Source organism: Granulicatella sp. 572.rep1_STHE, from assembly GCF_001073445.1.
Classification (GTDB): domain Bacteria; phylum Bacillota; class Bacilli; order Lactobacillales; family Aerococcaceae; genus Granulicatella; species Granulicatella adiacens.
Genome location: NZ_JVBO01000042.1, coordinates 1 through 56,972, shown reverse-complemented (window position 1 = coordinate 56,972; position 56,972 = coordinate 1). Strand labels below are relative to the sequence as shown.

The 56,972-nt window shown below is 40.2% G+C and carries 62 protein-coding genes, 1 riboswitch and 1 other annotated feature (1 of these 64 running past the window's edge); of the genes, 49 read left to right on the top strand and 13 right to left on the bottom strand.

Translation table 11 applies throughout. The annotated features are described in order from the left end of the window. The 6 genes from nagA to pfkB form a co-directional block, all read right to left on the bottom strand. Positions 1-916 carry the 5' portion of an N-acetylglucosamine-6-phosphate deacetylase gene (nagA, locus tag ADH99_RS08835; protein WP_049555685.1) on the bottom strand. It extends 242 nt beyond the left edge of the window, so only the first 916 of its 1,158 coding nucleotides appear in the window; its start codon is at positions 914-916; the stop codon falls past the left edge of the window. 27 nt (positions 917-943) lie between these two features. Beyond that, positions 944-2,110 (bottom strand): SIS domain-containing protein, encoded by a 1,167-nt coding sequence (locus ADH99_RS08830; RefSeq protein WP_049555684.1) that lies wholly within the window; start codon positions 2,108-2,110, stop codon positions 944-946. Positions 2,111-2,129: 19 nt separating this feature from the next. After that, entirely contained in the window at positions 2,130-2,858 is a 729-nt protein-coding gene (locus tag ADH99_RS08825; protein WP_049555683.1) for a GntR family transcriptional regulator, read from the bottom strand. A gap of 217 nt (positions 2,859-3,075) precedes the next feature. Then, complete coding sequence (locus ADH99_RS08820) at positions 3,076-3,525, bottom strand: fructose PTS transporter subunit IIA (RefSeq protein WP_049555682.1); 450 nt, start codon at positions 3,523-3,525, stop codon at positions 3,076-3,078. A gap of 35 nt (positions 3,526-3,560) precedes the next feature. Further along, positions 3,561-4,964: a PTS fructose transporter subunit IIC gene (locus ADH99_RS08815; RefSeq protein WP_049555681.1), complete on the bottom strand. Its 1,404-nt coding sequence runs from the start codon at positions 4,962-4,964 to the stop codon at positions 3,561-3,563. A 20-nt stretch (positions 4,965-4,984) separates the two neighbouring features. Continuing rightward, positions 4,985-5,905: a 1-phosphofructokinase gene (pfkB, locus tag ADH99_RS08810; protein ID WP_049555680.1), complete on the bottom strand. Its 921-nt coding sequence runs from the start codon at positions 5,903-5,905 to the stop codon at positions 4,985-4,987. Between the two features lie 112 nt (positions 5,906-6,017). Between pfkB and ADH99_RS08805 the strand changes: the two genes are divergently transcribed. Genes ADH99_RS08805 through msrA form a run of 4 tightly spaced genes read left to right on the top strand, consistent with a single transcriptional unit; the run spans position 6,018 to position 8,983 of the window. Further along, positions 6,018-6,788: a MurR/RpiR family transcriptional regulator gene (locus tag ADH99_RS08805; protein WP_049555679.1), complete on the top strand. Its 771-nt coding sequence runs from the start codon at positions 6,018-6,020 to the stop codon at positions 6,786-6,788. Between the two features lie 55 nt (positions 6,789-6,843). Then, positions 6,844-7,521, top strand: coding sequence for an L-serine ammonia-lyase, iron-sulfur-dependent subunit beta (gene sdaAB / locus ADH99_RS08800; protein ID WP_049555678.1), 678 nt, complete (start codon positions 6,844-6,846; stop codon positions 7,519-7,521). A 26-nt stretch (positions 7,522-7,547) separates the two neighbouring features. After that, positions 7,548-8,450, top strand: coding sequence for an L-serine ammonia-lyase, iron-sulfur-dependent, subunit alpha (sdaAA, locus tag ADH99_RS08795; RefSeq protein ID WP_005606433.1), 903 nt, complete (start codon positions 7,548-7,550; stop codon positions 8,448-8,450). 11 nt (positions 8,451-8,461) lie between these two features. Continuing rightward, positions 8,462-8,983, top strand: coding sequence for a peptide-methionine (S)-S-oxide reductase MsrA (gene msrA, locus ADH99_RS08790; protein WP_048711518.1), 522 nt, complete (start codon positions 8,462-8,464; stop codon positions 8,981-8,983). A 157-nt stretch (positions 8,984-9,140) separates the two neighbouring features. On the opposite strand, the gene ADH99_RS08785 is transcribed toward msrA, so the two are convergent. Beyond that, positions 9,141-10,307, bottom strand: coding sequence for an aminotransferase class I/II-fold pyridoxal phosphate-dependent enzyme (locus tag ADH99_RS08785; protein WP_049555677.1), 1,167 nt, complete (start codon positions 10,305-10,307; stop codon positions 9,141-9,143). Between the two features lie 258 nt (positions 10,308-10,565). Between ADH99_RS08785 and mnmE the strand changes: the two genes are divergently transcribed. The 4 genes from mnmE (at position 10,566) to rsmG (ending at position 15,401) form a co-directional block, all read left to right on the top strand. After that, positions 10,566-11,954, top strand: a complete 1,389-nt coding sequence (mnmE, locus tag ADH99_RS08780) for a tRNA uridine-5-carboxymethylaminomethyl(34) synthesis GTPase MnmE (protein WP_049555676.1) — start codon at positions 10,566-10,568, stop codon at positions 11,952-11,954. Between the two features lie 337 nt (positions 11,955-12,291). Continuing rightward, a complete protein-coding gene (locus ADH99_RS08775; RefSeq protein WP_049555675.1) occupies positions 12,292-12,768 on the top strand; it encodes an NUDIX hydrolase in 477 nt (158 codons plus the stop codon). 10 nt (positions 12,769-12,778) lie between these two features. Further along, on the top strand, positions 12,779-14,677 hold the full coding sequence (mnmG, locus tag ADH99_RS08770) for a tRNA uridine-5-carboxymethylaminomethyl(34) synthesis enzyme MnmG (protein WP_049555674.1): 1,899 nt from the start codon (positions 12,779-12,781) through the stop codon (positions 14,675-14,677). A 10-nt stretch (positions 14,678-14,687) separates the two neighbouring features. Next, complete coding sequence (gene rsmG, locus ADH99_RS08765) at positions 14,688-15,401, top strand: 16S rRNA (guanine(527)-N(7))-methyltransferase RsmG (RefSeq protein WP_049555673.1); 714 nt, start codon at positions 14,688-14,690, stop codon at positions 15,399-15,401. Positions 15,402-15,459: 58 nt separating this feature from the next. Here rsmG and ADH99_RS08760 read toward each other — a convergent pair whose 3' ends face one another. Then, positions 15,460-16,461 (bottom strand): nucleoid-associated protein, encoded by a 1,002-nt coding sequence (locus ADH99_RS08760; protein WP_049555672.1) that lies wholly within the window; start codon positions 16,459-16,461, stop codon positions 15,460-15,462. Between the two features lie 86 nt (positions 16,462-16,547). Between ADH99_RS08760 and ADH99_RS08755 the strand changes: the two genes are divergently transcribed. The 19 genes from ADH99_RS08755 (at position 16,548) to ADH99_RS08675 (ending at position 29,751) form a co-directional block, all read left to right on the top strand. Further along, positions 16,548-17,078, top strand: coding sequence for a methylated-DNA--[protein]-cysteine S-methyltransferase (locus ADH99_RS08755; RefSeq protein WP_049555671.1), 531 nt, complete (start codon positions 16,548-16,550; stop codon positions 17,076-17,078). Then, positions 17,068-18,063, top strand: a complete 996-nt coding sequence (locus ADH99_RS08750) for an aromatic acid exporter family protein (protein WP_049555670.1) — start codon at positions 17,068-17,070, stop codon at positions 18,061-18,063. Before ADH99_RS08755 ends, ADH99_RS08750 begins: the two co-directional genes overlap by 11 nt. 163 nt (positions 18,064-18,226) lie before the next feature. Beyond that, positions 18,227-18,787, top strand: a complete 561-nt coding sequence (locus ADH99_RS08745) for a sigma-70 family RNA polymerase sigma factor (RefSeq protein ID WP_049555669.1) — start codon at positions 18,227-18,229, stop codon at positions 18,785-18,787. A 64-nt stretch (positions 18,788-18,851) separates the two neighbouring features. Continuing rightward, positions 18,852-18,896: riboswitch (PreQ1 riboswitch) on the top strand. 5 nt (positions 18,897-18,901) lie between these two features. Beyond that, positions 18,902-19,411: a QueT transporter family protein gene (locus tag ADH99_RS08740; RefSeq protein ID WP_005606410.1), complete on the top strand. Its 510-nt coding sequence runs from the start codon at positions 18,902-18,904 to the stop codon at positions 19,409-19,411. Between the two features lie 96 nt (positions 19,412-19,507). Next, positions 19,508-20,146, top strand: a complete 639-nt coding sequence (locus ADH99_RS08735) for an MBL fold metallo-hydrolase (protein ID WP_049555668.1) — start codon at positions 19,508-19,510, stop codon at positions 20,144-20,146. A gap of 11 nt (positions 20,147-20,157) precedes the next feature. Continuing rightward, complete coding sequence (locus ADH99_RS08730) at positions 20,158-20,940, top strand: TatD family hydrolase (protein ID WP_049555667.1); 783 nt, start codon at positions 20,158-20,160, stop codon at positions 20,938-20,940. Then, positions 20,937-21,503 (top strand): ribonuclease M5, encoded by a 567-nt coding sequence (gene rnmV, locus ADH99_RS08725; protein WP_049555666.1) that lies wholly within the window; start codon positions 20,937-20,939, stop codon positions 21,501-21,503. The genes ADH99_RS08730 and rnmV overlap by 4 nt, the downstream gene beginning before the upstream one ends. Further along, positions 21,496-22,365 carry a 16S rRNA (adenine(1518)-N(6)/adenine(1519)-N(6))-dimethyltransferase RsmA gene (rsmA, locus tag ADH99_RS08720; RefSeq protein WP_049555665.1) on the top strand — a complete coding sequence of 290 codons (870 nt, stop codon included), beginning with the start codon at positions 21,496-21,498 and terminating at the stop codon, positions 22,363-22,365. Before rnmV ends, rsmA begins: the two co-directional genes overlap by 8 nt. Positions 22,366-22,533: 168 nt before the next feature. Next, positions 22,534-22,800: a metalloregulator ArsR/SmtB family transcription factor gene (locus ADH99_RS08715; RefSeq protein ID WP_005606402.1), complete on the top strand. Its 267-nt coding sequence runs from the start codon at positions 22,534-22,536 to the stop codon at positions 22,798-22,800. Position 22,801: 1 nt separating this feature from the next. Next, positions 22,802-23,461, top strand: a complete 660-nt coding sequence (locus tag ADH99_RS08710; RefSeq protein ID WP_049555664.1) for an SdpI family protein — start codon at positions 22,802-22,804, stop codon at positions 23,459-23,461. Between the two features lie 172 nt (positions 23,462-23,633). Next, complete coding sequence (cdaA, locus tag ADH99_RS08705) at positions 23,634-24,479, top strand: diadenylate cyclase CdaA (protein WP_005606392.1); 846 nt, start codon at positions 23,634-23,636, stop codon at positions 24,477-24,479. Further along, positions 24,472-25,503, top strand: a complete 1,032-nt coding sequence (locus ADH99_RS08700; protein WP_049555663.1) for a CdaR family protein — start codon at positions 24,472-24,474, stop codon at positions 25,501-25,503. The genes cdaA and ADH99_RS08700 overlap by 8 nt, the downstream gene beginning before the upstream one ends. 17 nt (positions 25,504-25,520) lie before the next feature. Beyond that, positions 25,521-26,873 (top strand): phosphoglucosamine mutase, encoded by a 1,353-nt coding sequence (gene glmM, locus ADH99_RS08695; protein WP_049555662.1) that lies wholly within the window; start codon positions 25,521-25,523, stop codon positions 26,871-26,873. Positions 26,874-27,010: 137 nt separating this feature from the next. Continuing rightward, positions 27,011-27,280 carry a 30S ribosomal protein S14 gene (rpsN, locus tag ADH99_RS08690; RefSeq protein ID WP_049555661.1) on the top strand — a complete coding sequence of 90 codons (270 nt, stop codon included), beginning with the start codon at positions 27,011-27,013 and terminating at the stop codon, positions 27,278-27,280. A gap of 17 nt (positions 27,281-27,297) precedes the next feature. Then, positions 27,298-27,408 carry a putative metal homeostasis protein gene (locus tag ADH99_RS10535; RefSeq protein ID WP_160313174.1) on the top strand — a complete coding sequence of 37 codons (111 nt, stop codon included), beginning with the start codon at positions 27,298-27,300 and terminating at the stop codon, positions 27,406-27,408. 177 nt (positions 27,409-27,585) lie between these two features. Continuing rightward, the gene (locus ADH99_RS08685; protein ID WP_049555660.1) at positions 27,586-28,119 is read left to right on the top strand and encodes an acyl-CoA thioesterase; all 534 of its coding nucleotides are present in this window, start codon (positions 27,586-27,588) and stop codon (positions 28,117-28,119) included. Positions 28,120-28,198: 79 nt separating this feature from the next. Continuing rightward, on the top strand, positions 28,199-28,807 hold the full coding sequence (locus tag ADH99_RS08680; protein WP_082160295.1) for a TVP38/TMEM64 family protein: 609 nt from the start codon (positions 28,199-28,201) through the stop codon (positions 28,805-28,807). Positions 28,808-28,822: 15 nt separating this feature from the next. Next, a complete protein-coding gene (gene yidD / locus ADH99_RS10375) occupies positions 28,823-29,107 on the top strand; it encodes a membrane protein insertion efficiency factor YidD (RefSeq protein WP_005606386.1) in 285 nt (94 codons plus the stop codon). A 119-nt stretch (positions 29,108-29,226) separates the two neighbouring features. Further along, on the top strand, positions 29,227-29,751 hold the full coding sequence (locus ADH99_RS08675; RefSeq protein WP_049555658.1) for a hypothetical protein: 525 nt from the start codon (positions 29,227-29,229) through the stop codon (positions 29,749-29,751). Between the two features lie 75 nt (positions 29,752-29,826). Here the strand turns inward: ADH99_RS08675 and larD are convergent, their stop codons facing one another. The 4 genes from larD to larA are packed head-to-tail and all read right to left on the bottom strand — an operon-like array spanning position 29,827 to position 33,991. Next, positions 29,827-30,555 (bottom strand): D/L-lactic acid transporter LarD, encoded by a 729-nt coding sequence (gene larD, locus ADH99_RS08670; RefSeq protein WP_244266392.1) that lies wholly within the window; start codon positions 30,553-30,555, stop codon positions 29,827-29,829. A 13-nt stretch (positions 30,556-30,568) separates the two neighbouring features. Further along, complete coding sequence (larC, locus tag ADH99_RS08665; protein WP_049555657.1) at positions 30,569-31,969, bottom strand: nickel pincer cofactor biosynthesis protein LarC; 1,401 nt, start codon at positions 31,967-31,969, stop codon at positions 30,569-30,571. Continuing rightward, complete coding sequence (larB, locus tag ADH99_RS08660; RefSeq protein WP_049555656.1) at positions 31,966-32,709, bottom strand: nickel pincer cofactor biosynthesis protein LarB; 744 nt, start codon at positions 32,707-32,709, stop codon at positions 31,966-31,968. Before larB ends, larC begins: the two co-directional genes overlap by 4 nt. Before the next feature lies 1 nt (position 32,710). Beyond that, positions 32,711-33,991, bottom strand: a complete 1,281-nt coding sequence (gene larA, locus ADH99_RS08655; RefSeq protein ID WP_049555655.1) for a nickel-dependent lactate racemase — start codon at positions 33,989-33,991, stop codon at positions 32,711-32,713. A gap of 107 nt (positions 33,992-34,098) precedes the next feature. Here larA and ADH99_RS08650 point away from each other — a divergent pair, with 107 nt between their 5' ends. From ADH99_RS08650 to serS, 6 genes are all read left to right on the top strand, one after another. Beyond that, positions 34,099-34,812 carry a Crp/Fnr family transcriptional regulator gene (locus ADH99_RS08650; protein WP_005606380.1) on the top strand — a complete coding sequence of 238 codons (714 nt, stop codon included), beginning with the start codon at positions 34,099-34,101 and terminating at the stop codon, positions 34,810-34,812. A 21-nt stretch (positions 34,813-34,833) separates the two neighbouring features. Then, positions 34,834-35,658: an ATP-dependent sacrificial sulfur transferase LarE gene (larE, locus tag ADH99_RS08645; protein WP_049555654.1), complete on the top strand. Its 825-nt coding sequence runs from the start codon at positions 34,834-34,836 to the stop codon at positions 35,656-35,658. Continuing rightward, positions 35,658-36,194 carry a DUF924 family protein gene (locus tag ADH99_RS08640; protein ID WP_049555653.1) on the top strand — a complete coding sequence of 179 codons (537 nt, stop codon included), beginning with the start codon at positions 35,658-35,660 and terminating at the stop codon, positions 36,192-36,194. Before larE ends, ADH99_RS08640 begins: the two co-directional genes overlap by 1 nt. Positions 36,195-36,432: 238 nt before the next feature. Beyond that, positions 36,433-37,287 carry a serine hydrolase gene (locus ADH99_RS10615; protein ID WP_049555652.1) on the top strand — a complete coding sequence of 285 codons (855 nt, stop codon included), beginning with the start codon at positions 36,433-36,435 and terminating at the stop codon, positions 37,285-37,287. Further along, positions 37,284-37,829 (top strand): hypothetical protein, encoded by a 546-nt coding sequence (locus ADH99_RS10610; protein ID WP_049555651.1) that lies wholly within the window; start codon positions 37,284-37,286, stop codon positions 37,827-37,829. The genes ADH99_RS10615 and ADH99_RS10610 overlap by 4 nt, the downstream gene beginning before the upstream one ends. A 53-nt stretch (positions 37,830-37,882) precedes the next feature. After that, positions 37,883-38,095: a binding site (T-box leader), on the top strand. Positions 38,096-38,151: 56 nt separating this feature from the next. Then, entirely contained in the window at positions 38,152-39,429 is a 1,278-nt protein-coding gene (gene serS / locus ADH99_RS08625) for a serine--tRNA ligase (protein ID WP_049555650.1), read from the top strand. Between the two features lie 65 nt (positions 39,430-39,494). On the opposite strand, the gene ADH99_RS08620 is transcribed toward serS, so the two are convergent. After that, positions 39,495-41,285 (bottom strand): glycerophosphoryl diester phosphodiesterase membrane domain-containing protein, encoded by a 1,791-nt coding sequence (locus ADH99_RS08620; RefSeq protein ID WP_049555649.1) that lies wholly within the window; start codon positions 41,283-41,285, stop codon positions 39,495-39,497. Between the two features lie 152 nt (positions 41,286-41,437). On the opposite strand from ADH99_RS08620, the gene ADH99_RS08615 reads away from it, so the two are divergent. The 16 genes from ADH99_RS08615 to ADH99_RS08540 all read left to right on the top strand — a co-directional run. Then, on the top strand, positions 41,438-42,445 hold the full coding sequence (locus ADH99_RS08615; protein WP_005606374.1) for a hypothetical protein: 1,008 nt from the start codon (positions 41,438-41,440) through the stop codon (positions 42,443-42,445). 176 nt (positions 42,446-42,621) lie between these two features. After that, complete coding sequence (locus ADH99_RS08610) at positions 42,622-43,779, top strand: ABC transporter substrate-binding protein (RefSeq protein WP_049555648.1); 1,158 nt, start codon at positions 42,622-42,624, stop codon at positions 43,777-43,779. A gap of 94 nt (positions 43,780-43,873) precedes the next feature. After that, positions 43,874-44,755 (top strand): branched-chain amino acid ABC transporter permease, encoded by an 882-nt coding sequence (locus tag ADH99_RS08605; RefSeq protein WP_049555647.1) that lies wholly within the window; start codon positions 43,874-43,876, stop codon positions 44,753-44,755. Between the two features lie 9 nt (positions 44,756-44,764). Next, positions 44,765-45,727, top strand: a complete 963-nt coding sequence (locus ADH99_RS08600; RefSeq protein WP_039848984.1) for a branched-chain amino acid ABC transporter permease — start codon at positions 44,765-44,767, stop codon at positions 45,725-45,727. Next, positions 45,727-46,497, top strand: a complete 771-nt coding sequence (locus ADH99_RS08595) for an ABC transporter ATP-binding protein (RefSeq protein ID WP_005606370.1) — start codon at positions 45,727-45,729, stop codon at positions 46,495-46,497. The genes ADH99_RS08600 and ADH99_RS08595 overlap by 1 nt, the downstream gene beginning before the upstream one ends. Then, complete coding sequence (locus tag ADH99_RS08590) at positions 46,498-47,202, top strand: ABC transporter ATP-binding protein (RefSeq protein ID WP_005606368.1); 705 nt, start codon at positions 46,498-46,500, stop codon at positions 47,200-47,202. 2 nt (positions 47,203-47,204) lie between these two features. Continuing rightward, a complete protein-coding gene (locus ADH99_RS08585; protein WP_049555646.1) occupies positions 47,205-47,846 on the top strand; it encodes a CBS and ACT domain-containing protein in 642 nt (213 codons plus the stop codon). Positions 47,847-48,472: 626 nt separating this feature from the next. Continuing rightward, on the top strand, positions 48,473-49,702 hold the full coding sequence (locus tag ADH99_RS08580) for a MalY/PatB family protein (RefSeq protein WP_049555645.1): 1,230 nt from the start codon (positions 48,473-48,475) through the stop codon (positions 49,700-49,702). A gap of 10 nt (positions 49,703-49,712) precedes the next feature. After that, a complete protein-coding gene (locus ADH99_RS08575; RefSeq protein WP_049555644.1) occupies positions 49,713-50,099 on the top strand; it encodes a RidA family protein in 387 nt (128 codons plus the stop codon). Positions 50,100-50,221: 122 nt separating this feature from the next. Next, on the top strand, positions 50,222-50,743 hold the full coding sequence (locus ADH99_RS08570; protein WP_049555643.1) for a hypothetical protein: 522 nt from the start codon (positions 50,222-50,224) through the stop codon (positions 50,741-50,743). 46 nt (positions 50,744-50,789) lie between these two features. Then, positions 50,790-51,224 carry a hypothetical protein gene (locus ADH99_RS08565; protein ID WP_049555642.1) on the top strand — a complete coding sequence of 145 codons (435 nt, stop codon included), beginning with the start codon at positions 50,790-50,792 and terminating at the stop codon, positions 51,222-51,224. 84 nt (positions 51,225-51,308) lie between these two features. Continuing rightward, positions 51,309-52,562, top strand: coding sequence for an NAD(P)/FAD-dependent oxidoreductase (locus ADH99_RS08560; RefSeq protein WP_049555641.1), 1,254 nt, complete (start codon positions 51,309-51,311; stop codon positions 52,560-52,562). Between the two features lie 254 nt (positions 52,563-52,816). After that, entirely contained in the window at positions 52,817-53,527 is a 711-nt protein-coding gene (locus ADH99_RS08555) for a hypothetical protein (protein WP_005606355.1), read from the top strand. A gap of 153 nt (positions 53,528-53,680) precedes the next feature. Next, the gene (locus ADH99_RS08550; RefSeq protein WP_039848982.1) at positions 53,681-53,959 is read left to right on the top strand and encodes a DUF6110 family protein; all 279 of its coding nucleotides are present in this window, start codon (positions 53,681-53,683) and stop codon (positions 53,957-53,959) included. Next, positions 53,959-56,013, top strand: coding sequence for a heavy metal translocating P-type ATPase (locus ADH99_RS08545; protein WP_049555640.1), 2,055 nt, complete (start codon positions 53,959-53,961; stop codon positions 56,011-56,013). Before ADH99_RS08550 ends, ADH99_RS08545 begins: the two co-directional genes overlap by 1 nt. A gap of 269 nt (positions 56,014-56,282) precedes the next feature. After that, positions 56,283-56,972: helix-turn-helix domain-containing protein (locus ADH99_RS08540; RefSeq protein WP_049555913.1), on the top strand; the 690-nt coding region annotated here is incomplete at its 3' end.

The window sequence follows — 56,972 nt, the reverse complement described above, 5'->3', positions numbered from 1 at the left end:
CGCCGTCTTTTAATCGAGCCGTACCGTCTTTTACGATAACAGGGAATTCTCCCAGCATCGATTCGCATTCGCCCATGCCGCCCGCACGCATGCAGTCTGTAATAAGGGCTACATGGTCGTGACCGCAACATTTCATAACGATACTTGCGCTCACTGGGTGTACGTGGTGACCATCACAGATCAGTTCGTCGAATACGTTTGGTAATGTGAGTGCCGCGCCGACAACACCTGGTTCGCGGTGATGTAAGCCGCGCATTCCGTTGTATGTGTGAACGAAGATGTTCGCACCGGCTTCAACGGCGTTTTTACAATCTTCGTAAGTGCCATCTGTATGGGCAAGAGCCACATAGATGTCTTTTGTTTTCGCGTGTTTGATGAAATCAACGGCACCGTCACGTTCTGGCGCAATCGCGATTTTCTTCACCCAACCGCCAGCGCGTTCTTGCCATTCATCCAAGATTTCAGATTTAGGGTCGCCCATGTATTTAGGGTTTTGCGCGCCTTTGTATTTTTCACAGAAGAATGGACCTTCTAAGAAAATTCCTCTGATTTTAGCTCCGCCAAGTGTAGTTGCGTTATCGCCGACAGTTTGGCAAACATCCGCTAATAATTCGCGAGATGCGGTTAAGGTTGTTGGTAAGTATGAAGTAACCCCGCATGAAGGAAGTCCTTCTGAAATGGTACGAAGTGCTTCTACGTCATTATCCATGACGTCAGCGCCTTTAAATCCGTGAATATGTGTATCCACAAGACCTGGAGCAATTTGATAGTTGCCGTAGTCGATAATCGTAGCGCTACTTTCTGGTTTTTCGGTTTGGAAGGCTCCGAAAGTTCCGTTATCCAAGATTGGTAAGTATCCTGGACCTTTCACTTCGTCTTCAAAATAAAATGCTTTGGCATAAATATAAGTTGTCATAGGATCATCTCTTTTCAATAAAGTTATTTATGCTTCTAATGGGTGAATCGTTACTCCTTTAACGACACGGTTAACAGTGCCTGTTGGTGAAGGAGTGTCTGGTTTGTTTCCAACTTTGATAGAAGAAAGTAGAGAAACGGTTTGGCCAAATACTGCATATGGAAGTGCAAGGTAAGCATCTGGAACGAAACGATACTCTTTATCAAAGCTGAAGGATAGACCTTCAAAGTCGCTCTCTGCATCCACTCCAACCGCAAGTACAAGACCTGCGATTTGGTCGCCGTGTAATTCGTTTAAGATATCGATATCGTATTGACGAGTATAGTCATCGTTTGATACGAATACGAAGGCTAGAGAAGAGCTGTTTACAAATGATTTAGGACCGTGACGGAATCCCATTGAAGAATCGAAGGCTGTCGCAATTTGACCAGCAGTCAATTCAAGAATCTTCAATTGAACTTCGCGAGCAAGTCCGCTGAGAGAACCAGAACCTAAGTAAATCACACGGTTGTAGTCTAAGTTCACGTAATGTTGAATCACGTCTTCACGTTCTAGAACGCTTGTACCCATTTGACGGATGGCTTTTACAAAACCTTCTTTTTCTTCAAGTGAGTGAGCTTCGTCGAATACAAGAAGCGCTGTAAGAGTCATACATGTGAAGCTTCCTGTCATCGCAAAACCAGCGTCGTTAGAGCGATCTGGCATCATTAAGAGTAAGTTGTTTGTGTCATCTTTAGCAGCGATGGCTAATTTTCCTTCGGGCGCACAAGTAATCGTGATTTGATAGAAGTCGCGCACGATTTGTTGGCCAAGTTGCACACTTGCAAGGCTTTCTGGTGAGTTACCGCTACGTGCAAATGAAACAAGCACTGTAGGAATTTCTGCTTTGAAGTAGTCATGTGGATTACTTACAAGGTTTGTTGTTCCGACTGATTGGAAATCAAAACGGTCTTCATTTCCTGTACGTTTTAAGTAAGGAAGAATCGTATCTCCCACATATTGTGATGTACCCGCACCTGCGAAAATCACGCGAAGGCGACCTTCAGGTAAGTTGTTTAAGAAAGCACTAATGCGTTCTAAGCTTGCTTTGTAGTAATCAAAAGCTTCTTTCCACAATTCTGGTTGTTGGCGAATTTCGCGCGTTGTAATTTCTGCAGATAAAGCTTCTAATTGACTGGTTGAAAATTGAAACATAATACCCCTCCAAAATTTTTTATTGATTTGTTCGATAGTGTCTTACCTTGTAGAAGAATTGATCGCTTCTAGCTACACTAATGGTGTATTCAATAATGCGATTTTCGTGATTCAATGTCGTTCGTCTAAACCTTAAGCAAGCTCCATGCGGATCCACATCCAGCGCTTCAGCTTCTTCCGCATTTAAAATACTTGCGGAAAATTCTTCGTCAGCATAGTGGATTTGCTGATTGAACTTACTTGCAAACAAATCGTATAAAGAATGACCTTCTAGAAGTGTTTTTGTTAACCCTTTAAAAACATCGTAAGGTAAAAATGTGGTTTCCTTCATAAGTGGAATTCCGTCTGCATACCGAATGCGTTTCAATCGAAATAGCTTATCACCCGCTTCAATCCCAATTAATGGGGCGATAAATTCATCCGCTTCATAACAGTCCAGAGAAGTAATCTTTGTCGTAGGGACTTTACCGAGTTCCTTCATCTGTTCTGTAAAACTATATCCTTCTAGTAAGTTTTGACGTTCTTTCCACTGATTTGAGATGAACGTCCCTTTGCCATGGCGTTTATAAATAAACCCAAGTGTCTCCAATTCTTTTAGCGCTGTTCTAACAGTGGTTCGACTCACATTGTATACTTTCGTAATTTCTCTTTCTGAAAGCATCTTTTCGTGCGCTTTCCCCTTTGTTTTAATGAAATCCATTAATGCTAGACTTAGCGTTGAATAAAGAGGAGAGGGTTTAGCAACCATATTGAATCCTCCTTTCAAAAACATTCTACAACTGGTCACTACCAGTTAACTTTATTGTAAGAGTTTTTATCGGTTTCGTCAATAGAATTGGAGGAAAAAGAATGATGATCCCCAGAAAAAATGAAAGCAGCTCCCAAAATTCACTTATAAGTGAATTTTGGAAAAGGAGTAAAAAAGAGAGAATAATCATCGTTATTCTCTCCCATATAATTGGAGGCTAAGCTCCTAAGTGACTATTTAATACCCCTTCAAGTTGATCAGCAGTTCTAGCGCCTAATAAAGCATCTTTGACATCGGATTTCATGAGCATCCGAGCTACGGTTGCTAGTAGCTTCAGATGGGTTGTTCCAGCTTCTCCGTCAGGAATTAATAGACTAAAGATGAATAAAGTAGGTTTCCCATCCATACTATTCCAATCGATTCCTTCATTAAGTCGTACAATCACGATTTTCGGAGTCGTGATGGCACTTGATTTTGCATGTGGAATCGCGAATCCGTCCATCATTCCTGTTGTTCCTTGTTGTTCACGTTCTACAAGTCCGTTGTACACAGCATTTTCGTCTGCTGAAACGCCTAGTGCTACAGCTTTTTGCGCAATGAAGTGAAATACTTCTTCTTGAGAAGTAAGGTTTTCATTTAAGAAAATGGCTTCTTTACTAATTAACATTTCAAACCTCCTAAGATTTTAAAAACGATTGCCTACTATTCAGAAAGTGGTTTACGAGTGGCTCCAAGAACAACACCGCCGATAACAGAACCAATCGCAATCGCTAATACCCATAAGAATGGATGTGTGACAACTGGTAATACTAGGAATCCACCGTGAGGAGCAGGGACTTGTACGCCGAAAAGATAAGTTAAAATAGCAGCGATTGAAGAACCTAACATCATTGAAGGCATCGCGCGAAGTGGATCTTTTGCTACGAAAGGAATAGCTCCTTCAGTAATGTGTGTTGAACCTAAGATGAAGTTAACTAAACCAGCATTACGTTCGTTTGTGTCAAAACGATTTTTGAATAATAATACGGCAACGGTTGTGATTAGTGGAGGAGCAATACATGCTGCAGAAACCCCAGCCATGAATGCAGTATTTCCTTCGCCAAGAAGAACGGTACCTGTAACGTATGCAGCTTTATTCACTGGACCACCCATATCAAAGGCACACATACATCCAATTACAAGACCAAGAAGAATAGGGTTTGAATCTTGGAATCCCTTTAAGAAGTCCATTAGTGATTGATTGATATCTGCCATTGGACTAACAATAACACTCATAAATAGTCCGGTGATTAAAACACCCAATAGTGGATATAAGAAAATAGCTTTTAAACCGTCCAAGGCTTTTGGTAATGCTTTAAATAATTTTTCTAAAAGAACGACTAAGTACCCCGCGAAGAAACCACCGATGATACCACCGAGGAATCCTGCGCCACCGTTACTTGCCATTAAACCAGCAACAAAACCACTCACTAAAGCGGGGCGATTTCCGATACTTTGTGCAATGTAGGCTGCTAGAACGGGAGTCATCAAGCCCATTGCTAAGCCACCAATTTCTTTTAATTGTGCAGAAAAGGCATTGTAAGTTTCATGATTTGGATCGAATGAGTATATTCCGAATACCGCAAATGAAATCGCGATGAGCACCCCACCACCAACGACGAATGGAAGCATATGTGAAACACCATTCATCAAATGTTTGTAGATTTCACGACCAATAGAGCTCTTACCAACGTTAGAAGATTGTGGAGCTTCTGAAGCTTCAACAACTGCATCGTCAGAGTGGTATTTCACAACGCCTTCTCCGCGAAGAGCTTGTGCCACTAATTCATCGGCATTTTTAATTCCTTGTCCAACTGAAACGTCGATAATTTTTTTGTTGACGAAACGTTGTGGTTGAACATCCTTGTCAGCAGCGATAATGACGGCTTTTGCATTTGCGATTTCTTCGGGAGTGAGTTCATTTTCAACGCCGATTTGACCATGTGTTTCAACTTTAATCGTTACTCCTGCTTTTTTAGCAGCCTGTTCAAGAGCTTCTTGTGCCATATAAGTGTGTGCAATCCCTGTCGGACACCCAGTGGCAGCGATAATATCATATTTTGTCATTGTTTTTCCTCCTTTGTGTGCTATGAAATGCGTTTGATTTGTTGCATTAATGTAGGAACGTCTGAAAAATCTGTCAATCCAGGTCTAAATGCGGTTGAACTACCTGCAGCCACAGCTTTGATCAAAGCTTCTTCATTTGATAAACCTAATAATTGGCTTCCGACAAATGTAGCTAAAAGAGTATCGCCGGCACAGGCAGTATTTACAACTTCTCCTTTTGGAGCTGTTACATGGATTGTTTCTGTTGGCGTGAATAGAATTGCTCCCTTTTCGCCTAAGGAAACTAATACATTTTCGGCGCCTTTTTCGAGTAGTTTTTGACCACAGTCTTTAATTTCTTCAAGGCTTGGATTTATCAAACCAAACCACTCAGCCAATTCTTCATCGTTGGGTTTGATAAGATAGGGGCGGTATTTTAAAAGGTCGGGTACAAAGTCAGCAGAAGTATCAAGGATTAACTTAAACCTTCTAAGTTGAGCGGCTTTTGCAATTTTTTCATAAGTCGTATAGGTAATGCCTTCCGGATGACTACCAGATACAAATAAAAAGTCCTCCATATTCATATTCTCTATTATTTTGAGGAGTGCTTCTTCTTGGAGTGGGCTTACGCTAGGACCTTGATTTACGAGTTTAAACTCTTCACTCGTTGATACTACTTGAGTAAATACATTGATTCGAGTGATTCCGTCTACATTAACGAACTGTGTTTGGATGCCTTCCTTATGGAGCTCGTCTTCGATGAATTGACCAGTAAAACCTGCTTTAAAACCTAATGCTGTGTTGTTCATCCCAAGTTTTTTTAGAATAAAGCTGACATTTACTCCTTTTCCGTTTGGGATGTAAACGGCCTCTTGCGTTCGGTTTACTTCAGAAGGCAACATTTGCAAGGTTTTAATAAACAAATCGATGGCTAGATTCATCGTACAAGTATAAATCATCATTTCACCTCCCATTATGATTTTTTGTTATACTTATTATTACATACAGCATACTGTAAATGTTTTCTAAAATGAGGTTAACATTTGTAAAACTTTACAAAATGGAGGGGTTCACATGTTCAACACGAAAGGTTTAACAAACACTGAAAAATATCTACTTGCCTATATTGAAGAACATATAGAAGAGATGCCTTCTATTTCAATTGTAAAGTTAAGCGAACGAGCAAATGTTTCAACTGCGTCCATTGTGCGAACAATGAGAAAGCTCGGGTATGATGGCTTTACGAGTTTTAAACATGATTTGAAGAAGCAATATCGATTTGCAAATGAAAATTTATCAACTTTCAAAAGTTTAGAGGTTGTGGATCAAAAGATTCAAGCCGTTGTAGTGAAAAATGAGCAAGAGGTCCGACGAACAATTGAGCAATTGGATAGCAGAGCAATAGAAGATGCTGTTCAAGCAATTTTTGGGGCACAACGCGTCTACTTATTTTCTCGGGGGCTGAGTGAAATGATTGCCAGTGAAATGGAGATAAAGTTTCATCTATTAGAGCGAACGTGCGAACAATATGTAGACCCCAATATTATAAAGACGATTAGCCATCGATTAAATGCGCAAGACGTGGCGATTATTATATCCCTGAATGGACATACAGAAGAATTAGTCGAAGCAGCCAAAGTGTGTCAACAAAATGAAGTTCCCATCGTTTTAGTAACCGCTAATGGTGCGAGTCCTCTAGCAAAATTAAGTGATATTACTTTTGTTGGATATAAATCAGAAAGCTCGTACTTCCCAGATTATGAAGTTCGTTCGCGCTTGCCACTACAAGTGATTAGTCGAATATTGTTAGATGCTTATGCTATAAGGGTTGCCGGCCAAAAATAATTTACATTACAGGCGGATACTGATACGATAGTAAAGCAAAGAAAGGAGCGCCGACATGGAAAGTAATAAAGTACAAAATTATAAGAGTTGTTTTGATATTATTGGTCCGATTATGGTGGGCCCTTCTTCTTCACATACTGCGGGGGCGATTGCGATTGGTGCTCTTGCGAGACAATTATTCGGTGGAACGCCAAAAAATGTGCGTTGCGACTATTATGAGTCATTTGCTGAAACCCATAAGGGACATGGGACAGATTTTGCGATTATTAGTGGAATCTTAGGCTTTGCAACAGATGATGAGCGTGTGCCTCGAGCGGTTGAAATCGCTAAAGAAGAAGGAGTCCAAATCGAGTTTGTCGAGCGAAAAGAAATGAGTCCAGTCAATCATGCCAATACTGCAGATTTAACTTTAAGCGACGAGAAACGTACGATTCGCCTCATTGGAACTTCTGTTGGTGGCGGAGCGGTGGAAGTGAAGGTTATCGAGGTCGATGGCTTTAAGATGGAGCTTACAGGCCCACTTCCAATATTGCTCGAAGTGGTATCTCTTGGTGAAATGCCAAAAGTATATCAATTATTACAAGAGCATGGGGTGACCATTTCGAAGCAAAGAGTAGAAATGGCTGAAAATCGCCAAATGATCGGATATGAATTAGCGGATTTATTATCACCGGAATTCAAACAACAAATACAAACATTAAGACAAACGCATACGATTTATCTGTTTGCGTAATGAGATGATGAGGAAGGAAGTTTGCAATGTTTTCAACCATTAAAGAATTGGTAGCATTAGCAACAGAACAAAAGAAACCCATTTCTGAAATCATGATTGAACAGGAAATGGCCATGACCCAGCAAAGTCGTGAGTACATCTGGGAAAAAATGGAAAAAAACTTACAAACGATGAAGAATGCCGTTGAACGAAGCGTCGAAGGAGAAGGGGTGTTTTCTCCAACGGGACTAACCGGTGGCGATGCGTTGAAGATGAAGAAATATCGTGAACGTGGAAAGACTTTATCGGGCGATAGTGTCCTAGCAGGTGTGCAATATGCCCTAGGAACAAATGAAGTCAATGCCGCAATGGGCTTGGTCTGCGCGACACCTACCGCTGGAGCCAGTGGAACTTTGCCAGGAGTTGTGTTTTCAATTGCAGATACAATGAACTTAAACCATGAACAGCAAGTGCGTTTTCTCTTTACGTCTGCAGCCTTTGGGATGGTCGTTGCCAATAACGCAATGATTTCTGGAGCGATGGGCGGATGCCAAGCGGAAGTTGGAAGTGCCAGTGCGATGGCCGCAGCTGCAGCCGTTGAAGCGGCAGGAGGAACACCGCAAGAGAGTTCAGAGGCTTTTGCGACAGCACTTGGGAATTTATTAGGACTTGTTTGTGACCCTGTAGCGGGGTTGGTAGAAGTGCCCTGCGTGAAGCGAAATGCGATTGGTGCAGGAAACGCACTGATTGCTGCGGATATGGCGCTTGCGGGGATTACAAATGTGATTCCAGCGGATGAAACGATTGAAGCGATGCGCAGTATCGGGGTCAGAATGCCACGAGAGTTGCGTGAAACCGGAATTGGTGGAACAGCAGGAACTAGAACCGGTGTCGCTATTAAGATGAGAATTTTCGGGGAAGATGTTTCATTGAACCCGGAACAAGAGTAGGAGGAGCACATATGGCAAAAGAAATTGCAACATTTGCAGGAGGCTGTTTCTGGTGCATGGTGAAACCATTTGATAGCCAACCAGGAATCGAGTCTGTCATCTCAGGATACACAGGCGGCCACAAAGAAAATCCAACGTACAAGGAAGTTTGTAGCGGAACAACAGGACATACGGAGGCCGTGCAAATCACGTTTGACCCAGAAGTATTTCCATACGAAAAACTCGTAGAAGTCTACTGGCAACAAACGGACCCAACGGATGCAATGGGACAATTCGTGGACCGTGGCGATTCATATAGACCGGTGATTTTCTATCATTCCGAGGAACAAAGAAAGATTGCGGAGGCTTCTAAAGCGGCCTTACAAGCAAGTGGTCGATTCAAAAAAGACATCGTGACAAAAATCGAGCCTGCAAGTACGTTCTATCCAGCAGAAGAATATCATCAAGATTTCTACAAGAAGGATCCAGAACATTACAAACGTTACCGCGGACTTTCAGGTCGCGACACTTTTATCGATAGTATTTGGAAATAAGAAAAAGAACTAAAATTATCATATATGATAATTTTAGTTCTTTTATTGTTTATTCTACCTCTGAGATAAAAAATAAAAACGATATAGTTTATAAGCTATATCGTTTAAAGCTGGAAGGCGAAAAAGACCATATATGGTCTTTTTCGCCTTCCAAATGTTAGATGTTTGCTAAGTAAGTTGTTAAACGAGCAACAACTTCTTTTAAGTTTTCCATTGAAGCAGCGTAACTGAAACGAACATAGCTTTCGCCACCAGGTCCGAAAGATATCCCTGGAATGAGCGCTACTTTTGCTTTTGGAGCAAGGTCACGCACAAATACCCATGAGTCTGTACCGCATTTAGAAGGAATTTTCGCGAATAAGTAGAACGCTCCGTCAGGACTTGCCACTTCGAAGCCAAGTTTCTTCAATTCCGCAGCCAGGTAGTCACGACGCTCGCTATATTCAACCATCATTTTCGCGCAGTCATCTTGGCCATGTAACATTGCCGCAAGCGCTCCGTATTGCGCAAAGCTTGTTGGAGCTGTCACCATGTATTGGTGTGTTTTTACGACTTCGTTCATGAAGTGTGTTGGTCCTAAGATAAATCCGATACGCCATCCTGTCATTGCGTGTGATTTTGATAAACCAGTGATGACAATGGTTTGTTCCGGTAAGATGTTTGCAAGAGAGTAGTGAGTCTTGTCGTATGTTAATTCCGCATATACTTCATCGCACAACGCCCATAGTTGGTGCTCTTTAATCACTTCAGCTAAATCTTCTAATTGTTCTTTAGAATATGTTACGCCTGTTGGATTACTTGGGTATACAAGAACAACTGCTTTAAAGTTTTTATCTGGGTTTGCTTCGATGGTTTCGCGTAATTTGTCCGCTGTTAAAACGAAGCCGTCTTCACTTGTATCTACTGTAATGAAGTTCCCTTGGTTCACCAATGTGATTGGCAAGTATAACGGGAAGACTGGAGTTGGCGCGATAACAGTGTCGCCAGGGTTTAAGATGGCTTGTAAGCTAGCGTTAATCCCTTCCGTTGCCCCGATTGTTGTGATCACTTGGTCTGCTGTGTAATTAAAATTAAATTTCTTGTTGTAATATTCTGCCGCAGCTTGTCGTAATTCAGGAATCCCTGAGTTTGGTGTGTAGTGTGAATGATTGTCTTTAATCGCTTGGATAGCCGCTTCTTTAATATGCTCAGGTGTGTCAAAGTTTGGCTCTCCAAGAGTTAATTTGATAATGCCAGGAATTGTAGAAACTTCTGCGTCAAATTGACGAATATCAGAAACTGCAATGCCTTCTACGATTTTGTTAAATGGATGTTCTACGGTCATAGGAATCCTCCTTTAAATTCATAGTTTGATTGTAGCTTGTTTTGTAAAGGAGTGCAATGACAAGTATAAAATTTAGAAATAAAAATACAAGTCGCTCAGAAAAAAATCTAATATTGGCTTTCTGTCTATGAATTCTACATAAAATAGTGTATAATCTCTTTGAGAATATCGGTTAGCAGTCAAAGTGCGAGCCACCCTAGAAACGAAGGGGTGGAGTGTGCACTTTTTTTGTGCAATAAAACGAAAGTGAGGGACAGTATGCAGACAGAATTTGATACGATTGCGGCGATTTCAACGGCGCCTGGCGAAGGAGCAATCGGGATTGTCCGTATCAGTGGAGAGGATGCAATTCGCATTGCAGACGAAGTGTATCGATTGAAAGATAAACGATTAAAAGAACAACCCAGTCATACGATTCACTATGGGCATATCGTGGATCCAAAGAACGATGAAGTCATTGATGAAGTGATGGTGACGGTGCTTCGCGCGCCAAAGACTTTTACGCGTGAGGACGTTGTGGAAATCAACTGTCACGGCGGGATTGTGGCGATTAACCGCATCTTACAACTCGTTCTTCGCATGGGAGCACGTCTGGCCGAGCCAGGTGAATTTACAAAACGCGCCTTCTTGAATGGACGTATCGACTTGTCGCAAGCGGAAGCCGTGATGGATTTGATTCGTGCCAAAACGGATAAATCGATGCAAATGGCGATGCGCCAACTCGACGGAGAACTTTCGAAGTTAATTCAGAATTTACGACAAGAAATCTTAAACACATTAGCGCAAGTGGAAGTGAATATCGATTATCCAGAGTATGATGATGTGGAAGAGATGACCTTGCAACTGTTGCGCGAGAAGACGCAGCAAGTCTCACAAGGCATTCGCGCATTGCTAAACACGGCAAGCCAAGGAAAAATTTTGCGTGACGGATTGAAGACAGCGATTGTTGGACGTCCAAACGTAGGAAAATCGAGTCTATTGAACGTGTTATTACGCGAGGAAAAAGCCATCGTAACGGATATCGCAGGAACGACTCGTGACACGATTGAAGAGTATGTGAATGTTCGAGGAGTGCCACTCCAACTGATTGATACGGCGGGAATTCGTGAAACGGATGACGTTGTTGAACGTATCGGGGTGGAACGAAGCCGTAAAGCATTAAGCGAAGCGGATTTCGTGCTCTTAATTTTAAACCAAAGCGAAGAGTTGATGGACGAAGACCTCCGCTTATTAGAACAAACTAAAGGTTTCAAACGCATTATTTTATTAAACAAAACAGACTTACCAACAAAAATTGATATGGACAAGGTCAAAGAATTCGCAACAGACAGCGAAATTGTCACAACGTCAATGCTGAAGAAAGAAGGCATCGACCAATTGGAAGAAAAGATTGCCGATTACTTCTTCCAAGGGCAAATGAATGAGCGCGACGCTACGTACTTATCGAACACGCGTCATATTGCGCTTCTTGAAAAAGCAGAACAAGCGCTGCAAGAAGTGGCGAACGGGGTCGACATGGGTATGCCTGTTGATTTAATCCAGATTGATTTTACCCGCGCTTGGGATCTCTTGGGCGAAATCACAGGCGACACGGTTCAAGACGAGCTGTTAACACAATTGTTCAGCCAGTTCTGCTTGGGTAAATAAGCAAGTGTGCTCAAAAGAGGTAGAGAGTTGGCAGTTTGCTGTAAGAAACTGATACAGAATACGAATAATAAGAGATGAGAGCATGCAGAATTTTAATTGTAGGCTCTCGTGAAAGAGTAATAACAGAAATTCTTACGGATTCTATAGTAGCAGTAATGGCGGTTGTAATCGATGCGAATTAGATTCTCTTAAAATTGATTTTTAGAGAATCTTTGAGGCTCGATAGGTTGGAAGACTGTAGGCTTCCACCGGTACAGCCATTATCGCTACTATGAAGATATCCGTAAAGAATTGAAGTTATAACTCTTTCAACGAAAGGCACAAGGAGGAAATGCTGATGACGAAGCTAGCGACGATCTGCTATATCGATAATGGCAAAGAATTTTTACTGTTATTACGCAACAAAAAGCCAAACGATGTCCATGAGGGCAAGTATATTGGCGTTGGTGGAAAGCTTGAAGCAGCAGAGACTCCTGAAGAATGTGCCGTTCGTGAAATTTTTGAAGAAACAGGACTGACGGCGACAAAGATGGAGATGAAAGGAATCATCACCTTCCCAGAATTCACCCCAGGACACGACTGGTATACGTATGTGTTTCGTGTGACGGAGTTTTCAGGAGAGCTGATTGATTCGCCAGAAGGGACGCTGGAATGGGTTCCTTACGATGAAGTCCTCCAGAAACCGTCTTGGGAAGGGGATCGCATTTTTCTAGAGTGGATTTTAGAGAATGATCCGTTCTTTTCTGCGAAGTTTAATTATGAAACAGGCGAATATGTTAGTCACAATGTAGAATTTTATGGAGAAAGAAAGTAAAGGAGAGACTATGGTAACAACTTACGAAGCTGGAAATTATGATGTAGTTGTCGTCGGTGCTGGACATGCCGGCAGTGAAGCGGCGCTAGCAAGTGCACGTATGGGTGCAAAAACATTATTACTCACAATGAACTTAGAAATGGTGGCCTTCATGCCATGTAACCCATCTGTAGGAGGACCTGCTAAAGGGGTTGTGGTGCGTGAAATCGACGCTCTTGGGGGTGAGATGGGTCGCAACATCGATAAAACGTATATTCAAATGCGTATGCTGAACACTGGGAAAGGTCCTGCTGTACGTGCCTTACGTGCGCAAGCGGATAAGCATTTATACGCGCAAGAAATGAAGAAGACAATCGAGAAGCAAGAAAACTTGGATTTACGCCAAGGAATTGCGGAAGAATTGATTGTGGAAGACGGCGTATGTAAAGGGGTTATCACAAATACAGGTGCCATTTACCGTTCAAAAGCGGTGGTTTTAACGGCTGGAACTTCTTCTCGTGGTCAAATTATTATCGGTGAATTGAAATATTCTTCAGGTGCCAATAACTCTCAACCATCGATTAAATTATCAGAGAACTTACTCGAATTAGGCTTCGAATTGGCGCGTTTCAAAACAGGAACTCCGCCACGTATCAAGGGCTCATCGATTGATTATAGTAAAACAGAAATTCAACCAGGGGACGACACGCCAAACTTATTTAGTTTTACCTCAAAAGACGAAGACTACCGCTACGACCAAATTCCTTGCTGGTTAACGTATACGAACGAACAAACGCATGAAACGATTCGTGAAAACTTACACCGTGCACCGATGTTTACAGGGATTGTTGAAGGGGTCGGCGCGCGTTACTGTCCATCGATTGAAGATAAAATCGTTCGTTTCAGCGACAAGCCTCGTCACCAAATTTTCCTAGAACCAGAAGGAGAAAATACGGAAGAAGTGTATATTCAAGGATTGTCGACTTCTCTTCCAGAAGACGTGCAAATCAAGATGATTCGTAGCGTGGAAGGGTTGGAAAATGCGGAGATGATGCGTACGGGTTACGCCATCGAGTACGATGTGGTCGTGCCGCAGCAATTGAAAAATACTTTTGAAACAAAACTTGTCCAAAACTTATTCACTGCCGGGCAAATGAACGGAACGAGTGGATACGAAGAAGCAGCGGGGCAAGGGCTCTATGCTGGGATTAATGCCGTGCGTAAGATTCGCGGAGAAGAGCCATTTATTCTTGGCCGAAGCGATGCGTATATCGGCGTATTGGTGGATGACTTGGTCACAAAAGGAACGACAGAACCTTACCGTCTATTGACTTCTCGTGCGGAATATCGTCTCTTACTTCGTCATGATAATGCCGATTTACGTTTAACGGAAAAAGGACGCGAACTAGGATTGATTGACGACGAACGTTATGCTGAGTTCCAAGCAAAACAAGAAGCGATTGAAGCCGAAATCAAACGGATGCAATCGATTCGCTTGAAGCCAACTGCCGAATTACAAGCGTTCTTGGCCGAAAAAGGATCTGCAGAATTGAAAGACGGCATCCTTCTAAGCGACTTGTTGAAACGTCCAGAATTAAGCTATGACGAATTAGTAGGCTTTGCCGGAGAAGCGGTGGAAGTCTCTCGTGAAGTGAAAGAACAAGTAGAAATCTCGATTAAATACGAAGGTTATATTGCAAAAGCGATTGAAAAAGTTGAAAAATTAAAACGCATGGAAGCCAAACGTATTCCTGCCAATATCGACTATGATGCGATTAACGGTCTTGCTACAGAAGCGCGTCAACGTTTGAAATTGATTCAACCAGAAACGATTGCGCAAGCGAGCCGTATTAGCGGGGTGAACCCAGCCGACGTATCGATTTTGATGGTCTATATCGAACAAGGCAAGATTGCTAAAGTGCAAGAATAAGGAGGCGCGTATGAAACCAGAAGAATTTTATCAGAGACTCCAAGAAGTGCATGGGATTACACTGTCGGATGTACAAAAGAAGCAGTTCGACCAATATTTCCATCTATTAGTGGAATGGAATGAAAAGATGAACTTGACGGCGATTACGGATGAAGAAGGCGTGTATTTGAAGCATTTCTATGATTCATTGGCGCTTGGATTTCATCATGAATTGACCGACCAAACGCTTTGCGACGTTGGGGCGGGTGCAGGATTTCCAAGTATTCCGCTGAAAATCGTCTTCCCAGACTTGAAAGTGACGATTGTGGATTCATTGAATAAACGCATTACATTCTTGAATACATTAGTGGAGACGCTTGGGCTAAAAGACGTGCAATGTTTCCATGACCGCGCTGAAACCTTTGGGCAAAACAAGGAGTTCCGTGCATCGTTTGATGTGGTGACTGCTCGTGCCGTTGCCAAACTCAGTGTACTGAGCGAATTTTGCATGCCACTCGTGAAAAAGCATGGGTATTTCCTCGCGTTAAAAGCGGCGCATACAGAAGTTGAGTTGGAAGAAGCGAAAAAAGCAATCGCGATTCTTGGCGGAAAAGTAGAAGGGGACGTCTCTTTCGACTTGCCATATGAAGGCGGAAACCGTCATGTTGTCAAGATTTTAAAGACGAAGGAAACTCCGAATAAATATCCTAGAAAACCGGGTCTTCCATTGAAGAAGCCGTTATAAACGAAAACCTCCTAGAATTTTTCTAGGAGGTTTCTTGTTTTACATTAGATAGATGGTGTTACGCATTAAATTTATTTAAGATGCTTTCGATATTTTTGATCAGTACCGAAACCGAGCCGTCCGGATTATTAATGAATTCGACCATTTCCTTGTTTTCGTAGATTTCACTTGGAATAGTAATTTCGATGCCGTTGTCGAGTTTGAATTTTTGCTTGCTATATTTGCGTTCATATTTTGGCACGTTCGTTACGGCGATTTTCTCTGGAACGCGTTCTTCGGTGATGGCCAACTGTGCGGCTTCACGTGCGAGCGTTTTTTCCTCGAACACCTTGTCGAAGATAGCTGCGGCGTCGATTTCGTCGTGTTCTTCAAGCTGGTGGAAGATGGCTTGTTGCGTCGTTGCCAGCGCTTTGTACGGTTCCTCGTCGTGTTTTTTCGCGATATGAGTGACCGTTTTTTTGATTTCCTTGATATGTTCTTTCGTTGTCACCGGTACAGTAATTTCTAAGAATTTTTCAGAGAAATAGGCAGTCTTTTGGCCTTCGATTACCACTTTTTTCTCGATTAAGGTATAGTTTCCGTTTGATAAATCTACGATGAACGCTTCCGAAGGTTTTTGCGTCGCGTTTGGCAAGATTGCGTGATTTTGCAAGATGGTATTGCTAACGGCTTCGCCTTCATAATCGACAAAGTGTGTGACTTTTGAACTGTAATCGAGGCGAATCATTCCAAAAAGTGTGCCGCCTGTATCGCTTGTTCCCGTAAAGAATAGGTAGTCTGCTGGTCCGATTTCTTCTGCTGAAGCAATAAGAGCAAAGAGCTTATCGGATAACTGTTGCGTCTTTTCTAAGAAAGAAATTCCTTCGTCTACTAGATATCCAAGAAGCGGTTCGCTAGAAGCTAGTTGACCGATATGTGGATCGCCTTTTTTGATTTTATCCACGAGTTTTGTAATGTATTCAATGAGAAATGGATCACTCAGTTGCAGTGGGGCCTGAGATAATAGTAAGTTTCCTGAATTTTTATCTAAAATATGTAAAACGGCTTCGTTAATGAGCATGAAAGTGCTCCTTTCCTATTTCATTCGATAGAAAATATTATATAATAGAAAAATAGATTTGTAATGAGAAATGAGGAGAATTAGCCATGACGGTTTTGACGAAGATAGATACACCACTAGGAGTGATGATTGCTGCAAGTGATAAGGTGGCATTAACCGGTTTGTGGTTTGAAGGGCAAAAATATGAGTGTGCCTTTGTGAAAAATCCAAAATGGGATGATTCACTAGCACTTTGGGAACCAGTAAAAACTTGGATTAATCAGTATTATCATGAGAAAACTCCAGGAACTCCTTTGTTTTCGATTGCTTATGAAGGAGGAACTCCTTTTCAACAAAGTGTTTGGAATACATTGCTAGAAATTCCGTTTGGAGAAGTATGGACTTATAATGAAGTTACTCACCGTGTCAGCGAGAAGATAGGTAGAAAAACCTCCCCTCGTGCAGTCGCAAACGCTATTGGGAAAAATCCAATTGCGCTTCTCGTCCCATGTCATAGAGTCGTTGCGACAACAGGAAAATTAACAGGATTTGCGGGAGGATTGAATAGAAAAAGTACCCTTCTAGAGTTGGAAGGGCATCAAATACAAGGAGATACAGTGATCCATAATGAAGCTTAAAATAATGAAAGTAATCGTTTCGGCATTTACCGCCTTAATGATTGCACAAGCATTCAATTTGTCGACCCCCTCTGCAGCTGCCATTATTGCGATTTTAAGTGTAATGGATACAAAGAAAATCTCTTTAGCGGCCACTAGTCAACGATTAGCTGCAGCCCTATTGGCACTTTTGGTCGGTGGAATCGTCTTTTGGGCTTTTGGTTTTGATGCGATGAGTTTTGGAATTTACTTATTATGTTATATTCCGATGGCTTATTTATTAAAAGTAGAAATTGGAGTCGCACCAAGTACGGTGTTAGTCATTCATCTTTGGACGCAGCAACAATTAACGTTCTCCCTGTTTGTGAATGAAATGCTTCTTGTGACGATTGGAGCGGGTGTTGCCATTTTATTCAACTGGTATATGCCATCGTACCGCGAACATATTATTGACATTCGTGAAGAAATTGAATCAAAAATGAGAGAAGTTCTATTGAAAATGTCTGGATTTTTATCCGTTGGAAATGGAAAAAATGATGGCGAAGTTCTTCAAATTGTGAAAGAAAAATTGAAAGCGGCTAGAGAATATGTTCGCTTAGAATCAGAGAACCATCTAACAAGTGAAATCACCTACGATGAACAGTATTTTGAAATGCGACGTGATCAAACAAAGTTATTAGAAATTATGGCGGTCAATTTAAATGAATTTCGCTGGGATGGGGAAGAAATGGCCATCTTGTCTGAAATGTTTAAACAGACAGCAGAGCAATTAGCGGAACAAAACACAGCGAGTCAACTCATTGATGAGATTGAAGCCATGTTAGAACATTTTCGAGAAAGACCTTTGCCACAAACAAGACGCGAGTTTGAAAAAAGAGCGCAATTATATCAATTATTAAGAGACTTGAAACGATTCGTACAGCTGAAAGTCGATTTCTATCAAACTTATGGTGTGCATTATTTCAAGAGAAAAGAGAAGAGTAGAAATTCTTCCAAAAGCAATTAAGAAGGTTAGGAAATAATCCTATCTTTTATTTTCAAGAAGACAAATGAATTTAATTCTTAAGAAGTCTTGGTTTTATCCGATAAAACTAGGGCTTTTTATGTTTGTTAATCAATATACTGAAGTGGAGAAGGAATGAGGGAGGAATTTATAGGGAGGTTATTTTATGGAAAAGAAAGAGTTGTCGGAAGTAGTTCACTTAGCTAAAGCAAATAATGAGGAGGCCATCACCGAGTTATTAAAGAGATTTGAGCCTTTAATTGCCAGTATGAATCATCATTATTTCTTTCATGAGATGGATCAAGAAGATTTTGCTCAAGAAGCTAGAGTCATGATGTTACGAGCATTAGATAAATATAATGAAGACCATGCTGTTTCATTTGCAGGTTATTATCAACGGTGCCTAAAAAAATTAGCAGTGGAGTGTTTGAGAAGGGAGCATCGACAAAGAGTAGTTCCTCATAATCTTCTAATCCACGGGGATAAAGGGGAGTTAGCGTTGATGTCAGCTTCCGTAGAATCTTGCGAGAAACAAGTATTTTTACATGAAGATGCGGAGGAATACTTCCATCACTTATCTCGCTTTGAAAGAGAAGTGTTTCTAGGGGTGTTAGACGGGCAGACGTTTGAAGAGATGGCGGATCACTTCGATAAGTCGGTTACCTCTGTCAAAGGGGCTCACAAACGGTGTAAGAAGAAATTCAAAGAACAAATTTGTAGAGGATAAAGAAATTCAACTTAAGACTACCAATCTTACGCTGTTTATAGTACAATAGCACATGGCGTTTTTTGCCGATGAGGTTCGAAACCATCCCTCAATAAAAAACTAGGAGGCAGTAACATGCAAAATAAAAAATCAAAATTGATTGTGATTAACGCAATCATCGCAGCGCTTTATGTGGTCGTTACATCATTAACAGCATTTATGGCATTCGGAGATGTTCAATTTCGTATTGCGGAAATGTTGAACCACTTATTCGCTTTTGACAAAAAATACGGAATCGGTGTGGTTGCCGGTGTATTACTTGTCAACTCAGTCTTTATGTCAGCGTCTGGTCTAGGTTTGTATGACTTAGTATTCGGATTAGGACATACAATTGCTTCATTCGCTATCAGCGCACTTTTCTTCAAATCAGTGAAAGACGTTAAAACACGTATGTTTGTTTTAGCAGGTGTCTTCAGTGTGATGATTTTCTTAGTAGCGATTGAATTGAACTTAGCATTAGGTTTACCATTCTGGTTAAGCTACGCGCAAACATTCTTTGGTGAAATCGTCGTATTATTAGCGGGTATTCCGTTGATGACGGCATTAAACAAAGCCATCGATTTGAAAAAATTAATCAATGATTAATCAACAGACGTCTGGGCTCTATGCTTGGGCGTTTTTTGATTGCAAGAACTCACTATTTTATGTAGAGTTAAGAGGAGACCTAAAGGAGGAATACAGATGGAGTTATTAAGCATTCCAGTAGGACGTTTAGAAGAAAATGTCTACTTTTTAATTGATGAAAATAAAGAAACCGTGATTTTTGACCCAGGCGCACAAGCCGAGGATATTAAACAATTAATTAAAGAAGAAGGGTTGAAGCCAGTAGCGATTGTATTAACACATGCACACGGAGACCATATCGGAGCAGTAGATGCGCTTCGTGAGGAATACAATATTCCAATGTATATGAATGAGTTGGAAAAAGTATTTTTACACGATCCTGAATTGAACCGTTCATATTACTCTGGCGAAAATATTACCACTAAGCCAGCAGATGGTTATTTCCCTAAAGAAATGGGCAAATGGAAAGTTGGAAGTTTTGAACCTGAATTAGCGCATATTCCAGGGCACTCACCTGGTGGAACCATCTTTATTTTTAGAGAAAATGGATTTGTTATCGGTGGGGACGTGATGTTTAAAGGAAGCGTTGGACGTAGTGATTTTCCATACGGAAGTCATAAAGAGTTAATGGAAGGGATCCACAAATACTTATTACCATTACCTGCTGAAACGGTGATTTTCCCAGGCCACGGGGAGCCAACAACGCTAAAAGATGAAATTGCGACAAACCCATTCTTAAATGGGGCAACAAGATAAGAGGCGAAATGATGATTTTTGATACGCATACGCATTTAAATGTATCTGCGTTTACAGGAGAAGAAAAAGAGGTTATCGCGCGTGCAAAGGAACTCGCCGTAACGCGTTTTGCGGTGGTGGGGTTTGATACGGATACGATTACGCGAAGTCTTGAACTGAGTGAAGAATTCAAAGAAGTGGTTTCGATTATCGGATGGCATCCAACCGAAGCCTACCAGTATAATAAAGAAATCGAAAGTTGGCTTCAGGAACGTTTGACGCATCCGCAAGTGGTCGCAATGGGGGAAATGGGACTGGATTACTATTGGAAAGATTCAACGCCCGAGGAACAAGACAAGGTGTTCCGTCGCCAAATCGCGATTGCTAAAGAAATGAAACTACCGATTGTGATTCATAACCGCGATGCGACAGAAGATTGCTACAAGATTCTAAAAGAAGAAGGTATTCAAGACATCGGGGGCATTATGCATAGTTATAATGGCGACGTGGAATTTATGAAGCGCTTCTTAGATTTAGGCATGCATATTTCCTTTAGCGGTGTGACGACCTTCAAAAACGCGCCACAAGTTCGTGAATGTGCAAAATTAGTTCCATTCGACCGTATGTTAGTGGAAACCGATGCGCCGTATTTAGCGCCCGTACCTTACCGTGGAAAGAGAAACGAACCTGGCTATACGCGCTATGTCGTTGAAACGATTGCCAAAGAACGCGGCCTTGCTTGGGAAGAAGTGGCCCACCAAACCACACAAAATGCCATCAAGTTATTCCGTATGGAAGAAAGAGGCTTGCTATGAATCCAGTCATTGTCGTAGAAGGGCGAGACGATACAAGACGCTTGAGAGAAATCTATCCGGATATCGAAACGATTGAAACGAATGGCTCGGCGATTGACGAAGAAACGATTGCGCTCATTCAAAAGGCACTTCAAACACGTGAGGTGATTGTGTTTACGGACCCAGATTATCCTGGGACTCGTATTCGAAACATTATTCAAGAGCGCGTACCTGGTGTAAAACATGCTTTTATCGAACGTGCAGAAGCCGTCAGGAAGGACAATCATAAGAGTCTTGGGGTGGAACACGCGAGTACCGAAGCGATTCAGCGAGCGCTCGAATCGGTGCATGAGATTTCAACAGTAACGGGAGAACCAGTGATTTCGCAGGCAACACTGATGGCGCTTGGGTTTATCGGACGACCAGATTCAGCAACAAGACGTCAAAAGGTAGCGGATTTTCTAAAAATTGGCCATACGAATGGAAAACAGTTCGCGAAAAGATTACAATTATTTGGTATTACAGAAGAACAATTAAGGGCGGCACTTGAGGCTGTCTTAGAAAATGAGGACAAACATGAATGAAATAAAGGATATCGCGACGCCGAAAAGAACGCGCGAGATTATGGAACGTCATGGGCTAACGGTAAAGAAGAGTCTAGGGCAAAACTTCCTAATTGAACCGAATATTTTAACGCGTATGCTAGAGGTGGCGGGAGTCGACAAAACGACAAACGTCATTGAAATCGGACCAGGGATTGGTGCGTTGACCGAACGTCTAGCAAGAGAAGCCAAACAAGTGCTGGCGTTTGAAATCGATGGCCGTTTGTTGCCAGTGCTCGATGAAACATTGGCTCCATACGATAACGTAACGGTGGTTCATAGCGACATCTTGGACGTCGACTTGGAGCAAGTCATCGGAGAGCATTTCGACATTAATGAGCCGTTATTAGTCGTGGCCAACTTGCCGTACTATATTACAACGCCAATCATTATGAATTTATTGGAATCAAAATTACCAATCGATGGTTTTGCGATGATGATGCAAAAAGAAGTGGCGCAACGAATGACGGCTGAGCCAAATTCGAAGGCGTATGGATCCTTGACGATTGCGATTCAATATTTCTGCGAGGCAAGCATTGGATTTATCGTGCCGAAGACGGTCTTCAATCCAGCTCCGAATGTGGATTCTGCGATTTTGGTGTTGAAACGTCGCGAAAAACCACTCATAGAAGTGAAAGATGAGGCGAAATTCTTCGCACTCGTGAAAAACAGCTTCGTGCAACGTCGTAAAACGTTATGGAATAATTTAACTAAAGCTTATGTTGGGGATAGCCATACAAAAGAAAGCTTAGCCGCTGCATTAGAAGCTGCAGGTATCGACCCAACCAGACGTGCAGAAACACTGACAATTGAAGAGTTCGCACGTTTAAGTGACGAACTTTAATTTAAGAGAAGAACAAGTTTAAAAAGATGATACCGTAAGAAATCGTAGGTATCATCTTTCTTTTACACGAAAATTTATTAAAAAATATTTTAAATAGATATTGCATTTTACATCCCTCAGGAGTATAATCTACTTAAAGATAAATTTAAATAGAAAGAAGTTGAGGAGATGGCAGTTAATGAAGTAATGTCTGCTCTTTCGGACGAAACGCGTCGCCAAATTTTGGAAATTCTGCGTAAAGGGAAGACCAATACAGGTGATTTAGCGGAGTTAATTGGGATGACGCCGCAAGCTTTGTCTTATCATCTTAGAAAATTAAAACAAGCTGATTTAATCTATGAAACACGTTATAAAAACTTTATTTATTATGAATTGAATTTGACCGTACTGGATGAAGCGATTGTATGGATCAATCAAATTATTGGGGGAAAATAACATGGAACAAGTAAAACAAATAAAAAAATATACTTATATTGCATTGATGTTCGCACCACTCGTTGTGGCTCTAGTGGTGGTGTGGTTCTTACCGGAGACCATTGTATCTAATTTCGACTTTTCTGGAAATATTACCGGCACTGCCAATCGATTTACAATTTTAATTTATCCGGTGATTGTCGCTATTGTTGGATTTATCATTCGTATTGCTAGCACTTCTCCTAAATTAACAGGGGGGAATGTGAAAACCGCTCGTTCTATTAGTTGGTTAGTTCTGCTATTGCTGAATGTTGTTGCTTATTTCCAATTTTGGTTGTATTTAAATGGAGTGACGATTGGGACACAAATAGGACGTTTTTTGACATTCATCCTTGGGATTTTCTTTATCCTGATTGGAAATCTCTCTCCTAAGATTAAAGACAATACAAAACACTTTGGATTCCGTGCGTCATGGCTAAAAAACAATGACGCAGCCTTCCGTAAAACGCAACGATTCTTTGGTTTTGCTTCTATTATTGCTGGACTATTAATGATTTTAACAGCAATCTTTATGGTAAATAATATTGCAATTTTGGTAGCTACGATGATTCTAGTAGTGGTGGTAGCAGTGACTGGTGGGTATTCTTACTACATTGCAAATACAGAGACAGAAGGGGAATAAAAATCATAAAACGTTCTATCATCGAACTTGGTAGAACGTTTTTTATTTTTCCCCCTAAGGAAAAACAGAAGAAGTTAACGAATGTCTTCATTAAAATCCGCGCTTTTTTTCGTTTAGCTCTTATCTGTGCTATAATAGAGAGGTACATATTGGTGGAAGAGAGGTTAACTTTATGCAAATAAATTGGAATAGTTTATTTTCATGGGGGAGTTTTCGCAATCTGATTGATATTTTGATTGTTTGGTACATTCTCTATAATATTTTAGTGATTATTAAAGGAACAAGGGCAATTCATTTAATGAAAGGAATTGCGGCAATTGCTGCAATGAAGTTTATTAGTTTTTTCCTTGGGCTAACTACTTTAGACTGGATTATGAACTTCGTGATTCAGTGGGGGGTTGTGGCTGCATTGATTGTGTTCCAACCAGAGATTCGCCGCGGATTAGAACATATTGGACGTTCGAATTTCTTCTCACGTAAATATGAAAGTGCCAATGAAGCAGAAATCATGATTAATGAGTTGAATACAGCCATTCAATATATGGCAAAGCGAAGAATTGGAGCTTTAATTTCGATTGAACAAGGGAATTCTCTAGAAGAATTTATTAATACTGGGATTCCGATTCACTCTGAGATTTCTAATCAATTGATTACGAATATTTTTATTCCAAATACACCATTACATGATGGGGCAATGATTATTCGTGATTATCATATTGCTGCAGCGGCTTGCTATTTACCGCTATCTGAGAATATGATGATTCCAAAAGAATTAGGAACACGTCACCGTGCTGCGATTGGTCTAAGTGAAGTGAGTGATGCGATTACGATTATCATCTCTGAAGAAACGGGGAAAGTGAGTGTAGCGATTCGAGAAAAATTACATCGAGAACTTTCTTCTGAAGAATTAGTTCAAGTTTTGTCACAACATTTAGTGGTAGAAGGACACGACGAGAAGGATCCAGCAGTCGTTCGTTGGATACGTGCGCTCTTTAAAGGGGGTCGTTCGAATGGCTAATTGGATGAATAAAAAATCATTTCTGATGTTGATGTCTTTTGTACTAAGTATCTTTCTATTTATTTTAGCTAAAGACGCTAATTCCGGATTACGTTCAAGCACTTTAAATCCACAATCAAGTTCAAACACGATTACAAATGTGCCAATTTATGTGGATATCAACAGTGAAGAATACTCGGTAACAGGATTACCAGACTCTGTTGCTTTACGTCTTGAAGGGCCAAGCAGTTTGATTTTAAGCACATCTAGCAATGGTTCGTACAAAGTGACTACACCAAATTTAACAGAGTTAGGGGAAGGAAAGCATACGATTTCTCTTTCAGTATCAGGACTTCCAACTGGAGTGACAGGTATTGTTTCACCAGAAAGTGTTGAAATTACCATCGAGAAGAAGAATGCTAAAGAGTTTCCTGTTAATGTAACGGTCGATTCTTCAAGTATTGGCAATGGCTATCAAGTTGGAGATGGCTTGACCTCTCCAGGAACAGTTACAGTCAAAGCTGCGGATTCGATTTTAAATCAAGTGGAAAAAGTAGTCGCAAAAGTTACGATTCCTGAAGGGACAAAATCATACTATACGACTACAGCACAACTACAAGCTTTGGATGCCACAGGAAAACCTGTTGCGGTGAAAATTGAGCCAGAACGTGTACAAGTTCGAGTGCCAATTTCTTCTAGCTCCAAAACAGTCCCTCTTGTCTTTACGACAACTGGTGGCACTTCACGTTATTCATATTCATTGAATTCTACTACTAAGCAAGTTACAATCTTAGGAGCTCAATCGATTTTAAATCAAATTACAGCTATTCCAGTAGTGGTAGATGTGAGCAACGTGACTCAAACCACGAAAAAAACAGTAACATTAACACTACCATCTGGTGTCAATAGTATTACCCCAGAAGCAGTTGAGGTCACTATTACGGTGGTAGATCATGGTATTTTGGATTCACGAGAAACAACTAAAGAGTCCGAAACAACACAAGAGCAAACAACGACACAAGAACAGACAACACAAGCCAGATAAGGCTAAAGGAGAAATTTATGGGCAAATATTTTGGAACAGATGGTGTTCGTGGCGTAGCTAACGCAGAATTAACACCAGAATTAGCATTTAAACTAGGCCGTTATGGCGGTTATGTATTATTACAACAAGCAGAAGGAAATGCACATCCACGCGTATTAGTGGGGCGTGACACTCGTATTTCTGGTCAATTATTAGAGCATGCTTTAATTGCTGGATTACTCTCTGTTGGGATTGAAGTCATGCAACTTGGAGTGATTCCTACTCCAGGGGTAGCTTATTTAACACGAGTACAAGGCGCTGTAGCTGGGGTTATGATTTCAGCATCCCACAATCCTGCTCAAGATAACGGAATTAAGTTCTTTGGAGGAGATGGATTTAAACTAACAGATGAAACAGAAGCTCAAATCGAAGCATTATTAGATGCCGAAGAAGACACATTACCACGTCCTTCTACAGACGCATTAGGAACAGTAGATGAGTATTTAGAAGGAACATTGAAATACAGCCAATTCCTACAAAATACGGTAGATTCTCTATCAGGAATGAAAGTCGCTTTAGACGGCGCAAACGGAGCAACAGCTTCAATGTTAACGCGTTTATTCGCTGACTTAGACACAGACTTCCACACAATGGGTGACAAACCAAACGGCGTGAACATTAACGATGGCGTTGGATCAACACATCCAGAAGCCTTAGTGGAGTTCGTAAAAGAAACAGGAGCAGAGATTGGTTTGAGTTTTGACGGAGACGGAGACCGCTGTATCGCAGTTGATGAAAATGGAACAATCGTTGATGGTGATAAAATCATGTTCATCCTTGGTAAACACTTCAAGAACCAAGGGACTTTAAGTAAAGATACAATTGTATCAACCGTTATGAGTAACCTAGGATTCCATAAAGCGGTAGAAGCTGAAGGAATGGTTGCTCTTCAAACAGCAGTTGGTGACCGTTACGTGGTTGAAGAAATGCGCAAAAACAACTACAACTTCGGTGGGGAACAATCAGGACATATTATTATCCTTGATTTAAACACTACAGGCGACGGATTACTTTCAGGAATTCAATTAATGAATGTTATGAAACAAACTGGCAAATCATTAAGCGAATTAGCCAGTGAAGTACCAACATACCCACAAGAATTAGTAAACATTCGTGTGAGCGATAAAAATGGTGTGATGGAAGTTCCAGCGATTAAAGAAGTCATCGATGCTGTAGAGGCTGAGATGGATGGAAACGGACGTGTGCTTGTTCGTCCAAGTGGTACTGAGCCACTTGTTCGTGTTATGGTTGAAGCACCAACGGATGAACTCGTTCACGACTACGTAACACGTATTGCTGACGTTGTTCGTAAAGAAGTTGGGATTGACTAATTTTAAATAAATACGATTTGAAGGAGAGCTTTGAAAAAAGGCTCTCTTTTTTTATTGGGATAAACCACTTGATTTTAAAGGAAACAATTGATACAATGTAAAACGTAACAATTACGATTTAGAAAGAAGAGAATAAAATGGCAAAAAAATCTAAAATTGCAAAGTATGAAAAACAAAAAGCGCTCATCGAACGTTACGCTGAAGAACGTTATGCCCTAAAGCAAGCTGGAGACATTGACGGACTAAGAAAACTGCCTAAAAATTCAAATCCGAACCGATTGAAGTTTCGTGATCAAACGGATGGCCGACCAAGAGGATATATGCGTAAATTTGGCTTGTCACGTATCAAATTCAGAGAATTAGCGCATCAAGGATTGATTCCAGGCGTTCAAAAAGCAAGCTGGTAAAAGAGGAGGTAAGGTAAATGAAACAAGATTTAGCAACAGCATATCGTCAAATGAAGAGCCCAAATATCAAAACAAGAAAGAGAGCATTGAAACTGATTAACGAAGCCAAACGTGCAAAGAAAAAATAATAGGGATTACCGGACTCACACTGTGGGTCTTTTTTCTACGTACAGCTCGAACCGGTGCAACGTTACAGCTATTATAATTCAATCCGAAGGATTCTCCAAAACACAATTTGAGTGTCTTTGAACGCAATTTGGTTTCATGTTAGAATAGAACAGTAAAACAACCAAGGAGCTAAGAAAATGCAATCTAAAACATGTAGCCAAACTCGTGCGATTCAAGCGCGTAGAATTTTCCCATTCGATGTGAATATGCATAACACACTATTCGGAGGAAATTTAACGCGAATTATTGATGACTGTGCATCGATTACGGTCTCCCGTCATTGCCGTCGTCTTGCAGTAACGGCATCGGTGGACGCGATGAACTATTTAAAACCACTTCCATTAGGACATTCTGTCTGCGTAGAAACGTATATCTCAGGAACAGGGAAGAAGAGTGTGGAAGTCTTCTGTAAAGTGGTCGGAGAAGATGTGTTAAACGGCGAACGCTATTTAGCGGCGACAAGCTTTTGGACATTTGTGGCACTTCCTCGTGAAGGAGAAACAGATTTTACGGTAGATGCCATCATTCCAGAAACAGATGAAGAGAAGTTCATCTGCAGTGGCTACGAAGAACGTCGTAAGGCACGTCTAGAGCAACTAGGACGCCAAGAAGCATTAATGGATCATATTACCGTTGTAAAACCGTGGAACCTAGAAAATCACGAATCTTAAGCAAAACGTAAGAAACTTTCGAAGGATTTTTTAAGTTTGTCTGTTATAATGCAACTATCAATAGTTTAAGGAGTTCATTGTGGATACATCAAAAGCAATCGAATTAAATCGTAAAATTATACGAATCGTGACCGTTATCGGGATTATTTTAACCATTATTTTAGGATGGCTAGTCGCAAAAAATGATTATTTTGCACTTGATGGGCCTTTCCAACAAAGTGTGGCGAATTCGGGTTGGGTCGGCATTCTTATTTTTATTATTATTCAAATTACTCAAGTGGTATATCCGATTATTCCTGGAGGCCTAACCTGTGTCATCGGACATATTGTATTTGGGCCGTTCTACGGGTGGGTATATAACTTTGTGGGGATCATGATTGGTTCTTGTATCAACTTCTGGTTGGCTCGTCGCTATGGGGAGACATTGGCGAAGGCGTTCGTGGATGATGATACGTACAATAAATACATCGGTTATTTAGACAAAGGAAAGCATTTCGAGCGCTTCTTCTTTGGCGCAATGGTCCTTCCTGGATTCCCAGACGATTTCCTATGTATGGTGGCAGGACTTAGTCATATGACCTTTAAGAAATTCGTGGCCATTTGTTTAATCGCAAAACCAGTCACATTATACGTTTATACAGTAATTGCAGCAGAAGGAGTAGAAGCTTTCTTCAGATTCATTAATTAAGAAAGCAGTATAGAGATGAAAAAAATCATGATTGCACTCGTGCGAGGATATCAAAAGTGGATTTCTCCATTATTCCCGCCTTCATGTATCTACAGACCAACCTGCTCGAGCTATACGATTCAGGCGGTTGAAAAGCATGGCGCGCTAAAAGGCGTATTGATGGGTTGTGGACGCATTTGCAGATGCCATCCATTTATAAGAGGTGGCCAAGATCCCGTTCCAGACTATTTCACGCTAAGACGGAACAAGGATTACCGTAAGAAAATTATCGATGCAAGTAAACACAACACAGCTGACTAGAAATAGTCGGCTGTTTTTTGTTTTTGTATTTGTAAAAATAATTAAAGGGTATTGTGTTTTAAAAAAGTAGAGGTATAATTCGAATTGAAAAGCACCTGATTTAGAAGGAGGGATAAGAAATGACATACAATCTAAAACAATGGTCTGTGGGGAAATGGGTCGCAAGCGCAGCAATCATTCTGCTAATGGCAGTCTGTTCATGGCTAGCCATTCGTGTCTTTTTCACGAATGAGAATGCCAATGCGGAATTTAGCTATGAGATTATTAATAATACGGATAAGGAAATTGAGGAAATTATTATTGGTGAATTTCGAGATTCTGATAGTACTGGTGCAACGGATCGTGTTTCTATCACATTAATCGGAGGGCAGTCACGTACGAAGGGGGCTGTTGCGATTTCTAAGGATACAGATAAGATTGGGAATTTCTATATTCAGATGAAAAAAGATGGGAAAAGAGTATTTTTAGCACCAACATTAGCGTATGATACTGGAAAGAAAGGTCTTCATATTAAGATTACAATTGATAAGATTGACTCGGAGGGCTATTACACTGGTAAAGTGGAAACTAATACATTTGTTTTCTCAGAATTTAAAATAGAACCGACGTTGCAAAAAGCCGATGAGAAGAAAAAAACAGAATAGTATTGATGACAATCAAAAACCCGTGTGGATGAAGTAGAAGACATCCACACGGGTTTAATAGTTCTATTTTAAATATTACATAAAGTAACCTAAGTAGTAACGAACGAAGAATGCAGCACATACAGCACCAACGAATGGAGCAGTACCAGGTACTAATAATCCATATTGCCAGTCGTTATTGACTTTGTTTTTGATTGGTAATAATTGGTAAGCAAGACGAGGTCCTAAGTCACGAGCTTGGTTCATCGCGAATCCAGTTGTACCTCCAAGACCCATACCGACAGCCCATACGATTAAACCAACCACGATTGGTAATAATTCTTTGTTTACATTTTCAGTTGCTAAGATTGCTGTTAAGAAAATGAAAGTTGCAAATGCTTCGACGAAGTAGTTACGTGGTAAGTTACGGCAGTTAGGGTTTGTTGAGAAGATGTTACGGATTGCAACGCCATCAACAAGTCCTTCAGAAGCTGTGAAGTGGTCTGCGTACATGAACCATACGATTACCGCACCAACAAATGCGCCTAAGAATTCAGCGATTGCGATTGGAATGAATTGTTCTGCAGGAAGTACTCCTAAAACAACTTTAGCTAGCGCCATCGCAGGGTTGATACTTACACCACCGAAGATAAATAAAGCAACAGTGATACCGAATGCCCATGTTGTGATGGCGAATAAGTGACCTGATCCAGCGTATTTTGTTTTCTTCAAGACGTCATCACAGTGTACGCCGACCCCGAAGATAATCATGAGGGCAGTTCCCATAAATTCTGATAATAATAAATGCATAAATGTTTGATCCATTGGTTGATTCTCCTTAATGTAATTCTTTTATTAATTGTTGATAGACGGCTTGAATCGATAATCCTGTTTCGTGGGCGATTCTGGCGCAGTCTTCATATTCTAAGGTTGATTTTGTAAAAGTACCGTATTGGTTTTTCTTTACCTTCACCGCTCCGAGGCTCGTTTGTTGCGTCTGGAAAGTGCGAGTCATGACTTTACGTTGGACGTTTTGATAACGAAAGCCAATGGTTGAAGTTTGCTTAAATAAAATGGCTGTAAACCGTTCGAGGTCTCCTTCTTGAATGAGAAGCGTGAGATGTGTTGCCGGACGGTTTTTCTTTGTGTAAACGGGAGTGTAATGCACATCAAGCGCGCCTTCCTCTAATAAAAGGCTCATGATGTAGCCAAGCTCTTCACCGCTTTGGTCATCGATGGTTGTATCGATTTGAATGATTTCATCGTTATGGGAAGTCACGACTCGATGAGAAAGTGTACTTTTCTCTAAGAGTGTTCCGCGTAACGCATTGAATTTACCCGTGTCACGTTTCCCAAAACCATAACCGACTTTTGTAGCAGTTAGATTTGAAGGTTGTGCAAATACTGGGCGGATGGCCTTAAAGAGAGCGAGGCCGGTTGGTGTCACAAGCTCTGTATGAATGTCAAAGTCTTGTGAGAATGGAATGGCAGTTCCAAGTCTTAATTGCATTACAGCAGGTACTGGTACAGGCATGACTCCGTGTGCAACGGTAATTGTTCCGCTACCTTCTGTGACAGCAGTGCTGTAAACCGTATCGATGTCGAGTGTTTCCCACAAAATGAAGAAGCTCATGATGTCGATGATAGAGTCTGTTGCGCCAACCTCATGAAAGTGAATTTCCTCCACAGGCATTTGGTGTACGTTCGCTTCCGCTTGTGCGATGTCACGGAATACTTCCAAACTTTTTTCTTTTACAAAGTCACTGACACCACTTGAAAGAATAATCGTTTCGATTTCTTTCAACCCACGAACTTCTCCGTGATGGTGATGATGACTATGTGTATGCTTATGAGAATGACCGTCGTGAGTATGTTCGTGGTCATGATGATGATCGTGTGGCTGTGAATGTTCATGCGTGTGTGCATGTGTGTGTTCTTCGTGCGCATGTGAATGAGCATGTTCATGTGTATGTTCGTGCTCATGGTGATGGTCATGATGGTGATGATCAAAGTCACCAGCGATGCCATGGTCTTTTTCACCATGTTCCATATGCACATCGAAGTCTGTTCCCCAAATACTACTTTTCGCGATGCGGTCTACATGAAGATGATAACCGTCGAGCGAAAGGGTCTTAAGGGCTTCTTCTAGATGCTTGCGGTCGGCTCCTAAATCGAGTAGAAGAGCATTTAGCATATCACCGCTCAGCCCAGAAAATGGTTCTAAATATAATGTGCTCATGCGAGTCCTCCTCGAATGTTGTTAATCATGCTTGCTGAATAGGCTGCACCAAAACCGTTGTCGATGTTTACGACAGTAACGCCGCTTGCACAAGAAGTCAGCATGCTGAGTAAAGTCGTCACGCCTTGAAGATTCGTTCCGTATCCGATGCTGGTTGGAACGGCAATTACAGGAACGTCTACTAACCCACCGACAACACTGACAAGAGCACCTTCCATTCCGGCGATGACAATTACGACGCTAGCGCCTTGGATGTCTTCGAGACGATTGAAGAGGCGGTGAATCCCCGCAACTCCGACGTCGTAAATACGTTTGACGTGATTTCCGAATGTCTCAGCAGTGACAGCCGCTTCTTCGGCAACAGGAATGTCGCTTGTACCAGCTGTAACAACTGCGATGTAGTGTTCATGTTTGGGTGCGATTGGGTTAAGGACAAAGGTACGTCCGAGAGGTTCATAGATACCCTCAGGGAAAGCCTGTGACAGAGCTTCACCTTTTTCAGCGTTCACTCGTGTCGCAAGAATGGCTGTTTTATGCTCGTTCATTGCCGTGATGATGCCAATTAATTGCTCAATGTTTTTTCCTTCACCATAGATGATTTCTGGAAATCCATTGCGCTTTTGGCGAGAAAGATCAATGGCCGCGTACCCAATGTCTTCAATCCCTTTTAGAAGGGTGGACGCTTCTTCGACTGAGAGGCGTCCATCTTTAACTTGTTGTAGGATTTCTTCTTGCTTCATATTATTTATCTTCGACGATGACAGATAATCCATCGCGGATAACTGTTACTTTTGCGTCTGCTCCTTGAAGTTCGAAGGCACGTGCAAGAGCTTCGTCAAATGTTTTCGCTAATTCCATATGCATGTTTGTGATAAGACTTGGTTCAACTAAGTCAGATACAAAGATTACATGGTGATGCACTAGAATACGCGCTAAGATTTGTGAAGTCCATTGGTCTGGAACTGTTTCAAGTCTTGGAGTGTTAATGGCTTGTTCTAAGAAGTCTTTAGGATCTTTAACGTCTGCTAAGTTACGGTAGAAACCTTCACCACCGTGACCATCTTGACATCCAGCAACCATGATAATCACGCCGCCTTCTTTGTTTGTTGCTTCAGCAGCAGTCATTCCTTTAACAGCTTGATAGATGTTTTGGTCTAATGGGAAACCACCATTTGTTGAAACGGCGATATCGCAAGGAATTTTAGTTACATGAGCTAATTCACGAACGAATTCGCAACCTACTTTGTGGGCTTCAACCATGTCTCCGGCAAATGAACCGATGATATGTTTTTCACCATCTAATACAACGTTTACGATGAAGGCTAAGTTTGCAGTACGTGCTGCGTATAACATATCTTCGTGGATTGGGTTGTGGTCTAAGTTACCAGTACGTGATTTTTCTGAATCGATAAAATCACCACTGTGGTTTGCCATAATTGTTTTATAGGAAGCAACCCCAGGAAGAACAGATTTACGTCCGCCAGAGAATCCAGCGAAGAAGTGGCTTTCGATAAATCCTTCAGCGATTAATAAGTCTGCTTCAGCAGCGATACGGTTGATGATGCAGTCACCACCTGAAGGTAATTGACCGATTTTAACCATGTCTTCGTCGTTTGTAGAAATGTGCATTACGATTTCTTCGTTGTCCACGATTTCTTGACCGTATTTGTTAATTAACTCTTCACGAGTTGAAGGACGGTGGAAACCAGTCGCAACTAAAATACGGATACGAGCGTCTGGGTTTACACTACGGATACGACGTAAAATGATTGGTGTAATGATATGTGAAGGAACTGGACGTGTATGGTCAGAACTGATTAATACGATATCTTTTTTACCTTTTGCTAATTCTTCTAAAGTTTGGCTACCAATTGGGTTATCTATTGATTTTTCCACTGTTTCTTGTTCAGAAAGTGGATTGTGGTAGTTTTCCGCTTTTGATTCAAGTAATCCAGCAAAGTTTTTGTCAGGAATTACAGCAGTAATTGTCTTTTTGTCGTAAGGTAGTTTAATTTCAACCATGATAACATCTCCTTTAATTTGTTTGACGATTATAAGTATACTCAAATAACTCTTAGCAGAAGTCTCAAAGGTTAGTAACATTTGTTAACGTATATTTTCGCGGTAAGATGATAATAGTGTGTATAGGAAATTGTCTTAGAGGAGTGTTCAATTTGAACAGTGAAAAATACTTAATCGATTTTTTAGAGAAAGAAAATACCCCTATTATTAAGAAGAAAAAACACATGTACCTGGCATACCGTGGTTTAGAACAAGCCTATACTTATGTATTAATTGATGGGGTAGTGAAGACTAGTATCATTATGAAAGATGGTCGGGAGTTTAATTTAGAGTACGTTACGCCCGTGGATATCGTTTCACTTGTTCGTGACGAAGTTTCTAACTATACATCAGCACCTTTTAACGTACGCATTGAGAGCGACGAGGCAACTTTCTACCGTATTCCTCGCATTAAGTTTTGGGAATACGTAAGAGATGATAAACACTTACAAGATTATATTCGGGAATATTACCGGAATAAATTGTCTGAAACCATTGAATCATTGCAATATATGACGATGAATGGGAAAAAAGGGGCGGTCTGTTCCTTCCTATATAAATTGATGAATCAATTTGGCGTGGAAGTAGAAGATGGAATCCTCATCGATTTTAATGTTACGAATGAAGATATTGCTGGCTTTTGTGGAATCTCTACTCGTAATAGCGTAAACCGCATTATTCATGATTTAAAAGAAGAAGGCGTCGTTGAAATTCATAACCAGAAATTACTAATTTTAGATAAAGCATACTTGGAAGAATTTACAGGTCGAGAAAGCTTTTAGGATAGAAAGAAGGAACAAAAAATGGATGAAAAAGAAGCACGATTACGCGAATTGTTAAAAGAAGTGGGGAAAATTGTAGTTCCCTATTCTGGAGGAATCGATAGTAGCTATTTATTGAAGATTGCAGTGGATACTCTAGGACGTGACAATGTGATTGCGGCAGTCGTGAACTCGGAATTGTTTTCTGACCGAGAGTTTAGTGAAGCAATCGATTTAGGAACAGAAATGGGTGCTCGTGTATTAGGACTTGAAATGGAAGAGTTATCCGATTCGCACATTGCTTCAAACACGCCGAATAGTTGGTATTACAGTAAGAAAATGCTCTACCAAACCATCAAAAAGAATGTGGAAGGAGAAGGTTTTACAGTTCTTTCAGATGGATTAATTATGGACGACATCAACGATTATCGTCCCGGTGTGAAGGCGCGTAATGAAGAAGGCGTGCGTAGTCTTTTGCAAGAAGCTGGATTATATAAATCAGAAATTCGTGAATTAGCCAAACGTGCCGGAGTGACGAACTGGAATAAGACTCCTTCTTGCAGTTTAGCTTCTCGTTTCCCCTACGGAACTCGTATTACGCCTGAAAAAGTTGAAGCGGTGTTTAAGGCGGAAGAATATTTTGCAAAACGTGGATTTGAACCGGTACGTGTTCGCGTGCATCAAGATTTGGCTCGTATTGAAGTAGGGGCAGACCAAATTGAAAAATTAGTTAAAAATCACGAAGAGATTAATCAGATGATGCAAGAGTTAGGCTTCTTATTTGTAACTGTCGATTTGCAAGGCTATAAATACGGAAGAATGAACGATCAGCTAGATGAAAAAACGAAGAAAGAAGCGATTGGATAATGATTGTTTCGCCCCAAGAAGTATTAGAGTTCTGGTTTAAAGAATGTGCCCCTTCAGATTGGTTTAAAAAATCGGAGGAGTTTGATGAAGAAATTCGAACGAGATTTCTTCCCGCTTATGAGGCTATCGTTTCAGGCGAAACGGTTCACTGGCGCAAGACTCCGCGAGGTCGTCTAGCCGAAATAATTGTTCTGGATCAATTCTCAAGAAATATGTTTCGTGAGAATGCAAAAGCTTTTGCTGCGGATTCTTTAGCACTAGTGCTTGCACAGGAAACTTTACCTTATTGGAAGGAATTGACAATAGAGGAGCAAGGATTTCTTGTGATGCCTTTCATGCATTCGGAGTCCTTGTGGATTCATGATTGGGCAGCAAAATGGTTTGACGAACCAGGATTAGAACGTCGAAAAAAATATGAATTGGCTCATCGTGCGATTATTGAACAATTTGGTAGATATCCCCATCGAAATCAAATTTTAGGAAGAAAATCGACATTAGAAGAAGAACAATTTCTAGAAAAACATAAAGGATTTTAAAGAAAACACAACAAGAAAAAAACACTTTTCTTTTTGTGTTTTTTTCTTATTAAAAGATGGAAGGGCATCCATTGTTGATGTGGATACAATAATATTTTTTCCTCGAACAGAAAGCGAATATGAGATTAAAAATAAGCGCAATTTTGTAATAAAAGATTAATCAGATTACCATTGTTTTTCCTTTATTTTTTCGGTAACATGAGTAAGCAGATTTGAGAGATTTAGGAGATATAAAAACATGAAAGGTCCTCGTAAATGGATGAAAAAATTCGTGTGTGCCCTTAGCGTTTTTGCTATGAGTGCAGCGAGTTTCACGCCAGTTATTTATGCGCAAGATGCCGCAAAAGAAAAAGAAGAAGCAGCTGCGATTCAAGATGTACAAAGCTACATTGCAATCGAGCAAACGAGTGGAAAAATTTTGATGCAAAAAAATCAAGATGAAGTTCGTGGAATTGCTTCAATGAGTAAAATGATTTCACAATATTTAATTTTAGAAGCGATAAAAAAAGGAGAAATCACTTGGGAAACAAAAATCCCAATTAGTGCCAGAGCAAATCAATTAAGTGCCAATTATAATTTATCCAATGTGCCACTATGGCCAAATGAAAAATATACAATCAAAGAACTTTTTGATGCTATCTCGATTTATTCAGCCAATGCAGCCACTCTTGCAATTGCCGAATATATTGGTGGTTCCGAGGCAAATTGGATTGAACGAATGAAAGCAAAATTAAACGAGTGGGGCATTAAGGACGCGACAATTATTAATGTAACAGGATTACCGAATAAATATGGTGGCAGCGAAAAAAATCCAGCTTTTGGAGACGAAGATGAAAATAGTATGTCTGCTCGTTCTGTTGCAATTATTGCTAAAAATTTAGTGAATGATTTTCCTGAGATTTTGAAGATTTCGTCGATTTCAACTCAAACTTTCCGTCCAAATGGATCGGGAACAACTAAAATGGATAACTTCAATTACTTACTTCCAGGACTCTTGTTTGAGTATGAGGGGGTAACAGGATTGAAGACTGGAACGAGTGATCCGGTGGAGCTTCAATTACGACAACAGCAACAAGAAATGGATTTTCTGTGATTGTGGTGAGTATGGGTTCTAAAGAGCCACTAAACCGATTTAAAGTCACAAGACATCTTTTAGATGAACTGTTCAAAAAGTACGAAGGACTTATTGTCGGTTCTCCTGGGAAATCCGTGCAAAATTTAGCGCCGATTCCTCTGGAAGGAGGGACGGAAGAAACACTGAGCGTTGACTATGGAAAACCTTTTGTTGCAGCCGTTCCAAAAGGGACAGCCCTTAGCCAAATTAAAATAGGCTTTATTCCGTTAGATGAGTTGAAAACAGAAGATGGAAAAGTAAAAGCGCCTGTTCAAGCCGGACAAACGGTCGGAACATTGACCTTTGAAATGCCGGGTGAAAATCTAGGATATGTAGATGGTAAGGACCACGGAACGGTAGAAGCATTAGCTGCTTACGATGTGGAGCAATCGAATGTGGTCACAGAAAGTGTCCGTGGAGCAAAAGGTTTTGTTGGACAAGTTGTTCAAAAAGTTCAAAACTTCTTTGGAAATGTATGGAGCGAAATTCAAAATGTATTTACGCCAACAGCCTCTAAATAAAAATACAGTAAAAGGCTTGCACTTTTTGCTTAGGGCGTGTACAATCTTAGACAAATGATACAGTATGAATAGTACCTGCGATCCTTTAGTAGAGAGCTAGTGGTTGGTGAAAACTAGCAAAGAGAGACCAGCGAATCCACATACGGTGCGAGAGCGAAAACATTGATTAAGCTATCCGGAGAAAACCGTTATCTCACAAATGAGCGCAATGGCAACATTGAAACCGGGTGGTACCGCGAAGACAATTACTCTACTTCGTCCCTAAGACTAGAAATAGTCGGGGGCGGAGTATTTTTTTATACAGAAAATGGAGGGAAAACATATGTTAGATATGAAACGCATTCGTGAGAATTTTGAAGAAGTGGCAACTGCTTTAGAAAACCGTGGTGTAGACCGTGCGACAGTAGAAGAGTTACGCAACTTGGATGAAGAACGTCGCGCACTCATCACGAAAACAGAACAATTAAAACAATACCGTAATACAGTGACGGAAGAGATTTCTCTTCTTAAACGAAATAAGGAAGATGCTAGTGCTAAAATCGCTGAAATGAAACAAGTCGGTGAAGACATCAAAGCAACAGATGCTTTATTAGCAGAAGTGGAAGAAAAAGTAGAATATATCGCTTCTCGCTTACCAAATACAGCTGCAGAAGGCGTACCAGTAGGGGCAGATGAAACGGAAAACGTAGAAGTTCGCCGTGAAGGAACTCCACGCGTATTCGATTTCGAACCAAAACCTCACTGGGAAGTAGCAGAAGCGCTAGATATTTTAGACTTCGAACGTGGAGCTAAAGTATCAGGAAGCCGTTTCTTATACTACAAAGGCCTTGGAGCTCGCTTAGAACGTGCGATCTACAACTACATGCTTGATTTACACGTGGAAAAACATGGCTACACAGAAATGATCACACCATACATGGTAAATGAACAATCAATGTACGGTACAGGTCAATTTCCTAAATTCAAAGAAGATGTGTTCCAATTAACAGACGAACGCAATTTAACATTAATCCCAACAGCGGAAGTGCCATTAACAAACTACTACGCAAACGAAATCTTAGACGAAGCGCAATTACCTATTTACTTCACTGCGCTTAGCCCATCATTCCGTTCTGAAGCGGGTAGTGCGGGTCGTGACACTCGTGGTTTAATTCGTCTTCACCAATTTAATAAAGTAGAAATGGTGAAATTCGCGAAACCAGAAGATTCATTCGATGAATTAGAAAAAATGACAGACAACGCGGAAGATGTACTGCGTGGATTAGGATTACCATTCCGTACGATCGTATTATGTACAGGAGACATGGGATTCTCAGCAGCGAAAACATACGATGTAGAAGTGTGGATTCCAGCGCAAGATACGTACCGTGAAATCAGTTCTTGCTCAAACTGCGTGGACTTCCAAGCGCGTCGTGCGAAAATTCGTTTCCGTCGTGAAGATAGTGGCAAGATTGAATTAGTGCATACATTAAATGGATCAGGACTTGCAGTTGGCCGTACAGTCGCTGCTATTCTTGAAAACTACCAAAATGAAGATGGTAGTGTGACGATTCCAGAAGCGCTTGTACCATACATGGGCGGCGTTACAAAAATTGGATAATCAATTCTCTTTGAAATAGAGAAGAGCCGCTGTGGAAATCCCACAGCGGCTCTTGTTTTTGTTATTTACTTACTGAACACTAAAGTAATTCCGAGTGCTCGTAAAAACTGATCCATTAACGTATTATTCTTTTTAAAATCATCTTTGAAATCCTTCACAAGTTGGACTTCATCAGTAATAATCCCATTCACAGGACTGTTCAAATATTTTTGGATGACATCTTCACTATTGATGGTCCAAACATAGACTTCATGTCCTTGTTGCTGGGCGTTTAGAACGAGTAATTCTTGATAAGAAAAGTCTTCTATGACGAAGAAATCCACTTTTGGATTGCCAAATCCTCCGAATTGGAAGGGAATGACATAACCCGTATTTATTTCTGGAGCTTTTTCTTCAATTTCTTCCATCACTTTCAAATCGAGGGACATGACTTTATTAGAAGAATCGATGCCTAACTCTTTATATTTTTGGATAAAGAGGTCTACATAATTTTCAGGTTCTCCCCCATGAGGTTTTAATTCAATGATGAGAGGGATTTTCAAATCTTTAGCTTCTCGGTAAAATTCCTCGAAGGTCGGGATATGGCTAGCAAATCCCGATTGATAAATCGGTAATCCCCTCACTTCATCCAAGGTCATATCTTGAACCCGTTTATTCAGACGAGCGAGTCGTTTTAAATTGTAATCATGCATCACCACGAATTGATGATCTTTGGTAAGGAGGATATCCATTTCTACCATGGTAGCGCCAGCCTCTTTTGCAGCTTTAATTCCTTCAAGGGAATTTTCAACCGCCTTTGAAGTATATCCACGATGACCGATAATCGCTTGGTCAGGCATGGCGTCTTTGGCATAGGTTGATAGCGTTGTGGAGGCCGCATTTCCAATCACAAAAATGAGAGCAACAGCAGTGACGATTTTTCTCTTATGTTTCACTTCAGGAAGATGTTGGTATAAATGAAGGGAAACGAGTTTTCGCTCGTGAATCACTTTTGTCATGACGATAAATGTAGCCATTTTCGTATAAATGATAATGAACTCTTGAATAAGTTTGGCAATCGTGAGGACACTGCTGAGTAGAAAAACATTATCTCCTTCAGGGTTGATAAGAGATACCAAAGCAACACTTAAAAAGGAAATAGCCACAACAAAGATGAATAAAACAGCCTCAACGACACCAACGATAAAGAGGAGTCTCCATGTATTCCCTTTTGTAATCTTCCAACTTTGTAGAATATTTTTAGTAAAAGGTTGATCTGTCAGAATTTGTAGTGGAATTGCAAAGGAACTTCTAGCGTGAAAGTAAAGGAGCAATACAATTAAAATCGTGTAGATTATCACGCCACTCCCAGTTTTGGTGATTTCTCCCGTTATGAAACTAGGAATATAAATGTTTTTGGAAATAAAGGTTAAATCTCCTAAATTAATAATCGGAAGAAGCGTTATAAAATAGAGTAAAAACGCAATAAAATTCCCGTTTAGCAGTTGCCTTAATTCAATAAAGGCATTTTTAACACTGGTTCGCCAAGAAAAATGTGTTTTTCGAATCGTTCCATAGATCATAAAAATTAGAATCGAGAACTCTAAAAACAAAATAAAAGCAAACGCGAGTAAGTACATAAGGATGAAAGGAATCATCCAAGGGTTTAATAAAACATGTTTAAAATTTGAAAAGGTTAGATTGGCTTGACCTGCAAAAAAGAGCATTCCTTTAAAAATTAGCGATAATAATCCAAATCCAAAGACGGAGATAAATAGCTGTAAAAATAAGGAATTACGTAAATACATCCAACTATGCTTGGTTAAATTGCTGAAGGTAAAGCGAATCGTTTTCCAGACTGGAATCTTGGTTTTCATGGTGCCTCCAATAAATTTCTTTCTATCAACATAGCATGAACAAAAGCTTCTATCAAGTTGAAATCCGGAATCTTAATAAGATTGACACTTATTAAGGCGATTTAATATAATAAAACATATTTAAGATTTTTTTATACTTTAGGAGGACTAAAATGAAAAAGAAGTTATTAACATTTTTATGCTTAATGGCAACGGTTGTATTAGCTGCCTGTGGATTTAAAAAAGTAGATGCCGGAAACTACCTTAAAACGTCTTTTAGTGGCGTTGATACAAAAGGACGTATTACGTATCAATTCAATACAGAGGAGTTAATCACCGCTTTCTTAGTAGAAAATCCTAAAGCAGACGCCAAAACAGAATCAGAATTAAAAGCGGCTATTGCTGAAGTTAAAATATCTCCAAGCAAGACTGAAAATTTATCAAATGACGAAGAAGTTACTTTAACGTTTGCAAATACAAAGAATCTAGAAAAATTTGTGACAATTCCTTCAGAGAAAAAAGTGAAAGTAACGGGATTAACGGCTGTTAAGAAACTAAATTCTGAAGAATTAGCAAAATTAGTGTCATTAGAAGCAACAGGTTTCAACAAAAAAGGAAAAGCGAAAGTTCGCATAAATGACCCTCGTGTAGCTTCCATTCGTTTTGTAGTTGAAAATGATGGACAATTAGAAAATGGAAAAGATGCTAAAATTAAAATTGACGGAAACTTCGATAAAGTTTTAGAATCAAATGGCTATATTTTAGAAGGCGATGGAAGCTTCACTCTTCCAGTAAAAGGCTTAAAAACAGTTGCTGACAAATTTGAGGATGCAAAAAACAAAGATGAAGTTGTTAAAAAATTAAAAGAAGAAATCAACAAAAAGTACACAGATGCGACCATTACTTTTGATAAAACTTATTATCGTGGTTTATCAAGCGGTGTAGGTGAAAGTGGATATGGCGACGGTTTAATCGAAGGAAACGGAAACCTTGTGATGCTTGTTCGAGTAGAGTATAAATATGCTGGCAAACGTACGCTTGCAATTGGTCTTTCAAACTTAGTAACGAATGCAGAAGGAAATATTGAATTGAAAGATGCTCAGCTAGTGGATAAATATTTTGATGATTTTGCAACTGCTGCTCAAAAATTAGAAGCGATTGGATATACAGAAGTAAAATAAGAGGTGTTAGGAGAGACTGCCTTATGTAAAAGGCGGTCTCTTTTTTTGTAAACAAAAGCATTTTTTCATTTTTATGAAAAATTTTTTATAAATGAATAGAAAATAGTTGCGAGAATTGTCAGAATATTATATACTACTCTCATCTTAGAAATTTAAAGTATGAAAAGAGGGATCTTATGAAATTAAAACAATTCACATTAGGAGCTGTGGTTGCAGCCATTTTAGCAGGTTGCGGGAGTGCAGCAGATAGCAACACAGTCAAAATCGGAGGAAACTTCGAATTAACAGGGAACGTAGCAACTTACGGAACTTCAATGAACAATGCAGCACAATTAGCGGTTGAACAAAAAGGGAAGTTACTTGATAAGGAATTAAAATACGTTTCATATGACAACAAATCAGACAAGACAGAGGTAGCTTCTGTTGCGAAAAAATTAGCTTCTGAAAAAGTAGTCGGCGTAGTTGGACCAGCAACAACAGGGGATGCAGCAGTATCAATCCCTGTAAACGAACAAGCTAAAATCCCAACAGTATTCCCAGCAACAACAGGAGACGGTGTCACATTGAAAAATGCAGGAGATGCATCTTCAGTCTATGAATACATCTACCGTGTATGTTTCTCTGACAGCTACCAAGGGGTTGTAGGAGCAAACTTCGTTAACAAGAAATTCGGAAAAGCTAAAGTAGCGATTTTACAAGATACAGGTAATGACTACTCTAAAGGGTTAGCAGATGCCTTTGAAAAAACTTATACTGATAGCAAAATCGGTGGTTCAGTTGTAGTACGTGAATACTATCAATCTAAAGATACAGACTTCCAAGCGGTATTAACAACATTGAAATCTAAAGACTTCGATGTATTATACGTACCTGGTTACTATGAAGAAGTGGGTCTAATCATCAAACAAGCTCGTGAAATGGGAATCACTCAACCGATCGTTGGTGGTGACGGTCTTTCAAGTGATAAGTTAGCAGCATTAGCAGGAAATAGTGCAAACCTTTCAAACGTTTACTACACATCTCACTTCTCAACATTGAGTAAAGATAGTGATGTTCAAGAGTTCGTAAAAGCCTATAAAGAAAAATTTGGTGCAAATCCAGATACTTTTGCGGCTTTAAGTTATGATGCTACTCAATTGTTAATGAAAGCTATCGAAAAAGCAGGGTCAACAGATCCTCAAGCAATCACAAAAGCTTTAGCAGAAACAACAGACTTTGACGGTGTTACAGGAACATTCTCAATGGGTGCTGACCACACACCAGTGAAATCAGCGGTTGTAATCGAGTTCCAAAACGGACAAGAAGTAAGTGCTCAAGAGTACTCTGCTGAGTAATTTTAGGATAAGCATATTTTGAAGAGAGGCACGGAGAGTTTCTTCCGCCTCTCTTTTCCACTAGATAAAGGATAGAAATGAAAGGAGAAAATATATGGAGTTGTTAATTCAACAATTGGTAAACGGGCTCGCAGTCGGAAGTATTTACGCCTTAATTGCGCTTGGATATACCATGGTTTATGGGACGATTAAACTGATTAACTTCGCACACGGAGATGTGTATATGATGGGGGCATTCATTGGCTATTTTGCGGTAATGGTCTTGAAGTTGAATGTATTCCTCGCTTTACTGGTAGCGATGGTTGCTTGTGCCATTTTAGGGGTTGTGATTGAGCGTGTGGCGTATAAGCCGCTTCGTAAATCGACTCGTGTGGCTGCATTAATTACAGCCATTGGGGTTTCATACTTATTAGAAAATGCAATGAGTTATTTCTTTGGAGCGGAGTCTCGTCCGTTTCCTTCAGATTTTGGAACAGAGACATTCACTTTATTCGGAGACGTTTCAGTGAATGGAAAGCAAATCCTGATTTTCGGGATTACAGTTTTATTAATGGCTTTATTACAATTTATCGTTCGTTATACAAAAATGGGGAAAGCGATGCGTGCCGTTGCTGTTGATGAACAAGCAGCTCAACTCATGGGGATTGACGTAGATGGAGTGATTTCATTTACTTTTGCCCTTGGGTCAGCACTTGCTGGGATTGCAGGTGTCCTTGTTGGCGTTTACTACAATACCATTTCTACAACAATGGGGATTACAGTCGGACTAAAAGCCTTCGTTGCAGCTGTACTTGGGGGTATCGGAAGTATTCCTGGAGCGATGGTCGGTGGTTATCTCATCGGTCTATTAGAAACAATGGTAAGCTTCTTCGGGTACTCACCGTACCGTGATGGAGTGGTTTACTTCCTATTATTTATTATTTTAATCGTATTACCAGCTGGACTGTTTGGTAAAAATGTCAGAGAGAAAGTGTAGGTGAAGAAGATGCAAAGATTTCATAAAAAGAATATTCGTTGGACATTGTTCGCGTTGGGAATGTACGCTCTTCTTTTCGTGCTTGTACAAACAGGAGTAATCAACTTCTACTACGAAAGTACCTTCATTAATATCATGATTAATATCATCTATGCTGTTGGATTGAACCTCATCCTTGGGGTTGCCGGACAGTTCTCACTTGGACATGCTGGATTTATCGCCATTGGTTCTTATAGCGGTGCGATTCTTGGAAAAATGATCAATGGGCTTCCTGGACTATTTGCTGGAATGGCAGTTGGGGTTGTTATTTCAGTTATCGTGGCATTTCTTGTTGGATTACCAACGCTTCGTCTAAAAGGAGACTACCTTGCGATTGCGACTCTAGGGGTTGCTGAAATCATTCGTGTAGCCGTGACCAATATGAAAATCACAAATGGCGCTGCTGGTATCAGTGGAATTCCTTTAACCAATACATGGACGATTACTTATATTTTCTTAGTGGTAACAACGATTTTAATCTTAAACTACACCTTCAGTAGTGCCGGCCGTGCAACTTATGGGGTGTTACAAGACGAAATCGCTGCAGAATCCATGGGGGTTCAAGTGACGAAGTATAAAATCTTGGCCTTCGTATTAGGAGCAGCCACTGCAAGTATCGGTGGAACTCTTTCTGCTACAACGCTAGGAGCAGTAACACCGGGTGACTTCACTTTCATGAAATCCATCGATGTATTAATTATTGTCGTATTCGGAGGAATTGGAAGTTTCACAGGTTCATTTGTAGCAGCAGTATTGCTTGGCATTATCAACCTTGTCCTACAACCATTTGGACAATTACGGATGATCATCTATGCAGTAGCGTTAATTTTAATTATGATCTTCCGTCCGGGTGGATTACTTGGAACATGGGAATTCAAACTAGGGAACTTGAAGTTTTCTAAGAAAAAAGAGGCAAAGGAGAGTGGGAAGTAATGTTATTAGAAGTAAATGGACTAACTAAAAACTTTGGTGGACTTTCCGCGGTATCTAATGTTTCTATGAAAGTAAACAAGGGAGAACTTATCGGACTCATCGGGCCAAATGGTGCTGGGAAAACGACTTTCTTCAACTTGTTAACAGGGGTGTATGAGCCAACAGAAGGAACAGTGAGTTTAGAAGTAGACGGACAGTTGAAAAACTTAAACGGGCTTCCTCCATATAAACGCACCACTCTTGGAATGGCACGTACTTTCCAAAATATTCGTCTCTTTAAAGATATAACGGTACTAGAGAATGTAATGATTGCGATGCACTCGCACTCAAGTGACTCATTATTCTCAACCTTATTCCGTACGAAAAAATACTATGATACAGAAGCAAAAATGCGCGAAGAAGCGATTGAGTTGCTAAAGATTTTTGAGTTGGATACACTTAAAGAGGAAAAGGCGAAAAACTTAGCTTACGGACAACAACGTGAGCTTGAGATCGTTCGTGCGTTAGCGACAAAACCAAAAATCTTATTCTTGGATGAGCCAGCAGCGGGGATGAACCCTCAAGAGACGGCTCAATTAACAGAACTAATTGCGAAAATTCAAAAAGAATTTGATTTGACAGTGGTGTTAATCGAACACGATATGTCACTTGTGATGAAAATTTGCCAACGCATTTACGTGTTGGAATATGGAAGACTTCTTGCAGAAGGAACTCCAGAAGAAATTAAACAAAATCCTGCAGTTATTAAAGCGTACTTAGGAGGTGAGTAGATGTTAGAAGTTAAAAATTTATCAGTTCATTACGGAATGATTCAAGCCGTACGTAATGTTGATTTTAAGGTGAATGAAGGCGAAATCGTGTCTCTAATCGGGGCAAACGGTGCTGGAAAATCAACTATCTTGAAGACTTTATCGGGACTCATTCATCCTTCAGAAGGCGAAATCGTATACTTAGGTGAGAACATCGCTTCAACATCTGCGAAGAAAATCGTTGAGAAAGGACTCGTGCAAGTGCCAGAAGGACGTCACGTATTCCCAGGATTAACGGTAAAAGAAAACCTTGAACTAGGGGCATTTCTACGCAAGGATAAAGAAGCGATTCAAAAAGATATGGAAGACGTCTTCGAGCGTTTCCCAATCTTGAAAGAACGTAAAGACCAAGATGCGCAAACACTCTCTGGTGGGGAGCAACAAATGTTAGCAATGGGGCGTGCGTTAATGAGTCGTCCAAAACTATTATTGTTGGATGAACCGTCAATGGGGTTAGCACCGATTTTTATCCGTGAGATTTTCAAAATCATTCAAGAAATCCAAAAGACAGGGACAACGGTTTTACTCATCGAGCAAAATGCGAAAATGGCCTTATCGATTTCAAATCGTGCGTATGTACTCGAAACTGGATCAGTGGTATTAAGCGGTACAGGACAAGAGTTGTTAGAAAGTGATGAAATTCAGAAAGCATATCTAGGAGGGTAATCATGGAAGTTAAAGATTATATGTCAACCAACGTCATTACAGTAACGCCTGAAACGACGGTTATGAAAGCTCTAGACTTAATGAAGGAACACGACATTCACCGCTTGCCAGTTGTAGAAGATGGCAAGTTAGTTGGCTTACTCACAGAAGAACTTGTTGCGGGGCATTCACCTTCAATGGCAACAAGCCTATCGATGCATGAGCTGAACTATTTATTGAATAAGACTACAGCAAGCGAAATTATGCAAAAGCAAGTCTTAACCGTGAAGGCACATACATTATTAGAAGAAGCTGCGTCCCTTATGCGTCAACAAAAGGTCGGCGTACTGCCAGTAGTAGATGCACGTGGACACGTGGAAGGGATTATTACTGATAAAGATATTTTTGATGCGTTTATCGAAATTTCTGGATACAACACACCGGGTTCTCGTTTATTCATTGAAATCAATGAAGATAAACCAGGTCCTCTGGAAGAAATTTCGGATGTGTTGCGTGAAAACAACGTGAACGTTTCGACGATTTCGGTATATCACCGTGATGGGAAAGTGCAAGTGGTGCTTCATGTGGATTCAACGAATCCGGATGAAGTGGCGGACTTTATCGCGCAAAAAGGCTATCGCGTGATTTCAGCGATGAGAAAATAAGTTAAAACTGCGTCTCCCTAGGACGTCTTCATAGTATTGACAATAGAGGCACCGGGCCAAGCCTACGTCTTGGCTCCTACCGAGCTTCAAACTGCCGCATGGAAATAAATTTCACAGCGGCAGTAATTCACATCGGTTGCTTCTCTCTATTGTTTATACTATAGAGTCCTAGGGAGACATCGTTTTTTAACTTATTTTGTGAACGGCGCTAATCACGTGATGTCGTTTTGCGGAGTCCGCACTTCATCTGTGGTAAGAAACGGGACTAGTATAGAAAAATAAGAGAAACAACTGCACCGGACAGGTGAACATTATGAAAAAACTACATAGAGTTAGACGCAGTAGACAAATGGATTGACCTTCGCCTGTTTAGGCTGGGTCAATCCTATTTGTCTTTGCGGGGGCAAGACTACGAAGAAACAAGTTTCTTCTGTCTTGCTCCCATGCGTATCGTTATTCCTATGACTATAGAGTCCAAGGATTTTTTTGCAACGCCACCTTAGATTGTTTTTTTACCGGGAATCACGCTTTTATGGAGAGCAGGCACAGGGCTGAGTCTTCGTCGGGCGTTGAGTGGATGCGGGGTACGGTGTATAATGAAAGTGAGATTCTAGGAGGTTATGCGGATGAAATATGATTTTACGACAGAATTTGATCGACATGGAATGGACGCGCTGGCGGTGGATGGACTAGGTTTGATTCCTGGAAAGTCGCCAGATAGACCGAAGAAAGGCTTCGATGTGATTCCGATGTGGATCGCGGATATGAGTTTTGCGACGGTACCAACGGTTATTGAAGCCATGCAAAAACGATTGGAACATCCGATTTTTGGGTACTTTATGCCTTCTAAAGAGTACTACGAAAGCATTATTCAGTGGCATGCGCGCCACCATCAAGTGACAGGATTAACGCGCAAGCATATCGGTCATGAAAATGGAGTGCTTGGAGGAGTCGTTTCGACATTAACTTCGTACGCTTCGCCAGGGGATGCGGTATTAGTGCATAGTCCAACCTATGTCGGCTTTACGCAGTCGTTAAACGATAATGGATTGAAGGCCGTGCATAGCCCGCTCGTGAAAGATGAACAGGGCGTTTATCGTATGGACTTTGAGGATATGAAGCGAAAAATCAAAGCGCATAAGATTCATGTGGCAATTTTCTGTTCTCCGCATAACCCAAGTGGCCGTGTATGGGAGAGAGAAGAAATCGAACGCGCGATGGAGATTTACCGCAAGTACGATGTGATTGTCGTATCGGATGAAATTTGGTCGGATATTATTTTTAAAGGCCATAAGCATATTCCAACACAATCGATTTCAGAGGATGCGAAAAATCGTACCGTGGCCATGTATGCGCCAAGTAAGACGTTTAACCTAGCAGGGCTCGTGGGAAGTTATCATGTGATTTACAATGATGCCTTAAGAGATCGTGTCGAGTCAAAAGGGATGAAGCCACATTATAACGCGATGAATGTGATGTCGATGCATGCGTTAATCGGGGCGTATCAAGAAGAAGGATACGAGTGGCTGGAAGAGTTGCGTGAAGTAATCGAGAAGAACGCAGGCTATGCGTGCGACTTTATTCACCGTGAATTTGACGGCGTGGAAGTGACCAAACCGGAAGGCACGTATATGCTCTTTATCGACTGTTCACAGTTCTTGAAAAAACATAACTTAACGCTAGAGCAACTCGAAAAACGTGGCTGGGATGTCGGCGTGGCTTGGCAAGATGGCAAGATGTTCTTCGGCGAAGGCTGTATCCGTATCAACCTCGCATTGCCGTATGCGCGTCTTGTAGAAGCATTTGACCGTATGAAAACATATGTATTCGTGGACACTGTGCCACCATTAGACTAGGAGGATTTCCATGACAAAGAAAGTAATTCAAACAGAACAGGCTCCAAAGGCAATCGGGCCTTACTCACAAGGAGTAGCCTACACAGGAGAAACGATTGTCGTCTCTGGACAGTTGCCAATCGTTCCTGAAACAGGGGAGTTTTCAGGAAGTGATATTGTGAGCCAAACGCATCAATCATTGAAAAATATCCGTGCAATCTTAAAAGAAGCAGGGGTAGGAATGGACGCGGTAGTCTCTACAACCGTACTACTAGCCGACATCAACGACTTTGCGAGCATGAATGAAGTGTATGGAGAGTATTTTTCTTCTCCTTATCCAGCACGGATGGCATTTCAAGCAGCGGCTTTACCAAAGAATGCCCTAGTGGAAATCCAAGTGACGGCTGTAAAAGGATAATATCAATTAAAAATAGAGGTACTTGCGTCATAGGCGGGGGTACCTTTTTATGATTGTTTTCTTCTAAGGGGAAAAAGGATATGATAAAATAAATACAAACATAAGAAAAGAGGGATTGGAAATTGCAAAACGATACACTTGAAAAGACAAAATCTTGGGCGCTCATCAGTGGTATTTTAGGAGTTGTTTGGGGACTTTTTGTTGGCCTTTCTCCAATTGTGATGGATCAAAAGACTCTTTGGGGAAGTATTTTTCTTTTAGCTTATCCACTGGCAGTTGTCAAAGATGGATTCCAAGGGGATTTGCTTTATCAACAACAAATTCTGTCAATAGCGATAGCAATGATATGGGTAATCTTTTTGATTTCGTGGATGAGTTTCATTTATTATCGCAAGGATAGACGTGTACCTCGTTGGGTGTCAAGAATGCTTCTGATTGCAGGAATCCTTGGAGTTGCTTCTACGCTCCCTTATACTTTTACGATTTTGCGAAGATGGGATTCTTTCGTTGAGCAATTCACTCCAGTAGGTGGATATGCACTACCTCTACTTGCTATGGTTTGTCTTTCAGGAATCCTTGGTGGAATTTCAGGGGTGGGGTATTTGCTTTCGTTAAAGAAATTTGAAGATTCAATTCAAAGGTAACAAAGAGGAAATCATCCTCTTACGACAAGAGAGAAGGAGGAGTTGTATGGATCGTAAAAATTTAGCTCGTTTTTGTGGGATTGTTGGGGTTGGTTCTGGAGTATTGTTCTGGTTAGCGCCCATTGTCGCATTAAAACTATCTTTTGTGAACACAGTAGATGTTTCCTCACAGTTCTTTTGGATTTTGTTGATGCTGAATTTAATCGTTATTTATTTTGGAATCAAAGGGTTTCAAACCTTTAAAGGAGATTCAAGAATCAAAAACGGAGTGCGGATTTTCTATTTAGTCGCAGGTATTTTGATTTTTATGCCGACGTTGCAACGAATTTTGCCAGCCATTCCAATTTTCCAAATCATCCTTACAATTCTTTACTGGATGAGTTTCGGAACTTTAGAGATTCTTCCGTATTTTGCAGGAGGAAGTCTATTAATCGTCTGTGGAGCGTTCTATTTAGCTTCATTGAAAGAATGGAAAGAGTAAGTGGAAAAGGTCTAGAGAGTTTCTCTAGGCTTTTTTATTTTGCATGCTTTATAATAGTTGGGACAACTAGAATTGGAGGCAAGTATGAAAGTTATTGTAATCGGTGGTGGAACGAGTGGATTAATGGCTTCAGTCAGTGCAGCGATTCATGGCGCTGAAGTGGTCTTATTGGAGAAAAATCCAACTTTAGGGAAAAAATTATTGCACACAGGAGGCACACGTTGTAATGTTACCAATCGACGTTCTCCTGAGGAAATCGTGAAACATATTCCGGGGAATGGACGCTTTTTATATAGTGCCTTTTCTCAATTTGATAATCAAGATATTATTCAATTTTTCGAATCGCGTGGAGTTCGTTTGAAGGAAGAAGATCATGGGCGCATGTTTCCTGTGACAGATTCTGCCAAGACGATTTTGGAGACCTTTATTCAGGAAATCAAGAAGCTAGGCGTGCAAGTGCGTACGAATGTGAAAGTGAAGACGATTCGTGTAAACGAGGGAGCCGTGCGAGTGGTAGAACTCGATAATGGGGAACAACTACAGGCCGATGCGGTGATTTTAGCGACCGGTGGAAAATCATATCCGAAGACAGGTTCGACGGGAGATGGGTACGGGATTGCCCGTGTTGCAGGTCATACGATTACACCTCTGTTTGCGACGGAAGTTCCGTTGACAAGTAGCGAAGAGTTTATTCAAAAAGGAGAGCTTCGAGCGCTATCATTACGAAATGTGGCGCTCAGTGTTCTTAGTGGGAAAGGAAAAGCGGTTGTTACGCATCAGATGGATATGATTTTCACTCACTTTGGTGTCAGCGGACCAGCAGTGTTACGTTGTTCCAGCTTTGTGCATCAAGTACAAGAAAAGGAAAAGAAGAAAGAAGTCGTAATGAGTTTAAATGCATTACCAGACCTCAGCTCGTCAGAACTAGATGCAAAGTTGAAAGGCTTTGTGGAGGAAGCTCCTCTAAAATCGATAAAAAATCATTTAAAAACATTGCTTCCTGAACGATATGTAGAATTTTTACTAGCAAAAGTGGGGATTGATGGCCAAATGGCAGTAAGTCGCTTGACGGAAGCCAACTGGGCACAAATTAAAGAAGCCCTTACGAATTTCCGTTTTACGGTGAATGGGTCTCTCCCGATTGAGAAAGGCTTTGTAACCGGCGGAGGCGTTCATTTGAAGGAAGTGAATCCGAAAACTTTACAATCGAAATTAACACAAGGTTTGTATTTCTGTGGGGAACTGTTAGATATTCATGGCTATACAGGAGGGTATAATATCACCGCAGCTTTTGTAACCGGCTATGTGGCGGGAATGCACGCCGCTTTTGGGGATTAAATTTCTCTGTTTTTAGCCAAAAACGTCATAAATTATTCATAAAGTTTGGTTATAGTTTTTTTATTCCCAAATAAGAATTATTTACTAATAGTAAATAAAACTCTATCCTTTTTTCCTCTCATCTATGGTGAGAGGTTTTTTTATGAAAAAATGAAGAAATAAGTAAGAGAAAGTATTAGATTTTCTAAAAAAAGACTGCTTAGAATAGGCTTTTATGCTAAAATGAACCTATCTGAATTTTTGAGGAGTTTGTAATGGCTGAAAAGAAATTAATGGAGAAAGTGTTGCATCAAGTGGTGCGGACATTTCCAAAAGTAAATATGCCGATGGAATACGTTCCCTATCCAATTCCATACCCACCATTAGCCAAGAGTCGCTTTGAAATTTTTGTGCATGTGGCAGAGCGCGGAAATGGGCCTCTTGGACATGTCGATTTATGTATTGATGGCTATGTCTATTCGTACGGGAACTATGATGAGAGAGATTTGAAATTAGGTGGCTGGATAGCAGAAGGAGTGCTCATCAAAGCACCGCGTGAAGAGTATATGCTATTTTGTAAGAACCATTATCAAAAAGCATTACATATTTATTCAATTGCGGTTACTTCTGAGCAAATGGATGCCATTCATGCATACTTAGAAAAAATATTAGCGCCGACAAAGACATGGGAGCCGACAAGTGAAGCCATTTACTATAATCCAACTTTCGATCGTTTTGAAGAAATGTATGTGTACTTCATGGCACAACAGATGGATACCGTGTTTTATAAATTCAATCGTTCTAAATTCATGACTTATAATGGCTGGACTAGAAATTGTTTGAGTTTTGCCGACCACACCGCAAAAGTGCTGCATGAAAAAACATTGCGTGCTAAAAATATGGTCTTCCCGGCTCAATACCATAAACGTCTTCAAAAACTCTTGAAGAAAAATTCCCCGCTGATTATTCATTATGAGGTGTATTAAAATAAGCTACCTTGGATTTCCAAGGTAGTTTTTAGTTTAAAAGCGAGAGACTAATAGAATCTTAAACTTTTAATTATTGAAAGAAGGGGATTAAATCCGTATACTATAGTTAGAATTTAATAATTCTAATTAGAAAAAATGGAGGTAATAATAATGATTAAAGAACTTGTTAGTTTAGGAAAATTTGCTAAAAAATCAGGTGTATTTGCGGGAGGAGTTTTATTTGGATCGTTAGGATTAAAACTATTAGCGAGCAAAGAAGCAAAACATGTATATGCTAAAGCAGTCGCTACTTCTTATAAATTAAAAGATGGTATTGACGCAACCGTTTCTACTGTAAAACAACATGCAGATGATGTCTTAGAAGAAGCAAAAGACTTATATGCTGAAGAAAAAAATGCACAATTAGTAGTAGAAACTAGTGAAAAATAATGAAGTTTATTATTAAGCATCAATCGAACTCTAGAGTGCGACTAGAGCTCCCTTTTACATGTCCGTATTCGGTACAAATGTATTTAGAGGAATTAGCTTGCACAGTTCCTGGTATTGAAAAGCTGCACTTTTATAAAGATTTAAAGCATGTAGGAGTGTATTTTTCTCAAGGGAAAGATCAACAGGTTCAAAGTTTTTTATCTTTGATTCAAATGGAGAAAGTAATTGAAAAACAAAACGAAGTCGAGTGGCTAGTCCCTTCTTCGCCATATGATATTATTTCAACGCATCTCTATAGAAGAATGCTTTCAAAAGTCCTTCTTCCAACACCTATTCGTGTGGGATGGATACTTCTGAAAATGGTGAAGTTTGGAAAGGCTGCTTTCCAATCAATTTGTGAGAAAAAACTTTCTATGAGTTTACTCGATTTTGTGGCTATAGCGACTTCTGCAGCGATGGGAGACCATAAAACTGCTGATATGATTATGTTCTTATTGAATTTAGGAGACGATTTAGATGACTGGTCCCAAAAGAAATCCATTGAAGAACTTGAAAAGAATTTAACGAATAATATTTACGAGATATGGATTGAAAAAGAGGGCGAGCGCTTCAAGAAAATGAGTAATCATGTTGAAGTAGGAGATATCTTCGTTGCAACAGAAGGTCAAGAAATATACTTTGACGGAAGAGTTGTCAATGGAAGAGGATACTTAAATGAAAGTTCGTTAACTGGTGAATCATTCCCGGTCGCAAAAAAACAAGGGGATATGGTCTACGCTAATACAGTTGTAGAGCATGGCGAACTACTAGTAGAAGTGACGAATAAGCAACAAAACTTACGCTTGCAGCAAATTGTTCAGCTAATTAAATCAAGTGAATTCCATCAATCAAAACAACAAAAGCAATTAATGGAAAAAGCGGATGGATTAGTGAAATATAATTTCATAGGTATGGCGCTGACTTATTTATTCACTCGCTCAGTCTCTAAAGCACTCACTTTCCTATTAGTGGATTATTCATGTGCGTTAAAATTATCTTCACCAGCTACTTATTTAACAGCCATTAAAGCGGCTTCTAATCAGGGGATTGTGATTAAAGGATCTAATTCTTTAGATGAATATGCGCAAGTCGATACTTTTGTTTTTGATAAGACAGGAACATTGACAACTGGTATTCCAAAAATTCAACGAATTATTTCCTATGAGGGTTATGATGATGCGGAAGTTTTGCGAATTGCAGCTTGTTTGGAAGAACATATTTATCATCCAATTGCGACGGCTGTTGTTAAGAAAGCAGAAGATGAGGGAATTGAACATGAAGAAATGCATGGGAAATTAACTCACGTAGCTTCAAAAGGAATTGTATCTTCCATCGATGGAAAAAGAGTGGTCATTGGTAGTCTAGAATTACTAGAAGAAGAACAAACTTTTATTTCGGAACAACAGAAGCAAGTCATAGAAGAATATAGTCAAATGTTTAATTTGCTCTATCTAAGTTACGATGGAAAATTAATTGCTATTTTTCTTATTGATACACCGCTACGCCCAGAGGCCATTGAATTATTGCATGAATTAAAGGAAAGAGGTAAGCAGATAGTTCTTCTTACCGGAGATACACAAAAACGTACGGAAACGATTTGTTCTCTCATTTCTTTTGATAAGGTCTACACTCAAGTAAAACCTGAACAAAAGCATCAAGTTATTCAGCAATTGAAAGATCAAGGCCATCATGTGTTGATGATTGGAGACGGAATTAATGATTCTGCCGCACTTTCTTTAGCAAATGTAGGGGTTGTGATGGCTGGAGCTTCAGATATCGCTCGCCAAGCGAGTGATATATTATTTTTAAATGAACAGTTGACAGGACTACATGTGTTAGATACGATTACGGATCAATTGAATCATCAATTGGATTTGAATTTAAAAAATACAGTAGGAATTAATACTTTCTTGATGGGGTTAGGGCTAATCGATGTGTTATCTCCAAGTGTTTTGGCAGTATTGCATAATGTGACAACCACTTTTATTATTGGAAAGAGTTTGACATATATTTAAAAATAAAAGCAAGGTGAATTCACCTTGCTTTTTTATGTTGATAAATATTTTTTATAAATGATTATTTATACATCCTGAAGTTGAACTTGCCATTTCTGAACGCTCTTCGCAGTGGTTTATTGACTTTCTTTTCATCACTTGTGATTCAAGAAAGTCTAATAAACTTTGCGGGCGAAAGACTACGAAGCAAAACGGATTCACACTGTGATATGCTCCCTCTAAAGTAGACACTAAAAAAGTAAACTACTTTAGAGGGGGTATTTTTTAGATTGGCTAAGAAACATACTGCAAAAGAATTAGAACGATTCATAGAATTGTATTTAGATGGTGTGCCTTTTCGTGAGTTGCGTAGTGAATATGGTTTAAGGATTTCACCTGGAACATTTAATATGTATTTTTCGAAATATAAAGCATATGGACTTTCTGCTTTAGAAGATAGAGATGGGTTTAACACTTATACAAATGAATTTAAAGAAATGGTGGTTAAAGAGTTTTTAGAATCGAAAACCTATTTAACGGCAATCACAAGAAAATATAATATTCCTTCTGTTACAACTGTACGAAATTGGATTATTAAGTATACTAATGGTGAGGCCACGAAGGCCTACTATCCTAAGCCAGAGGTATACACTATGAAATATAGAAAAACATCGCACGAAGAAAGAATCCTTATCGTCAAAGACTGTATTCAAAATCAATTAAACTATAAACAAACTGCACAGAAATATAACATCTCGTACAACTTGGTGTATCAATGGGTAAAAAAATATCAAAAATATGGCCCTGATGGATTAATAGACAGTCGAGGAAAACGAAAACCAGATAATATACAGACAGAAACTGAGCGTATTCGTGCAGAAATGGCTATATTAAAGGCACGAAACGAATATTTAGAAACAGAAAATGCCGCACTAAAAAAATTACAAGAAGTGGAAAGCGAGCTGATGTTTGCCAGACGA

Excerpts from the sequence above, each read along its gene's own strand:
- ADH99_RS08830 (WP_049555684.1), bottom strand. The coding sequence starts at position 2,110 with ATGTTTCAATTTTCAACCAGTCAATTAGAAGCTTTATCTGCAGAAATT.
- ADH99_RS08825 (WP_049555683.1), bottom strand. The coding sequence starts at position 2,858 with ATGGTTGCTAAACCCTCTCCTCTTTATTCAACGCTAAGTCTAGCATTA.
- ADH99_RS08820 (WP_049555682.1), bottom strand. The coding sequence starts at position 3,525 with ATGTTAATTAGTAAAGAAGCCATTTTCTTAAATGAAAACCTTACTTCT.
- ADH99_RS08815 (WP_049555681.1), bottom strand. The coding sequence starts at position 4,964 with ATGACAAAATATGATATTATCGCTGCCACTGGGTGTCCGACAGGGATT.
- pfkB (WP_049555680.1), bottom strand. The coding sequence starts at position 5,905 with ATGATGATTTATACTTGTACGATGAATCTAGCCATCGATTTGTTTATT.
- ADH99_RS08805 (WP_049555679.1), top strand. The coding sequence starts at position 6,018 with ATGTTCAACACGAAAGGTTTAACAAACACTGAAAAATATCTACTTGCC.
- sdaAB (WP_049555678.1), top strand. The coding sequence starts at position 6,844 with ATGGAAAGTAATAAAGTACAAAATTATAAGAGTTGTTTTGATATTATT.
- sdaAA (WP_005606433.1), top strand. The coding sequence starts at position 7,548 with ATGTTTTCAACCATTAAAGAATTGGTAGCATTAGCAACAGAACAAAAG.
- msrA (WP_048711518.1), top strand. The coding sequence starts at position 8,462 with ATGGCAAAAGAAATTGCAACATTTGCAGGAGGCTGTTTCTGGTGCATG.
- ADH99_RS08785 (WP_049555677.1), bottom strand. The coding sequence starts at position 10,307 with ATGACCGTAGAACATCCATTTAACAAAATCGTAGAAGGCATTGCAGTT.
- mnmE (WP_049555676.1), top strand. The coding sequence starts at position 10,566 with ATGCAGACAGAATTTGATACGATTGCGGCGATTTCAACGGCGCCTGGC.
- ADH99_RS08775 (WP_049555675.1), top strand. The coding sequence starts at position 12,292 with ATGACGAAGCTAGCGACGATCTGCTATATCGATAATGGCAAAGAATTT.
- mnmG (WP_049555674.1), top strand. The coding sequence starts at position 12,779 with ATGGTAACAACTTACGAAGCTGGAAATTATGATGTAGTTGTCGTCGGT.
- rsmG (WP_049555673.1), top strand. The coding sequence starts at position 14,688 with ATGAAACCAGAAGAATTTTATCAGAGACTCCAAGAAGTGCATGGGATT.
- ADH99_RS08760 (WP_049555672.1), bottom strand. The coding sequence starts at position 16,461 with ATGCTCATTAACGAAGCCGTTTTACATATTTTAGATAAAAATTCAGGA.
- ADH99_RS08755 (WP_049555671.1), top strand. The coding sequence starts at position 16,548 with ATGACGGTTTTGACGAAGATAGATACACCACTAGGAGTGATGATTGCT.
- ADH99_RS08750 (WP_049555670.1), top strand. The coding sequence starts at position 17,068 with ATGAAGCTTAAAATAATGAAAGTAATCGTTTCGGCATTTACCGCCTTA.
- ADH99_RS08745 (WP_049555669.1), top strand. The coding sequence starts at position 18,227 with ATGGAAAAGAAAGAGTTGTCGGAAGTAGTTCACTTAGCTAAAGCAAAT.
- ADH99_RS08740 (WP_005606410.1), top strand. The coding sequence starts at position 18,902 with ATGCAAAATAAAAAATCAAAATTGATTGTGATTAACGCAATCATCGCA.
- ADH99_RS08735 (WP_049555668.1), top strand. The coding sequence starts at position 19,508 with ATGGAGTTATTAAGCATTCCAGTAGGACGTTTAGAAGAAAATGTCTAC.
- ADH99_RS08730 (WP_049555667.1), top strand. The coding sequence starts at position 20,158 with ATGATTTTTGATACGCATACGCATTTAAATGTATCTGCGTTTACAGGA.
- rnmV (WP_049555666.1), top strand. The coding sequence starts at position 20,937 with ATGAATCCAGTCATTGTCGTAGAAGGGCGAGACGATACAAGACGCTTG.
- rsmA (WP_049555665.1), top strand. The coding sequence starts at position 21,496 with ATGAATGAAATAAAGGATATCGCGACGCCGAAAAGAACGCGCGAGATT.
- ADH99_RS08715 (WP_005606402.1), top strand. The coding sequence starts at position 22,534 with ATGGCAGTTAATGAAGTAATGTCTGCTCTTTCGGACGAAACGCGTCGC.
- ADH99_RS08710 (WP_049555664.1), top strand. The coding sequence starts at position 22,802 with ATGGAACAAGTAAAACAAATAAAAAAATATACTTATATTGCATTGATG.
- cdaA (WP_005606392.1), top strand. The coding sequence starts at position 23,634 with ATGCAAATAAATTGGAATAGTTTATTTTCATGGGGGAGTTTTCGCAAT.
- ADH99_RS08700 (WP_049555663.1), top strand. The coding sequence starts at position 24,472 with ATGGCTAATTGGATGAATAAAAAATCATTTCTGATGTTGATGTCTTTT.
- glmM (WP_049555662.1), top strand. The coding sequence starts at position 25,521 with ATGGGCAAATATTTTGGAACAGATGGTGTTCGTGGCGTAGCTAACGCA.
- rpsN (WP_049555661.1), top strand. The coding sequence starts at position 27,011 with ATGGCAAAAAAATCTAAAATTGCAAAGTATGAAAAACAAAAAGCGCTC.
- ADH99_RS10535 (WP_160313174.1), top strand. The coding sequence starts at position 27,298 with ATGAAACAAGATTTAGCAACAGCATATCGTCAAATGAAGAGCCCAAAT.
- ADH99_RS08685 (WP_049555660.1), top strand. The coding sequence starts at position 27,586 with ATGCAATCTAAAACATGTAGCCAAACTCGTGCGATTCAAGCGCGTAGA.
- yidD (WP_005606386.1), top strand. The coding sequence starts at position 28,823 with ATGAAAAAAATCATGATTGCACTCGTGCGAGGATATCAAAAGTGGATT.
- ADH99_RS08675 (WP_049555658.1), top strand. The coding sequence starts at position 29,227 with ATGACATACAATCTAAAACAATGGTCTGTGGGGAAATGGGTCGCAAGC.
- larD (WP_244266392.1), bottom strand. The coding sequence starts at position 30,555 with ATGGATCAAACATTTATGCATTTATTATTATCAGAATTTATGGGAACT.
- larC (WP_049555657.1), bottom strand. The coding sequence starts at position 31,969 with ATGAGCACATTATATTTAGAACCATTTTCTGGGCTGAGCGGTGATATG.
- larB (WP_049555656.1), bottom strand. The coding sequence starts at position 32,709 with ATGAAGCAAGAAGAAATCCTACAACAAGTTAAAGATGGACGCCTCTCA.
- larA (WP_049555655.1), bottom strand. The coding sequence starts at position 33,991 with ATGGTTGAAATTAAACTACCTTACGACAAAAAGACAATTACTGCTGTA.
- ADH99_RS08650 (WP_005606380.1), top strand. The coding sequence starts at position 34,099 with ATGATAATAGTGTGTATAGGAAATTGTCTTAGAGGAGTGTTCAATTTG.
- larE (WP_049555654.1), top strand. The coding sequence starts at position 34,834 with ATGGATGAAAAAGAAGCACGATTACGCGAATTGTTAAAAGAAGTGGGG.
- ADH99_RS08640 (WP_049555653.1), top strand. The coding sequence starts at position 35,658 with ATGATTGTTTCGCCCCAAGAAGTATTAGAGTTCTGGTTTAAAGAATGT.
- ADH99_RS10615 (WP_049555652.1), top strand. The coding sequence starts at position 36,433 with ATGAAAGGTCCTCGTAAATGGATGAAAAAATTCGTGTGTGCCCTTAGC.
- serS (WP_049555650.1), top strand. The coding sequence starts at position 38,152 with ATGTTAGATATGAAACGCATTCGTGAGAATTTTGAAGAAGTGGCAACT.
- ADH99_RS08620 (WP_049555649.1), bottom strand. The coding sequence starts at position 41,285 with ATGAAAACCAAGATTCCAGTCTGGAAAACGATTCGCTTTACCTTCAGC.
- ADH99_RS08615 (WP_005606374.1), top strand. The coding sequence starts at position 41,438 with ATGAAAAAGAAGTTATTAACATTTTTATGCTTAATGGCAACGGTTGTA.
- ADH99_RS08610 (WP_049555648.1), top strand. The coding sequence starts at position 42,622 with ATGAAATTAAAACAATTCACATTAGGAGCTGTGGTTGCAGCCATTTTA.
- ADH99_RS08605 (WP_049555647.1), top strand. The coding sequence starts at position 43,874 with ATGGAGTTGTTAATTCAACAATTGGTAAACGGGCTCGCAGTCGGAAGT.
- ADH99_RS08600 (WP_039848984.1), top strand. The coding sequence starts at position 44,765 with ATGCAAAGATTTCATAAAAAGAATATTCGTTGGACATTGTTCGCGTTG.
- ADH99_RS08595 (WP_005606370.1), top strand. The coding sequence starts at position 45,727 with ATGTTATTAGAAGTAAATGGACTAACTAAAAACTTTGGTGGACTTTCC.
- ADH99_RS08590 (WP_005606368.1), top strand. The coding sequence starts at position 46,498 with ATGTTAGAAGTTAAAAATTTATCAGTTCATTACGGAATGATTCAAGCC.
- ADH99_RS08585 (WP_049555646.1), top strand. The coding sequence starts at position 47,205 with ATGGAAGTTAAAGATTATATGTCAACCAACGTCATTACAGTAACGCCT.
- ADH99_RS08580 (WP_049555645.1), top strand. The coding sequence starts at position 48,473 with ATGAAATATGATTTTACGACAGAATTTGATCGACATGGAATGGACGCG.
- ADH99_RS08575 (WP_049555644.1), top strand. The coding sequence starts at position 49,713 with ATGACAAAGAAAGTAATTCAAACAGAACAGGCTCCAAAGGCAATCGGG.
- ADH99_RS08565 (WP_049555642.1), top strand. The coding sequence starts at position 50,790 with ATGGATCGTAAAAATTTAGCTCGTTTTTGTGGGATTGTTGGGGTTGGT.
- ADH99_RS08560 (WP_049555641.1), top strand. The coding sequence starts at position 51,309 with ATGAAAGTTATTGTAATCGGTGGTGGAACGAGTGGATTAATGGCTTCA.
- ADH99_RS08555 (WP_005606355.1), top strand. The coding sequence starts at position 52,817 with ATGGCTGAAAAGAAATTAATGGAGAAAGTGTTGCATCAAGTGGTGCGG.
- ADH99_RS08550 (WP_039848982.1), top strand. The coding sequence starts at position 53,681 with ATGATTAAAGAACTTGTTAGTTTAGGAAAATTTGCTAAAAAATCAGGT.
- ADH99_RS08545 (WP_049555640.1), top strand. The coding sequence starts at position 53,959 with ATGAAGTTTATTATTAAGCATCAATCGAACTCTAGAGTGCGACTAGAG.